The organism is Priestia sp. LL-8 (genome assembly GCF_036227845.1).
GTDB lineage: Bacteria > Bacillota > Bacilli > Bacillales > Bacillaceae_H > Priestia > Priestia zanthoxyli.
Genome location: NZ_JAZAQH010000002.1, coordinates 57,672 through 115,342 on the forward strand (window position 1 = coordinate 57,672; position 57,671 = coordinate 115,342).

Genomic DNA, 57,671 nt, shown 5'->3' on the forward strand with positions numbered 1-57,671 from the left:
ATTTGTCTAATGCAATAATAGATGTATACGCAATTTCATGTACTTGCCCTTTGGTAATATCAATCTCTGTATCCCGTTTGACCGTTTTTGCAGCATTTTGAATGCGAGCATAAAAGTCTTTTAATTGATGACCATACTTACCTGCATAGACTTGATTGACTTTCTTAGGAACACCTTTGATATAGGTAAATGACTGTGAAGCAGACATTAAATGATTATTTATATGATTTACAGGTAAATCAAGGTTAATAAAGGCACCAGGTGATTTATCAGTCTCTAAGCTTGGTGTATCAACGTTTTCTGCACTTTCTGGAGACATCACAGGAAGCGTCACAGGAGTTGTCATTTCTTCTTGTTGGACCGTTTGTATACCTGTTGTATCATGGGCAAAAAAGATTTCGTCGCAAATCCGATTAAAGTTCTTATGACTTTTAAGAATAAATACATAGCTATCAGGGTGAGTACCTGTTGCATCCTCTTTAATGTAACGTGCTACAAGGACAAACGGCGTCGCTTTTAACGAACGTACAAAACGAGAAACCGTACTTTTAGAAACTTCAAATTTCTTCATGAGCGTTTCAGAACGAATGGCCTGGATGCCTGTAGCCACTAGGTTATAGATGACATGATCGAGCATTTCCATTCTTTTTTTAGGAAATTCTTTATGTATGGCTGATTGGTTCTGTTTGTAATGAGTACGGATAATTTCTAAAAACTCTTCTTTCTTTTTCCGAAGTGTGGATTTGTTCTTCCATAACCACTTAAACCGTCCGTTGAAGGTGTCTACATCTCTTAAATAGCAGGTTAATATTTTTGTCATTTGTTCATCTTCTCCTTTAAGGAACAAAAAAAGACACTGTTTCCCTGGAAAAAGGAAAACAATGTCGTGATTTTGATGAACTAAGCCCTTGAAATAGATAGCTATTTCATATAAAATAAAACCATAAGTTTTATTTTATAGAAAAACTAAATCTATTAACAAGAGACTTCGACAAGTGTTTTCCCTACCGTAACTAGGGGGAACGGTTTAAGAGTGCTACCAACACTTCTTAAACAGTTGAAGTCTTTTTTCTATTCCGGTCATTTTTGTTAGTTTTATTATAGCGTTAACTAGTCTCATAATTCAATAAAAATTAGCAAAATATATCAAAACGAGTATTTTAGGCTAATCTTTTTTATTTAAGTAATAAATAATTAAACAAATATTTGCTTATAAAACAAAATCTATCTCTACTTTTAATCAGCATGTAAAAGGTTGTCTTTTATTTTGTTTACAAAGGATCTTCTAAATTTATAGTATCAAAAGAGGCATTGAACTTAGTTAATTTAGCTTAACTAAGTTCAATGCCTCTTTCCTTCTCTCTATTTCACATTTATTTAAAATCAGATTAATTATTAATTTTATTGAATATCATACTCTTTTTCAAGTCGATCTACTAAGTGTTCGCTTATATAGTCCTCTATGAAAGATCGTTTTTTATTATAATCTTCTTCCTTCTTGAAGCTAAATAGGCCAGTTTTCACAGTTATAGTACGATCCTCTTCAGGTAAAGTACCCCATTTTTGAATTGCTTCTTTTCTTAGTTTGTTTCTAATTTTCAATTCGTTTAGACGTTGCTCTTTTTCTAATATTCTTTGGTTATCTGTGGTTGCAGATGTTTCTGGGAGTGCCTTTAGTACATCTTGAAATTGAGATAGAATCTCTTGATTTGTTTGTCCACTTTGTTTCATAAATGTTGTTAAAACCTGAACCATAGAATCAATTTTCTCAGTTGCTTCTGCTAATTGTTCTTCTAAATCTACTATCTTCTTCTCAAAAACTGTTTTCATGGGCTCATTCTTTTCCAACATCTCAGATGTTGTTTCTCCGTTAAAATGTGAACGGATTTGCTTAATAGAATAGCCATTCTCTTCTTTTAATCTCTTAGCCTCAAGCAACATATCAATTTCTTCTCTTTTAAAACGACGATGACCACCTTGAGTTCGGATCCCTTGAATATTAAAATCCTCTTGATATCGCCTAATTGTTTGATCAGAAAGACCAGTAAGCTTTATCACTTCGCTTAATTTGAATTCTTCCTCAGCTTGTTTCAAAATTACCCCCCCTTTTTTCTCAAATATAATAACAACAAATTTGTTGTTATTATAACAGAACTTACACTGATTTTTGAGAGATTTAATGATGGATTTTATGTTAGATTTACAGTGTTTTTACTATTTTGATTGAATAAATAATTTAAAGTTCTAGTCTATTATAACAAAGTTCTTACACAGACTAAAGAGATGAAACCTAACTCTGAATCTATAGTAAGTGGTTGTTAAGTTTGGGCTAAGGAAGTCAAAGAGATGAAACCTAACTCTGAATCTATAGTAAGTGGTTGTTAAGTTTGGGCTAAGGAAGTCAAAGAGATGAAACCTAACTCTGAATCTATAGTAAGTGGTTGTTAAGTTTGGGCTAAGGAAGTCAAAGAGATGAAACCTAACTCTGAATCTATAGTAAGTGGTTGTTAAGTTTGGGCTAAGGAAGTCAAAGAGATGAAATCTAACTCTGAATCTATAGTAAGTGGCTGTTAAGTTTGGGCTAAGGAAGTCAAAGAGATGAAATCTAACTCTAAATCTATAGTAAGTGGCTGTTAAGGTTGGGCTAAGGAAGTCAAAGAGATGAAATCTAACTCTGAATCTATAGTAAGTGGTTGTTAAGTTTGGGCTAAGGAAGTCAAAGAGATGAAATCTAACTCTGAATCTATAGTAAGTGGCTGTTAAGTTTGGGTTAAGGAAATTAAAGAGATGAAATCTAACTCTGAATCTATAGTAAGTGGCTGTTAAGTTTGGGCTAAGGAAGTCAAAGAGATGAAATCTAACTCTGAATCTATAGTAAGTGGCTGTTAAGTTTGGGCTAAGGAAGTCAAAGAGATGAAATCTAACTCTGAATCTGTAGTAAGTGGCTGTTAAGTTTGGGCTAAGGAAGTCAAAGAGATGAAATCTAACTCTGAATCTGTAGTAAGTGGCTGTTAAGTTTAACTGAAGTTGAACTATATTCAGGGATTTGAGTGTGATTTTTTATTTGGTCGCCATTTAATTCAACTAAGGTTAAACTTGTGAGAGTTTGTAATAATATAACTATATTTATTGGATTTTAAGTTCAACTTAAATTTAACTAAAGGGGAGGGGATCTAAATGCAAGTCTAAAATATGGAATTTTTAAACATATGGTTGATTGGGATTTTGATATTTTCTTAACTATTAGAATAATAGCTTTTAATTTTTTATTAAATATACGACTTTAGAACTTCCTTTATTGTAAAAATAATCAATAAAAGTAATTAAATTCCATTTAATTGTAATTCATAAACATTTATGTGGGTCAAATGAATCCGAAAACAGACTTTAACTAAATGTAAAAAAAAGGGATTGTGTTCTATTTGAAACTGAAAGAAAGTTTGATAAGCTAAATTGTAAATATAACCAATGTTTTTACACTATCAATGAAGTGGAAGTGAAGCGATGACTAAAACAATTATTTTTGATTTTGATGGCACTCTAGTTGAATCAGGACAGGTAGTATTTGATCTTTTTAATAGCTTTGCTGATAAATATAAGTACAATAGAATGCCTCAAGAACAAAGCAATTATATTCGTACAATTACATTTAAGGAACGCTTTAAAAAGTTTAATGTTCCATTATTTAAAATTCCGATGTTAACGATTGATATTGTAAAGAAGTACAAAGAAATGATTCCAGATCTTGAGACAATTGGAGACATTAAACGTGTGTTACACGAGTTGAAAGAAGAAGGGTTTAAGTTAATTCTTGTTTCCGCAAATTCGAAAGAAAATATTAGAAAATTCTTAAAACTGAATAAGATGGATTATTTTGAAGAAATCCTTACTTCTCATCGATTCTTTGGAAGGCATGTCACACTCAATAATTACATAAAAAAAACAAAGACACCAAATAAAGATGTTATATTTGTCGGTGATGAACATCGTGACATTGTAGCCTGTAAGAAAAGTAATATCAAAATTATATCAGTGACATGGGGGTATGATTTCGAGGTGCTTTTAAATGAAGCAAATCCTGATTTCATTGTAAGAAAACCAGAAGAAATCTTAAGCGTTATTCAAGAGGTTGTCTAAATGATTACTTTGTTCCTAGTGAGTGGTGTTTTTGCGATTATCTGTTATAAGTATGATCCAAAATCACCGCCTTTAAGATGGGTAGTATTTCTTTTGATTTGTGGTTCATTAGCTGGTTTATCCCGTGCTATCATTGAAACTTTTATACCTGCTTTAAATAGGAATGATATAAATTCAGAGTGGATTAACACATTACTATATTATTTAAGGATTATAACGGGATTTGTTTCTATCTATTTTTGTCCATATGGCATTTTGATGCATGCAATTATATATAGTACAAAGCTTAAAGCCAAAATCACAAGGGTTTTAAAGTGCGCGTTATTAATTCCTATACTATTTATGCTTAAGACAACTGTCTACGTACCTGACATCATACCTGATTTTGATAACATGATCTACTGGGCTGTTCCTTATATCATTATTGCTTGTATTCTTCACCTTTATGGATACTTTACGGAAAAGGACAGACAACAAAAAAAAAGTCGATTTATAACATTATCTCTGATGTTTCCAGTGATATTATCAGCTCTTATTTTAAATTATATTATGCGTGTATTTAATAGTGGCAATCAAGAATGGCGATATATTATTTTTTTCATTGTCGCTTCATTCTTTGTTTTTATTTGGAAAGCTCTTAGTGCAGCTGGTTCTTTGAATGGAATTAAGCTTAGGTATGAAAGACAAGCACATGAAAGAACAAGACAAGCAGTCAACCAGGGGGCAGCTTTAATAAATCATGCTATAAAGAACCAGATATATAAGATTGATACTAGCTTACATACTATTGATTTAAGTCATTTAGATGACTCATCTAAAAAGTCTGTTCAAATTATTGATAGAAGTGCAAAACATTTAATGGAGATCATAGAACGAATGCACCATAAGACTCAAGAGATTAAAATTGTTAAGAGTAAAAATAGTTTGATCGATCTTCTAGAGGCCAGTTTAGAAAATGAAAAATCAGAGTTGGATAAAAAGAGTATAGAGGTTACTAAAGTATATACAGTCAAAGAACCTTACGTTTTTTGCGATAAAACACATACATTTGAGGTGTTTTTAAATATACTAAGAAATTCAATTGAAGCAGTAGAGGGAAATGGAAAGATTAAGATCTCAATCTTACAAAAAAACAGTAAGAATGTAATGGTGCGCTTTTCGGATAATGGAATTGGTATTCCTCAAGATCACTTAAGGCATGTTACTGATCCATTTTTTAGTACTAAACAAAATAAAAGTAAAAATTATGGTATGGGCTTAAATCAGTGTAATGAGGTCATGTATAAGACAGGTGGTAGTCTTAAAATAGATAGTAAGGTCAATGAAGGTACAACACTCACGCTAATATTTCCAATACATTTGAAAAAGGATGATGTATATGAAGAACATGATTCGCGTCGTGCTAATTGAAGATGATCCAGATTGGCTCAGTATCATGGAAAATATCATTGGAAAAGAAGAAGACATGATGCTAGTAGGGTGTGCCCAAACACAAAGAGAAGGTATAACACTTTCTCATGCTCTAAGCAATATTGATATATTCCTTGTAGATATTAATTTATCCGGTGCTAATCTCGATGGGATATATACGGCATTAGAGTTAAAACGTAGCAAGACATCTAAAGTTATTATGTTAACATCTCTGTCAGACGAGGAAGTTATTCAGCAAGCTTTTACAGCCGGAGCAACAAATTATATTTTAAAAAAGGATGCTGTTCGTATACCTGAAATTATTCGTTCTACCTACCATACTGAAACGAATCCAGTCGAGGTGTTGTTAAAAGACTATCGCCGTATGAAGACAGAAGAGCAGCTTAAGGATTTAACAAATGCAGAAAGAGAAGTTTTTGAATATATTGAAAAAGGATACTCTCGTAAAAAAATTACGCTAGAGACACATAAATCCGACAATACACTGAAAACACATTTTAAAAACATCTTCAAAAAATTATCGGTATCTAATACAAAAGATCTTATAAATAAAGTGAAAACTGGCGGCCTAAAGTGACTTGTTAAATTAACAAGTCGCTTTTTTTGTTTGCAAAAAGGGTGATATTTCGTCACCCCTTGTCTAAAAAAGGGTGAAAAAATATCACCCCATTTACAAAATAGGGTGATGAAAAATCACAGTATGCAAGTTTTCAGAACTTATATATCCTATATTTAGGAGTTACTTTTTATGGATTCTAGAAAGTCTGTGAAAAGCTTTCTTTCCTTTTCTCCCAGTTGTTCAAATGCTTTTATTACGGGAGATAGGTTAGTTAATACAGGTATTATATCTGTTGTAAGTAAGCTCAAAATGACTTTGATTTCTGATGGTGACAAGTCATTTAGAATGTTAAATAGTTGTTCCTTATTTGGGTTATCTGTTTTAAATTCTTTTGAAATATCATCTGGAAGCACGTCATATAGAGTAACTCCTAATGCCTTACAAATTCTTATTAACGTTTTAATATCAGAAGTTGAATGACCGTTTTCGATCTTGCTTATCGTACCTTGTGAAGTATTAGAAAGCTCGGCTAATGTAGTAGTCGACATAAATATAGACTTTCTAAAGCTTTTAATGTTATTTCCAAGTTCGAGGTTAAATTGATCCATAAATTCATCCACCAATTGCAAAATTTTTTAATTTTATTATATCAGAAATAAACAAAAGGTGTTTTTGGTAAAAAATATTAAAAATAGAATAAAAATAATTGACTAAATTATTCGATATAGAATATACTGTGTTCAAGGAGGTGCTGGAAATAAAGACCATACGAGAAAAGAGGTTAGAAAAGAAATGGAGCCAAACTCATTTAGCTCAGTTATCAGGAGTCCCGCAACCCACTATTTCTCAAATTGAAAATGGGACTCGTCAATATCCAACGTTTGAAAATATGAAGAAAATCGCAGAGGCATTGGATCTTAGATTAGAAGATATTTTCTGACCAGGTCAGAAGGATATGAACTAAGTTTTTAAATAATTAACAGCTTAAAGGGGCGATGAACATGGAAGCACAAAAGCGACTAGCATTCTATGATATATCAGATGCACGAGCGAAAAGTGCCAAAACCTTTGATGGAAAGTTGTATACGTTAAAAGGAGGGGTAGCTGTAGAAAAAGGAACGGGCGATGTCAAACGTGTAGCTGATATTTATTATGAAGTACGCTCAGTAATGGATCAGGCTCATACCATCGTCGCTAAGCGCAGAAAGAAAGATGAGGAATTGAAGGAAGTTTTACAAAAGACCTGCTAGTTCTTAGATGCAGCATACAAGCGATTTTGAAACGTGCCGAGAGCACGAGAAGTGGTACCTTGACAATTACATATTGCGTGCCTCCCCTAAACGGATCACAAGGGGATTAAGGTATACGATAACGATAAGGTTCGATGAGTGCGTCCTAAAACTCATCGGTGATCTAGCAATAAAACAGTGACGGTGTATCCATGATCTGTGAAGAGTGATGGCGTGAGGGTAACTCCGAAGAAGCGACAACACTTCAAACAGTAGATACACGAGGTTCTTCGTACATGCCGAAAACGTTGTGCATTATTGGGCTTAGTGGAAACTATGCATGCCAATATAGGGTTTGCCCTTCCAGCCAGAAACGGGTATATATTTCCTTTCATAGCCTTGAAAAGACAGAGATGATCGCTAAACCTATGGTAAAATATTACTCTCGGTAGGTTTCAGAATCGCTTGTTATGTCTGAATATTAAGAACAAAGGAGAATGGTTATGAAAAACAAAAAATGGTTACTTTCTGCGGTGGCAGGAATCGTTGTGGCTCTTGGAATAGGCACAGCGTTTGTCTCTTCCTACAATTCAAGTGAAGTGAAAGGAAATGGTGAATTAGAAGAATTAAGTCCTCTTCAGATGAAGAAATTTATGAAAGAAGATGGTACAGGATTTATTATGTTCTCTTTTAATAAGGAAAATCGTGATTTATATATGAATGATGTTAAACGTGCAATGCAACAAGAGAATGTTGAAGGAAAGGAGTTAGATGGTCATCATCCTAAATTTGATGGTTCTAAAAGTCAAAACGACTATGGATTAGATCAACATGCTGATACTTTGGCTGTCTATAAAGATGGTGAGTTAAAACAACAAATTGAGTTAGATGAATATGATCCATCAAAATTAGAAACAGAACTTTCGCATTTTATCGAAACATCTAAAGAACTGTATTTCGAAGAATAAGAGATAAGCTTTGAAAGGTGGTGGTATCTTGACGATCTCCCAAAAGGAATTAAAGAAATCCAAAGACCTCGTGGAAAAGTTGCTAAAAGTGAATGGAAACAAATACAATGACTGGCTACATCAACAACACCAACAGTTTATTGAAGAAAATCAGGATTTAATTCTTCAAGCATTAAGCGTCTTTACAGGTGAAGAAGAGGAGGAGGAAAAAAGCGAACCGAAAGCAGCTGAATCAGTCCCTGTAAGACCACAAAGTATTCCAGTAACACAAAACTAACGAAAAAGAGGAGTGAAATACATGTTAGATTTATTAAATAGCGTGGATGTGACGCAGTTAACTTCGCATTTAACCCTGGGGGCGGCAGATGGTATGAACGGCCTCATCGAAAGTGGAAAGTCCATTATCAAATGGTTGCAGCGTATTGCGATGGTTGCCGCAGCTCTTGGCTTTTGTATAGGTGGTTATCACTTAATTTTAGGTGGAGAACGGGGTCGTCATAAATGTATCGCATGGTTTGTTGGAGGCGCAGTTGGGTTAGTGGTTGTCATGGGTGCTTATGCATTAGCTGAAGGTGTAAATACAAATATCCGATTCGGAAGTTAAGAAAGCTATACAGTCGATTGTATAGCTTTTTTCTATGCTCATTTTTAGATGAAAGGAATGGAGAAACATGCTGTCTGTCATGTTTATAAAAAGTGAGACAAAAGAGTTAAAGCCATTTCAAAAGTTATCGATTCCAGAAGCATGCGAGATAACAGAAACATTAGAAATACAGTATCGACGTACTAGAAAAAAGACTCATGCTGATTTTTTTATCCTCGATGAAGAAGATCAAGAGGTATATGCAGGAACATTGTCCATTGGATCGGGGCATGCTCGTCATGTAGTCGATCATATTAAGAAAAAGTTAAGCTCTTTAAAAATGGACGATATACAGGAAGCTCGAAAGAGAAGTTTTGTTGAACAATTGGAAAAGGAAGTACCGGAACATCTGAAAACAACAGATGGTTCTTTTTCTTTAGAGGAAGAAAAAGAGAATCATATGCAAACGACTCCAACACCTGTCCTTTCTACTCGTAATCGAAGGTTGATCTATGGAGGAGGGATTTTATCCCTTCTTATCCTTTCAGCAACGTGTTTTTCGACGGTAGCTACTTCTCAAGATCGAGCTGAAACCATTCAAGATTTACAAAAACAAGTCAAACTTGAACAAAAAATAACAGGAACATATGAAAGAGCGCTCTTAGGGGATTCAGAAGGGGCTTTAAAACAGCTTTCTTCTATTGATGAACAAAGTCTTACGAACGAACAGAAAAACGTTTATATGAACCTTCTCGTCGATCAAAAAAAGTATAAAGAAGCTGTTAAGCTTCAGGGAAACCATCCAGAAGTAGTGGAAAGCATGATTTCAAAGAAGGGGGATGTTAATGCGTTAAAAGAGTTCCAACAAACGTTTCCTTCGCCAAATGGAGCTTTTGATCTTGCCTATCACGAACAGCGATGGGGAGATATGATGAGCCAATCAGGAGTAGACATGACGGATAAACGATATGAAATGAAGGCTTATGGATATCTGAAGCTAGATAAAGTAAAGGAGGCCAAAGAAGCAGCAGCACATATTCAAAGCCAAGAATTGAATCAAAAAATAGAAACCTATGAAAAAACGAAAAAAAATATAGAAGAAACGAAAAAACAAGTGGAGGAAGAGAACAAGAAAGACAAAAAAGATGAAAACAAAATCAAGTCGTTAACGGATCAGCAAAAGAAACAAGAAGAAGCTTTAAAAAATTTATAAGAAAGGATGAATAAGATGTATACACAACAAAAAGTGAACAATCAGAAGCAAGCCTTTGTCGTAGGGGTCGAGTACTATGAAGAAGATTTATTTTTAGAAATCGAATTAGGCACGTTTTACACGACTCAGCTCCATGCTCAACGTATTGCGAACAGTGTTCATAATGTCATTCTTTTAGAGAATCAGATTGTCATTATCTTTAAAAATGCCGATTCGATCACTCTTACAGACGAATTTCTGAAATATGCGTTTAAGTTTCGATTATGCACGAAACCAACGATGCCTCCTTTTGATATCTCCAAGCTCACTCAACAAGAAAAAGACGACTTAATTTGTAATGAAGCCTATATGGTGACAGAAGAGGATATGAAAGAGGTGCAATGGGACATTAACACGGCTTTTCGCTACCTTCAACATAAGTATGAGGCAAGAGATCAAACGTTCTTTTCTCTTTCATCGAGTGCCTATTATGTCATTCCTACTTCTGAAGAGATTGACCAGGAGGGAATGAGAAATGCAACCTAATAAATCCATCAAATATGTGTTCGCTGAAAAACAAGTACTTATTCCTTTAAGTGCTTGTTTTTTTGCGTCTATTCTACTCATCTTAAATTTTCTTTTTAACATAATGAGGAATCTCGTTCAAACAACGTTTAATGATGTATTTGAACCGCAGCCTTTTCATTTGAAAACATCTTTTCTGACAGAGATTCATCTTCAACAGTACACACCTTTATATGGAGCGATGTGTTTAGTGGCTGCCTTATTAACAGCAAAATTTGCATACCACATTCGATCCAACTTCAAAGATTTAAACCACAATCAAAAAGGATCGGGGCGATTTACAACAAGAAGTGAACTGAAAAAGCAATATCGAAAAGTGCCTGAAAAAACAACAACGTATCAAGGTGGAGGTGGTGTACCTGTTTCACGTATTCAAACCTATGACCTCCTTCAGAATTGGAAGGAATATAGAGCTTTAAAGGGAATAGAGAAGCTTCTCAAAACTCATAAGCTTTTTTCAAAAAGAGGATATTTACTTATCGATGATTCACCCGTTAATAATTTAATCATTGGGATTACACGATCAGGGAAAGGGGAAACGTTTGTTTTTCCAACAATCGACGTATACTCTAGGGCTGAAAAGCAACCTGCTCTTGTACTCAACGATCCAAAAGCTGAGATCCTTGCAGCTTCGAAAGAGATTCTTGAAAAGAGGGGGTATCATATTGAAGTTTTAAACTTACTCAATCCATTAGAATCAATGAGCTATAACCTGTTGGAAATGATAAAAGAAACCTATAAAGACGGTGATTATTCTACTGCCCAAGCATTGTGTAATACGTTATCCTATACGCTTTACTACAATCCAAATGCCAAAGATCCGTTCTGGCAACAATGTGCCATGAGTTTATGTAATGCCATGATTCTTGCTGTAACGGATAAGTGTATTAATGAAAAGGAAGAGCATAAAATTACGATGTACACAGTAGCGAATATGTTGTCGGAGTTAGGCTCTAAAGAGGTTGTGATTAATAAAAAAGGAGATACGCAAAATGCGTTGGATTTGTATTTTGATGGGCTTCCCACAGAAAGTGTAGCCAAAATGCAGTATGCGACATCGAACTTCTCAAAAGGCACGACAAGAGGAGGGATTTTCACTCAAACAATGAATGGTTTATCCATTTTTACGTTTGATGAAATTGCCAAGATGACCTCTAAAAACAGCGTCGATTTAAAACGTGTGGGTTTTGGAAAAACAATCAAAGGAACAGCAGCACCTCTTACTCGCTTAGAGATCATCTTTCTAGACGGTCAAACGGAAACCATTAAAACGGATGGAAAAGGATTATTCGAACTCAACTTTACAAGTGATTTGAAGCAAAATGATGAAATTATTCTAACCGAAAAGTTGAGTGATAAAATTGTTACTTCGTCCAGACTACAATCGGTTATTTCTATTAACAGAATCACGAAAGAGACAGGAACTACTGCATTTACAGTTGAAAAGCAGCATCCAACCATTCATGTAAAGGAAGTGACGTATTTTACAAAACCAATTGCTATATTCATGGTCACACCTGACTATGATTCAAGTAATCATGTGATAGCATCGATTTTTGTTCGTCAGTTGTATTATATACTTGCCAAAAATGCTTCCTTGGCACGAGGAAACAAGTGTCATCGAGAAGTCATTTTTTTACTTGATGAGTTCGGAAATATGCCTGCGATTGAAGGAATGTCGAACATTATCACCGTTTGTTTAGGTCGAAATATACGTTTTAATTTAGTTATTCAAGCATATCCGCAGCTGAAAAATAAGTATGGAGATGACGCAGCAACAATTGAAGGAAACTGTGGGAATACGATCTACGTTCTCACGAACAACTATGATACAGCACAAGAGGTTTCGAAAAAGCTTGGAGAAAGCACGATTAACTCAACATCTCGAAGTGGAAAAGGACTTTCTACTGATAAGAGCAAGACTGAAGGTGTTGATAACAAGCATCTTTTAACACCTAATGAGTTAATGGAATTAAAAGAAGGAGAAAGTGTCGTCATTCGGGTTGTCAAAAGGCAAGATAAAAAACGTCGTAGAGTCAAAGCGCATCCCATCTATAATACTGGAAAAACATCCTTGAAATACCGTTGGGAATACCTTGGAGATGACTTTAACACAGATCGTTCGATTCTAGATATTGATATATCGTCTTTACATGAAAGAGTTAACCCAAGATCCTTGGTGATTCATAATTTCTTTCCTTTTCAATCACAAGCTCCATCAGTGGAAAAACAAGATGAACTAGCTGATGATCTGTTTACTTCTCTAACGTATGAGAACTATAAAACTAAGACAGTCAAAGAGTTCTTTGATGGAGATAAGAACGTTTCTACTGCTCTAAAAGAACACTTACCAAAAGCGATGAATAAAACGGTGGAAGAGATTGAGCAACAGTCCATGAGTGATTTTGAAGAGGAATTAACAATGTTAGGAGTTAGTGACCAACTGAATAAAAATGTTCACAAACTTCTTGAAGTGAAAATAACTACCATCATCAAGAAGTTACAACATGAGATGGAAAAACAAGAAGCTTACTATCAAAAGGAGGAGAAAGAATGACGAGTATTTCAAAGGAATTAGAGCGTATTTTAGAGGACTATGCACCGATTGTGAAGGAAGGGAAACACGTGTTAATTGGTTTGCTAGATGGCACTATACATTTGGAAAAAGGGAAGGAAGGAGAAGCACCTGTGCAAATTCGTGTTTCTTCTCTAGATGAACGATTAGAGATAACCGTTGATACGTTGTTTCAAGGCATGTAATGCGTGCATAAGGAGATGAGCAGATGAAAGATGAAGAAATTCTTGAAAAGCTACATGAGTTTTCGGAGTACTTAGATGTTGGAAATATCCTCACTTATTTATTACGGAAATTGGGTTGGGGTTGTATTCAAGTTCTTTCATTTCTAGTGGATGGACTAGAAGGGATTACAGACAGTGTATTAGGCGTTAAATCGTTTTTTAATTCACCTGACATTCTAGACTTTATTACGAAGATTCAACCCTTTTTATATGTGTTACTGGCCTTTTCCTTTCTGTATATCGGCTACATGTTGATTATTCAGAAGAAAGTCAATCGTGAACAAATTATGATTAACATTTTTATTTCGATGGCAGTCTTACTTTTATTAAACACGAGTATGTTAAAGGCAGATAAGTTCACTGATCAAGCCATTGAAGCTGTTGATTTAAATGAAAAAGGAACCGTAAGTGAAAAGATTATTAAAAGTAATCTAACGGATGTCGCGCAATTTGACCTTGCAAAATGGAAGAGTCCCAAATTGAAAGAACCGAATAAAGTCCCTCAAAAGAATATTATGATGATTGATATTACTGAAAAGATGGATGATAAATTTAAAGTTTCTAAATATAAAGAATTAAGTGCTGATGGAAAAGACATAATTACACATAAAACTGCCTTGACACCAGATGGAAAAGATGGAGTTGCAGAGCTAGATAATGGATGGTTCGATTTCTTTCCAGAACTCTATTATCGATGGTCATGGAACTTCTGGACAATTGCCATCTCCCTTTTTGTGATAGGGATGACGTTGTTATTTACGTCTATTAAGTTAGCAAAACTATGTTACGAGCTAGGGTTCAATGCGATTTTAGCCCAATTAGTTGCGCCTGCCGATGTAGCAGATGGGCAGAAATTAAAAGCTGTTCTAAAAAATATCCTAAATACATTTCTAGTGACAATTATGATCTTTATATCCATGAAGGTCTATTTAATGGGAACGGTCTTTATTAGCGATAAGCTAGAAGGTATTCCGTATCTTATCGCATTGATTGCCTTTAGTATTGCCGTTGTAGATGGCCCGATTATGTGTGAGCGTCTTTTTGGCATTGATGCTGGCTTGAAAAGTGGTTGGGGTGCTCTGGCAGGAGGTTTTGCGATGGCAAAAGGACTTGAAAGTGGCATAAATATGATGGGCAGAACAGCAAAAGGAGGAGCCAACCTTGCCAAAGGGATTGGTGGTGTAGGAAAAGGTCTTGGTAGTGGTGCTCTTCAGACAGCAGCAGGAGTTGGAGGTCTTGGAAAAGGGTTAGCTACACAAGGAAATAAAGAAAAACAGCCAGCTCTACATGAAGAAATGAAAAAGGCAGGAATGCCAGGTGAAAAAGGAAACGCTGCTTCTAAAGGTCAAAACGCAGGTAATGAGAAAAAGGACCGACAACAAGGGTTATCTTCTACTGAAAAACAAGAAGGAGGTAAAAATGGTGAAGGGAATGCTTCAGAAGGAAAAGGAGCAGGTCAAGGCAGCTCTTTACAAGATGAGATGCAAGCAGCAGGTGTTTCTACTGATAGTCAAGGATCAACTTCCTCTGTAGAAGGTGGAAATACATCTTTACAAGATGAAATGCAAGCTTCTGGTTACGCTGAAAGTGCAAGTGAAGGTACCGGATTTTCTGTAGAAGGTGGAAGTGCTTCTCTACAAGATGAAATGCAAGCTTCTGGTTACGCTGAAAGTGCAAGTGAAGGTACCGGATTTTCTGTAGAAGGTGGAAGTGCTTCTCTACAAGATGAAATGCAAGCTTCTGGTTACGCTGAAAGTGCAAGTGAAGGTACTGGATCTTCTGTAGAAGGTGGAAATGCTTCTCTACATGATGAAATGCAAGCTTCTGGTCAGAATGGAAGCACAAATGGAGGCAGCTCCTCTGTAGGAAAGGCAAGTACTTCTCTACATGATGAAATGCAGGCTTCTGGTCAGAATGGAAGCACAAATGGAGGCAGCTCCTCTGTAGGGAAAGCAAGTGCTCCTCTACATGGTGAAATGCAAGCTTCTGGTCAGAGTGGGAGCACAAATGGAGGCAGCTCTTCTGTAGGAAAGGCAAGTGCTCCTCTACATGGTGAAATGCAAGTTTCTGGTCAGAATGGAAGCACAAATGGAGGCAGCTTCTCTGTAGGAAAGGCAAGTGCTCCTCTTCATGAAGAAATCCAAACTTCCGGTTACGGCGGAAGTACAAGCGAAGGCGGATCTTCTATAGGAAGTACAAGTACGCCTGTTCATGAGGAAATTCAAACTTCCGGTTACGGTGGAAGTACAAGCGAAGGCGGATCTTCTGTAGGAAGTATGAGTACACCTGTTCATGAGGAAATCCAAACTTCCGGTTACGGCGGAAGTACAAGTGAAGGTGGCTCTTCTGTAGAAAACGTAAGCTATCCTACACCAACAAGAGAACCTTCTGTTTCCATGCCAAAAGGGATGGATCAAGCACAAGCACAAGTGGCAGCTACACAAGAACCCCGTCAAGCAAAACAACCAATTGAAAAAGACACAGTTCCTGCTTCAACAGAAGATATTCCAATGCCGCATCAACATCGAACAGAAACACGTAATATTGCACAAGTGGTACGGGATAATGTCAAAGAGAGCGTAGGAAAGGTAAGAGAACGTATTGATAACTCACAAACGATCCATAAAACTAAACGTTCTTATCAAATTGGACGAAATACAGGACGAGATTTACGAAACCTTGGATCAAAGAAGCGAAATAAACCAGATGAGAAGTAACAGACGTTACTTCTCTTTTTTATGGAAAGGAGAAAGATCATGGGAAACTATAACATCCCGAAAGAAATCTCAACGGAACTAAAGATTAATAAATCTCTTTATCTCTTTGATTTGCTGTTTATTATTGGCTTACTGATGGTCACGATGATGTTACGTTTTTTTATTCATCCAACTCTTCAAATTCCCTTTTACATCTTCATGGGCGTATTTGGGCTATTGATGATCGTTAGACCAAGTACGAACCCTAAAAAACGGATGTATGAGGCGTTATTGCTTACATTGGTACGAAAGAAGAGCACGTATTGTGCAATAGATCGAGATCAAGAATAAAGGAGGGTATGATTGATGGCATTATTTGATGAAAGAATCCTAGAAAAAGAGAAACCTATTTTAAAAGAAAAAAAGACAAGTACATCCCTTCTCTTTGATGAAAAGGAACTGGATAAACAGATTGCTCGTACAAAGAAAAAGAATCCTTTTTCTCTGTTACAACCTTCAAAGGCCAAAAAGGAAAAAGAGAAGCTACCGGAGGTAAAGAAAAGTGTCGCTGATATTATTCCCATTATCGATCAAACGGATAGTGGGTTATTTCAACTAAAGGATGAGGGAGGATTTTTTGGGATCTGGCAGCTTCAGAGTACAGATATTAATGCCATGCATGACCAAGAGGCAGGACGCAATATCTATACACTGGCGAAAACATACCAGGGCGATAAAGATCCATTTAAAATTATCTCATTAAACTTGCCTGTTTCCACACAAAAGCAACAACAGTATCTTGAAAAGAAGATTCGAGAGGCCAATAATGGGTTATCTCTTCGATTCTTACAAAAGAAATTAAAAGAGCTTCAATATTTAGAATGGGGGCGAACCAATCGAGAATACTTTCTTTTCCTATATGGACCAACTGAACTGGCTGTAAAAGAGCGAAAAGACCAATTTATGCGAGATATTCAACTGGCTATCCCTCTGTTACCTGTTTCGGATGAAAAACAAATGAACCTTCTTTACAAACTCTACAATCAAAACGCCAAGCTTGGTAATAAACAATAAGAAAGGATGATAAACCAATGATGACGTTACCTTTTGGAAAAAAAGAGAAAACACCTCAAGAAATCAAACAGAAAAAAGGATACAATCCTCATTTTGTGGCACAGATTCAACCACAAGGGGGCGTGAGCTTTAAAGAAAACCTCGTTCGAAACGGAGATGGATATTCAACTTGTATTCATATTTATGAGTACCCAACGAACGTGAATGATTTTTGGCTGGAACCGATTATGAATATGCCCAATGCCATTACTACCTTAGATGTGGTAAGCGATGAGCGAAAACAAGTCGTAGAAGCAATCAATAAAAATATGTCGGAACAAAATGCACGGCATGTGAATGCCAAAGAAAACATTGATCGTATGGATGCCCAAGAACAGTATTTAGATATGAAAGAGTTATACCGTCAAGTCACAAATGGTGAAGTAATCAAACGGATACACCTTCGCATTTATATTGCAGAAAAAACGATTCCTGACTTAGAAAAGCGATTAAAAGAAGTCATTCACCATCTGGAAACGCATAACTTCAGAGGATCCATTTTCTTAAATGAGCAAGAGTATGAGTGGGAATCATTAGTGACGCATTTTGATATACAGAAGAAATACCCTAATAAGCGAAAAGGAAAGGAAATCCCCGCATTAGCACTAGCCGGAGGGTTTCCTTTTCATTTTACTCACTTAGATGATCCATACGGCACGTATCAAGGGACAACTCGTACAGGTGGCAGCGTCATCTTTGATTTGTTTCATAAAGATCAACAACGAAAAAGTTATAATGCGGTGTTGATGGGCTTAATGGGCGCAGGTAAGTCCACGTTTTTAAAGAAAGTCACCACAGATAATGCCATTAAAGGCTATAAGATTCGAGGCTTTGATATTGTAGGAGAGTTTGAAAGTCTCGTTAGAGAATTGGGAGGAAAACAGATTGCCCTAGATGGATCGGAAGGGCAAATTAATCCTTTACAGGTATTTAAAACACATGAACATGAGATTAATAGCTTTACGCAGCATTTATCCAAACTAACTGTTTTTTATCGTTTTATTGCACCAGAAGCAAAAGATGATGAATTAAAAGAGTATGAAAAGCTACTTCGTAAACTCTATATTCAAAAGCAGTTATGGAACGATGAAAAAGGTGCAAGCAATTACATTACAGGGCATTCACCAGAAGCCTATCCAACGTTTAGTGAATTTCTATACCTCATTCGAAAAGAGTTATATGCAGATGAGGAAACAAGAGAACACCATCCGAACTTAGGAGAGTATCGAAAACGTAGACTTGAACTCATTGAGCTGAACATTGAAAACTTGGTTGAAACATACGCTCATTTGTTTGATGGCATTTCTACCATTGAAGATTTCAACGATGAACAAGTCGTATTTTTCTCCATCCGTCATTTATCAAAATTAAAAGATGAAATTGCACAAGCACAGCTTTTCAACGTCATGAGTTTATTATGGGATGGTATGCTGCAGAATGGCGAACCGCAATTGGCAGCCTATACAAAAGGGACATTAGCCTTTGAAGATGCCATACGCTACTTAATCGTGATTGATGAGGCTCATCACATAGTCAACACGAAAAGAGGCAATGAACATGCCTTAGATTTCCTAACAGAGTTCAGTCGAGAAGCACGTAAATACTTTGCAGGTTTGATCTACGCAAGTCATTTAATCAGTGACTTCGTGCCAGACGGTTCGGAACAAACAGCGATTGAAAAAATTAAAAAGCTTTTTGATTTAACGCAATATAAATTCATCATGCAGCAGGATGACAACAACTTAGATACGATTCAACGAGTGTTTAAAACAGGGATTACCGACAGCGAATTGGCTGAAATTCCGAAGCTACCAATTGGGGATGTGCTGCTTTGTATTAAGTCCGTAAAAAACATTCTGTTTCATATTGAAATCGATGAGGAAGAAAAAGTGCTGTACGGTGGAGGTGCATAAGCCTTGCATATCGTTTTACAGCTCATTCCCAAAAAATATTTGATTGGAGGCACGTTGATCCTATTAGGATTATCGGGCCTCTTAATCATGAGTACGATTGTAGCCATTACAGGTGAATTTGAAAAAGATAGTCAACAAAGTGAGGTAACAGAGATTGAAGGTGGGGGCATTGGCGTAGGAACAGCTAATGTGTCACCAGAGGTTATGAAGTATCAACCCTTGCTTGAAAAGTACGCACAAAAACATGGGCTAGATGCTTCGTATGTGCCGATTATGATGGCACTTATGATGCAAGAAAGTGGAGGAAGAGGCAATGATCCAATGCAAAGCAGTGAGTCATTTTGTGGCTCGGTTGGATGTATTTCTAGTCCTGAATTATCGGTTGATAAAGGAGTTTTACATTTTAAAAGTGTCCTAGAAAAAGCGCATTATGATTTGAAGCTTTGCCTTCAGTCATACAATTTTGGCGGTGGATTTATCAATTATGTCATGAAAAATGGAGGGGAATATACACCAGAGTTAGCGATTTCTTTTTCACAATTGCAATATCAAAAGGTAAAACATACAGGAAATTACCACTGTGTACGTCCTGAAATGGTTCCTTATTCCGCCTGTTATGGCGACGCAAAATATGTTGATGCGGTCTTAAAATATTACACAGGAACGATTACAGCTGACGGAAAACCGGCTGCTCCTGCGAGTGGCGGAAGTGGCGATAAATCGGGTGTGAAAGTGATTGACGCAGGTAAAACCTTGATTGGCAAAACACGTTATGTATTTGGTGGTGGGCGCTCTCAATCTGATATTAATGCAGGACGTTTTGACTGTTCTAGTTTCGTAAGATGGGCATTCGAGCAAGTAGGAATGAATGTTGGTCCAATGTCGGGTGTAACAACCGATACACTCAAAACCCAAGGGCAAGCAATCAATCCAAAAGACATGAAGCCTGGCGACGTAGTGTTTTTCGATACCTACAAAATAGACGGCCATGTCGGCATTTACGTTGGTAATAATCAGTTTTTAGGCTGCCAAGGAAAAACAGGTGTAGCCATCGCAAGTATGGCAAAAGGAACGTATTTTGGTGAACGATTCAATGGAAGAGTAAAACGATTCTAAAAGGAGAAAAGGCGATGAAAAACAAAGCAGCACTACTATTTGGAGCGCTTGCCCTTGTGGTGGCAGGCGTGACCATTTTTAATATCTACCTTAACCATAATATCTCCAACACAACAGCTTCGAAACAAATTCAAGTCACAAATGACAGCTTACAAGAAGAAAATAAAGAGCTAAAAAAACAACTACGTGAAGTTCGCCCTTCTGCCCAAGAACAACAAAAACGAGATTACTTGAATACGGTTCATCAATTCATCGATGTGTCTTATCATCGTGAAAAAGATGGATTTGAGGAACGAAAAAAGATCGCAAAATCAATTATGGACAAAGAACTTTATGAGCAATTTTATCCTTCTGAAAAGTTCGTATATGGAGATAGTTACACTTCCATTCCAAACGATGTACAGCTTTATGTACAACAATATGATGGAGGGCAAGAAGAGGTCGAGGTGATTGCTGAGTTTACAAATCATCTTGTGATAAAAGATGAGAATGTGGACGATCAAACGCATGACATTATCAAAGTTTCTTTACGAAAAGAAGAGAACAAATGGGTGGTTTATAGTATCGAAGAATTGAAAACAGAAATCATGAAATGAGGTGGAGTAGGTGGCATTTAAGAAGCAATTAGAAGATTATCGATTTAATTTAAATCGCAATCGGTCATGGAAGTATACAGCTGTTTTAATCTTTTTCTTTATCGGTTTTTTATCCTTACTGACATCAAAATTCTACTTAAAAACAGAAGATCCGTTGTATCATACCAAAACCTATGAGGCGGTTTCTTCTAACATAACAGGAACCGTCACGATTGAAAATCGTGTGTATCATCCGGCTACTGACTCACTGGATATGGTGATCAAAATGGATCAAACAGATGAAGAAGAAGTAAGCTTTGTGGCACAAGAAAAAGCGAATCCAAACATCAAATTACCTGTTCATTTATTGTATGAAGATGATGGCTATTATGTCGTAAGAATCAGCGATTTGTCTTCAAATTGGGAAGCACTTGCCTTTGATCTGTATCAAGAAAATGAAGAAAAAGAAACGGTAAACGTGGATGACGTAACGAGTGATTCAGAAGCAGATTCATCAGAGGAAATAGACGCCAATGCGTTAATTACAACACTCTATTCTGACCAACGAAAAACGAAAAGTGAAGAAGGAAAAGGAACCAAAAGCAAACAAGAATATGCGCTTTTGGTCAATGATTTAGAGAAGCAGTTTGTCAAAAAGAAAATGAAAAACTATGAAAAAGCCATCACGGTAGAAGCCAAACATAAACGCCAAACGCAACAAGAAATGAACGAGTTACAACGTGATATGAAGTACCAAGTAGAGGAGGAAAAAGCCGATACCGAATCAAAAATTGCGATGAAAAAGGATGCCATTCAATCGAGTGATGCAAGCATTCAGCTCTATAAAGATGAACAAAAAAGTTTACAAGAAAAGCTCCAAAAATTGAATGAAAAGCAACAAGATTTAGCCATGAAGTGAAAAAACACAGGGGGACGCAAAGGGGACATGGCTCCAAAACAGGGGGACATAAAGGGGACATTGAGGTTTTAAAGGGGGACGCAAAAGGGACGTACACCAAAAAAAAGGGGACGCAAAGGGGACATTAAGCGACTTTCTTTGATATCACGGTTTTGCTAGGCTCTGCCTAGCCTATCACACCCTGTGATAGCAAAAACCCCTTATGCTCTTCTCTCTTTTGTAGTGGGGAACCACAATTTACAGGAAAGGAACGAATGTTATGGATATTCTTTTACGAGATATTGATCCAACTGCCGTAAAAAAAATAGATGAGATTGCAAAAGAAAAAAAGATTTCTCGTCAAGAATTCTTAAAAGGTCAGGTTGAAACACTGGCTGTTTTTCAAGAACAAAAAGATCGTGAAGCAGAACTCGAAAATATCATTTATAAAAATATAAAGATGATGGAAAAATGTGCAGTTGCAATTGAAACAATCAATGGATTTATTCAAGATATGACGGGGGAAGTTGAGGAATGAGTACGCCTTCTGTTATTCCAGGTGTGGTGTTGAAAACAAAATTTGTTACATCTGATAAAAAGGCTTTTCAAGATTATGTTGATTATGTAGATCGTGATGATGCAAAAAAAGAACAGGAAGTACATGAGAAACTATTTACTCTTTATCAAGATTATATGGATAACCCTGATAAGACATCTTCGTTGTTTACCCAACAGTCAAATCAATTGAATGACGAGGAGAAAAAGCAATTAAAAAAGTTGTTTGAAAAAGCACAGAAAAATAACAGTATTATGTGGCAAGATGTCATTACATTTCATAACCCGTGGCTCCAAGAAAATGGTTTATATGATGCTGATACTCATACAGTGGATGAGAAAAAATTAATGGATATTACCCGTCAGTCCATGAAGGAAATGCTTAAAAGGGAAAGGCTAAATGAGTCGGCTGTTTGGTCGGCTGCTATACACTACAATACAGGTAACATTCATATTCATATCGCAACAGTAGAACCACAACCTACTCGTGAACGAGGCAAAAGAAAGCCTAAAACGTTGGATGCGATGAAGTCAACAGTCGTGAATCAAATTTTAAATCGAGGTGAGCAGCACCAGAAAATAAATGAGTTAATTCGAAAGGATATGGTCGGGAAAAAGAAGCAGGATTCTTCATTAAAGTGGAAGAATCGTGACATTCAACCATTGTTTCTCCAAATTTATAATCATCTTCCAGAAGATAAAAGGCAGTGGCAATATAGTTACCGAACATTAAAACCAATGAAGCCATTTATTGATGTGTTGAGTCAAAAATATATTGAAAAGTATCATCGTAATGAATACCAACAATTACTTGGAAAATTAGATAAGGAAGTAGAGGAATTAAAGAAAGCCTATGGAGAAGGAAAGGTTGATGAGAAACGATATAAGAACTATAAGCAAACGAAAATTGATGATCTTTATAAGCGAATGGGCAATGCTTTCTTAAAAGAAATGAAAGATTATGATAAGCAGCAGCAACAGATTAAAAGAATGATAGAAAGTAAGAAACAATCAAAACGTCCTGCAAGTTTTAACCAAAAGGTCTCTATGCATTTTGCATTAAAAAAGATGGAGCGAGCGTTTAAATCAGAATATGAAAGTTGGAAAAACCAACAACATTATGAACGATTACAAAAAGAAATTGAACATAATCGTCAGGAAGAGAGGAGTTATTAAATGAACAAGCAACGCATGAAATTATCGTTAAATGAAGAAACAAAAAAATACATCCAAGCATATATGGAAGAAAATAATATTGGGTTTACGGGTGAGGCTATTGCTCAAATTTGCAAAGAACATAAAGAAGCAAGAAGTAATGAATGGTCATTGAAATACATTTCAGAAGTGGTGAGTAACAACTTACATCAGGCTTTAAAAGAGGAGTTAACAAAGATTCGTCTTGGCGCAAACAGTGCTGATAAAAACACACAAATTTTAATTGAATATATGAACGGTCTTTTCTTCCATCACGGTTTTGATGGATTAATGACAACCGATTTACAAGAGTTAGATAGCACAAAGGTTGCGAAGGAAGCTGTTGAGAAGCGTATTGCAAATCAACGTCAAAAACGGATTGATTGGGAAGAGTCCAAAGGGAAACAACCATCTTAATGATGGATTTATATAAAGATAGTTTTAAAAATATAGAGGAGGAATCAAACATGTTTTTTAACAAGGATTTAGTGTTAGCTTCGATCAAAGCTGTAGGAGAGGATCATGCCATTGTACAGTATCAAGACAAAGAGGTAGAAGTGAATTTAAGTCCAGAAGAAGCGAAGGAGTTTCATCAATATGTCGTGCATCAAGAGAATATGTTGGTGCCGATGAATATCAAAACACAGAAGCTTTTTGTGGATTTAGAGGAACCTTGGTATGAACAAGAATTAGAAGAGCTCAAGGGGATCTCCTATGAAGAAGAGGAGGAAGAAAATGAGTAAAACCTATGCGGAAAAATCCATCGAAGATAAGCGTAAAGAGGTGGAAGAGTTAACGAATGGGATGGAGGAAAAGGTTGAGCAGCATTTTCATTCTGCCGAAGAATTAAAAGACTACTTATCTTTTATGGGTAAGTTTTATCAGTACTCCATGTTGAATTCGGCTCTCATCCAAAAACAGTTTAGAGGTGCGCAAGCTGTTGGGTCATTTAAGTTTTGGAAAGATAAAGGATTCTCTGTCAATAAAGGAGAGAATGGTATTAAAATTCTTGTACCAAACAAAACCGTTCCCAAATTTAAGGATGAAAATGGAAAATGGAAGTCGGTTAATAAAGCCACTCCTCAAGAAAAAAAACTCATTCAAGAGGGGAAAAATGAAGTAACTCAAGGTCAACTATATTTTTCAGTCGGCAATACGTTTGATATTAGTCAGACGAATGCGAAAGCAAGTGATTTACCTAAGATATTCCCCAATCGTTGGTTAGAAGGAAACGTGGAGGACTACATGGTGCTTTATAAAGGGATGGAAGCCATTGCGAAAAAAAACGGTATTTCCATCATTGCACCTAAAGAAGAACTGGGCAGCGCAAAAGGCGCGTGTTATCCACTAACGAAGGAGGTTGCGTTAAATCCTCGTAACTCTGAACGTCAAAATGTAAAGACGCTTCTTCACGAAATGACGCATGCTAAGCTGCATACGACTGAATCAAGAGCTAACTATACGGATGCAGAAAGAGAATTTCAGGCAGAAATGACAGCTTATACGGTTTCTTCTTATTTTGGGATTGATACGAGCGAGTATTCGCTTAATTACCTGTCACACTGGACAAAAGGAAAGAGCTTTGAAGATAAAACTAAACTTTTAAAAGAAGTACATGAAACGTCCGTTGGCTTTATTGAAACAATAGAAGAAACGTTGGTAAAAGAACGAGAAAAAAATCATTCATCAGAAAAAAAGGATGAAAAACAGCAGCAGACAGATCCTCTTTCTTCTGAAAATGAGAAGGGGATCATCAATGGTCAAGTTCAAGAACCACCTCTTACTTTTCAAGAACGTGTTGAAGTGGATAATCAAATGCAATTCCAAACACCTACAGATACCATCCAAGAGAAAAAAGAAGAACAGGAAATCCAAAGGAAAGGGAGCTTAAAAAGCTCTCTTTTTTATCGTTCAAATACTACTTTAATGGAGGAATATATGATGAAAAAAATTACGTCTCTTTCAAATGACCAATTTAAAGCGCTTATTTCCGATAAACGAGAACTTAAGAAGTATATGAAACATCCACAAAATGAAAAAATCCAGGCAGATTGGGCCAACATCAGTGAGAAACAGTTGCAAGACATCCCTTCTGGTGCTGTTTACTTAACACAATCAGCTCTAGGAGAGGAAAAACCGCAGGTTTTACTTGTTTCTACGGATGAAAAAGGGAAAAAACAAGCCTATAAAAGTGAAGCGACAGTTGATTTTTTGAGAAGTCATGATGTGAATCCTGTTTTAGAGAAAGATCGAGAAACGCAGCTCAAAACAAGCTACCTTACGTTTTTACAAGCGCATGAAAAAGAAAAGCCTCAAGATATTGATAGTATGTTAGCACGTGTGAACGCAGAAAACGATTATGTGATGTTGAAATCTAGTGCTTTAAAGGAAAAGCAGTTTACCCCTGACCAATTGAAAGGAATGGAAAATGAACTTTCTCATCAGTTTCAAGCACGAAAACAGGCACAAGAAAAGGATCAATATCAAGGAAATTACAAACAAGAAGTACTAGAAGTTATGCAGCAGCCTAGTGAAGAAACACAGTATAAGCAGCTATTTAAACAAAGCTTGCTGGCCCAATTAGGCATATCAGATGAAAAAGAGTCTTCTAAAGAAGTGAAAAAGGAAGCTGAGTCAGAAAAGGGTCCTGTCGAAAAGCAGCTCAAACAAGAAACACCTCAAGAGAAAGAACAGCGTTTGGCCAAAATGAAGGAATTTGAACAAAAGCATTCCTTTGATAAGGTGTACAAATTAAAAAAAGAAGTGCTGCAGGAATTAAAAGAGCTGAATTTGACTGATTCTCAACGTGAGAAATTAACAAAACTTGAAAAGGCTTTGGACACGGAGAAAAAGGATCATGACAAGCAGAAGAAAGAAGAGAAATCACAAAATGGATTTACCAAGTTTTTTGCACGGAATAATGGAGCACTTTCTTCAAAAAAACAGAAAGACCAACAAGAAATAGAACGTTAAAAATGGCAAAAGTTTGAAAAAGGTAAGAGGACTAAATATTATATTTAGTCCTCTTTTTTCATAGGGTGAAAGAGAAGGAGGGATTAGGTGGGAGAACGAAAACACGTCAATGAGGGGGAAATCATGAAAGCACGAGATGTTGATTTGTTGTCGTATCTGGAAGCCAAAGGCGAAACCTTTGTAAAAGAAGGAAAGTACTATCGTCATACGGAACATGATAGCTTACTCATTAAAGGAAATATGTACGCTTGGAACAGCCGGAATGAAACAGGATATGGAGCGATCAGTTTCGCTCGAATGTATTATGGGATGTCATTTCCACAAGCCGTATTAGATATCAACAAAGGCAATTATAAAGAGCTTTCTCAGTCGCAAGAGCAACCATCAGTTTCGCCTTTAAAAGAGCCTTTTCGCTATCCAAAAGAGTTAGAAGTAAAGGATCAAAGCAAAATAAAAGATTATCTCATCAAAGAACGTAAAATAGATTCTCGGTTGGTTGACTGGCTTCTTCAAAAAGATTTAATCGCCCAGGACAAACGGAACAATGTGGTGTTTAAATGGCGTGAACATGGAGGTAAAGGAAAGATAATTGGGGCAGATCGTCAAGGCACAGCTTCTATAAAGAATAAGCGAGGTTCCTTTAAACAAGTCTTACCGAACGATAACCCCCATACAGGCTTTTCAGTTGATGTTGGTCGCCCAAACAAGATTCATTTCTTTGAAAGTCCAATTGATCTACTTTCTTATTGGAGTATACAAGAAAACCAATTGCAGAATACACGCCTTATTAGTATGAATGGGTTAAAGCCTAAAACCGTTGCTCAGTCTTATATTGAAGCTCGGAGAGAAGGGTTAGGCATTAAAGAAATGGTGTTAGCTGTCGATAATGACCAAGGAGGAAAAGAATTTATTGACAAAATGAACCAAATCGTTAATGCTGATTTAATAAGAGCAGATATTCCAAAGGGAGCGAAAGATTGGAACGAAGAGTTAAAGAAGAATGGAAAAAGCATTCAACCTGTGGCATCACGTCTCCGGAATAAACAAACTGAACAGGAGCTTTCAATGAATGGATAAAGTGTTTCAAGGTGTATTTTACCTCTTTCTTATCATGATTTTAGTGAAACTTTCTCAATTTGCTTACCGTGTCCTTCGTGAACGGAGGTATATGAAAGAGTTAGCCCAATCGGGTATGCCCTATATTGATAAAATGGATGGTTATCAGTTTGAAATTTATTTGCAGGCCCTTTTCCAACAGTTAGGATATAAACCTCAAGTAACCAAAAAGTCTGGGGACTTTGGGGCTGATTTAGTGATGAAAGGCAAAGAAAGAATTGTCATTCAAGCTAAACGATATGGAATTAAAAATCGGGTCAGTATTTCAGCTGTACAAGAAGTGTATGGGGCAAAAGCGTATTATAAAGCGAATCAGGCGTGGGTTGTGACCAATAGTTATTTTACGAAACAAGCGAAAGAGCTTGCAGCTGCATGTGATGTGACCTTATTGGATCGGGCGGATCTTCAAAGGTTTATTAATGAAGTCAATCCTGTTTTTAAGGCACGGGAAATCTTTGAAAATATCACACCAGAACCTCGTAAATGTCCAAAATGTGGGCAGGATCTAGTCGTACGAGATGGGAATGGCACTCGCTTTTTTGGTTGTTCCTCTTTCCCTTCTTGTCGTCATACGGAAAAAATTAATAAGGAAGTAAGTAAAAGCAGACCTTCAGTGTAGTAAGGTCTGTTTTTTCTTGCTCTAATGCTCTAAATAGGTGCTGAAATTTGCATCGAATGAGCAGTTATACGGAAAACAAACGTTAATTTCGTCAGAGAGCATTTCTCTGCATGTCAAAATCGTCGATTAACTATGTTTTTATTTATAAATAATTGTGACGAAAAAGCACTTTCTAATTAGAAGGTGCTGTTTTCGTTTTCTATAAAAATATAAAAAAAAGGAGAGTTTTTATGAAGAACATTTTTATGAAATCAATGACCGTTCTTACATTATTAATGGTCGCATTATGTGGAGTAAATCAGGGAAAAACAGAAGCAGCAAGTAAGCCTGCGAATCAAGATTTAATCATTATCAACAAATACTACAATAAGCTTTCGTATTTCCATGATGGAAAATTAGAAATGGTAGAGTCAGTTGCAACGGGTAAAACGTGGGATAAAACACCTGTTGGATTTTTTAAAGTCGTGAACAAAATTAAAAACCGTCCTTACTATACAGGACATATTCCTGGGGGCGATCCTCGCAATCCGTTAGGAAAACGTTGGTTAGGGTTAAATGCTAATGGTACGTATGGTGATACATACGGCATTCACGGTAACAACAATGAAAGCAGCATTGGAAAGTACGTGAGCCAAGGTTGCGTGAGAATGCATAATGCAGATATCGAAAAGCTTTATGATAAAGTCCAAGTAGGCACACCAGTTGCCATTACGTATTCTTATAAAAGCTTCGTTGATCTTACAAGCGTATACGGTTATAAATTTAGAGGCTATAAGATGAAAAACAATTAATATCTGAGCAGCATTCCATGTTTTTTTATCATGGAATGCTGCTTTTTTATGCATTTTTAGAACATTTACTTTTGCTATAAACCTTATGAAATCAAGGATTTATAAAAATTTGTATATTCCTGTTTGGATGACAGACGTAGAGCCCTTGATATATAAGAGCTCCTTTTTGCCATGTCTTCCAGAAAGAGTGTTTATGTAAACTAGCTTTGTATATCGTATTCAACTTAAAATGAAGATTTTATTTTTATTTTTTTCTATTTTATGAAATAATTGTATGGTTCGTTTTAGAGAGAACAATCAAATCTATAAGGAGAGGAAAGAATGAAATTAATAAGAAACATCGTATTTCTTAGTTGTTTTGCATTACTACTTGCAGCTTGCCAAAATGCTGATACAACTTCAACTATTAAAGATAAGGATTTAGATACTATCCTTGGTGATATATCTGATAAATACGTCGTTTTAAGTATTGGACAAGACTTGAAATCAAAAGATGTAAAAGTTGAGGTAGAGGACACTGAAGATGCAGATAAAGTAAAAGCAGATATTAAACGCCAATTAAAAGAAAATGGTTTGAGTGCTTATAAAGTTGACGTTCGCGAGAGAAATGTTAAACAATTAGAAAAAGAGAATCGTTGGCTGGATATTGAGAATAGGGTTCTTGCAGATTTGAAAGAGAATACAGAGTATAAAAATGTAACATATAAAAAGACTGACGTTACATTGAAACAGCCTGTTACAGTTGCTATCGTTACTCCTATAGTCAAGTCTGATGATGGCGCTCAAGAGTATGGTGAAAAAATTAAAAAAGAAGTAAATGCTTTTCTCCAAACTAAAGATATAAAGAAACAATCTAAAGGTGATTCTTACAAGATTGTTATTTATGATCAAGATGACCAGGTCATCAGCTAAAAAATACATAACGGCACAATAAAGCTCTCAGAAGTGTTATATACTTCTGGGAGCTTTATTTCTACCGATAATGATGATTATGGTGCGACAAGAAGTCGCTTTATTACAGTGTAGCTAACGCTACTCATCTAGACGCAAAGATGATCTCCATCCGAAACGGCATTCTTGGTAACGAGTCTGTCGGTTGCATGAGGAAATGCGGAAACAGAGGACTAATGCATGGTCCAGAATACTGCTAGGAGAAGATAGGTATGGTAAACGAAAGTGAAGGTTTGTAAGCTTCGTCAACGTTAGCTTAAGATAATGCATAAGTATCGCTTAGGTTTTGGTAAGAGGAAAAGTAGAATCATAATGCTACTCTGATGCGTCCCGCATCTTACCCGGAGTAAAGAACCTGCCTACCCCTAACGTATCTGTAGAAAGTGGAACTTGGTAAACCCTATGTTATCTGCGTACGCAGTAGGATGACTGCAAAGTCAAACAATGTGGCAGAGGGTATGGGATATGAGAAAAAGCGAAAGCCGTTATCTCGAAAGAGAACAGGAAAGCAGGAATACTGTATAACTGGACGGATACTGTTGTCTTTATGGACAATGACAGGCTCGAAAGAGCGCCCACTTCTCATTGGTCTTCAACACGAAAATAAATTTGTGGCTATCTTCTAACGAAAAGGAGCGTGCTGTTATGAATACCTCTCTACGAGCGTCGGCGCACGTCTCGCATAAAGATTGGTACTCTATTGATTGGAGTATTATACAAAAATATGTAATGAAGTTACGACAAAGAATTTATCGTGCCGAACAACAAAAACAACGAAGAAAAGTAAGGAAACTTCAACGTTTACTCCTCCGGAGTAAAGCAAATCTACTGCTTTCTATTCGTAGAGTAACACAACAAAACAACGGTAAGCGTACACCTGGTGTAGATGGCTACATGGCCTCAAAACCAAACGAACGTATAAAATTTTATCACCAGCTAGTGAAATACAATGTCTTTCGACATCGCCCAAAGCCAGCCAAACGAACATTTATCCCTAAGAAAAACGGAAAGCTAAGACCTTTGGGCATTCCCACAATGCGAGATCGAGTCTATCAAAACGTAGTAAAAAACGCACTCGAACCTCAATGGGAGGTTAAGTTTGAGCCTACTTCCTACGGTTTTCGTCCTAAACGAAGCACACATGATGCGATAAGCAACCTTTTTAATAAGCTTAACACCAACAGCAAGAAAAAGTGGGTGTTTGAGGGAGACTTTCTAGGATGCTTTGACCATCTTAATCATAAGTGGATAACGAAACAGACGTCTATGTTTCCAGGAAACACTCTCATTAAAAGGTGGCTTGAAATGGGATACGTAGAACATGACATGCTTCATACGACAACAGAAGGAACCCCTCAAGGTGGTTTGGTGTCTCCCCTTCTAGCTAATATCGCCTTATGCGGTATGGAAGAAGAAATTGGTATTGTCTATAAAAAGACATACAAACCAAATGGAGGGTACGTAATCGACCCAAAATGTAAGATAGGACGCGTTCTCTATGCAGATGACTTTGTCATCGTAACAGAAACAAAGGAACAGGCTGAAAGCATGTATGGGAAACTCACTCCGTACTTACAAAAGCGAGGAATTAATCTTAGCCAAGAGAAAACGAGAGTTACACACATTGAGGACGGGTTTGATTTTCTAGGCTTTTCGCTGCGTCAATACAAGACAGGACAGGACAAGGAAAGAAGTTATTTATCAAACCTAGTAAAGACAGTATTCAAAAAGCTAAAAACAAGATAAAAGATACGTTCACAATGATGAGAGGACGACCAGTAAAAGAAATTATACGTGTCTTAAACCCTATTATTAGAGGTTACGGGCAGTATTGGAAACATGTCGTATCCAAACAGACGTTTAGCTATATGGACAATTATATTTTCTCTAAATTAGTCAAACACCTTAAACATTTACACCAAAAAAAGTCGTGGAAATGGATTACAAAGCGTTATTTTAGGAAACCCTACCACGGTGGAAATAATAGATGGATTCTTACATGTCCACTTACTAACATTCAATTGTTAAAAATGTCCTGGATTAAGATAGAACGACATGTCATGGTAGCCTATAAAAATAGCCCAGATAATCCTAGTCTAAAAGAGTATTGGGAAAAGCGAGACCGTAAGGTCTTTAATAGTGAAAATACATTCGATAGGATGAAACTCGCAAGAAAACAAGGATATCGTTGCGCAATGTGTAAGCAGACTCTACAAAATGGAGAGAAAGTTACAGTGAGAAACCTAGAGGTTTCTACAGGTAAATTGGCTAAATTAGTACATGTACCATGTATTAAATAAGTTGTTCGGATAAAAAGAAGGCTTGAGCCGTATGACGGGAAATCTGTCACGTGCGGTTCTTAGGGGGGCGGGCGCTCGTGAGAGTGCCTGCCTACCCGACGTAACTAAGTTTTTTACCTAAACTATTACTTTAATGTTATTTTTAGTAATAGAGGTGAGTGAGATATGAATTTTAAAAAGAGCCAATCTTATATTGATTTGACGGTAAGAAATTGGGATAACACAGAGTTTGGCAGTACTTTAAGGCAAATGTGTGAAGCAGCTAGAGAATATGAAAATGATCAAGTAGAAGTTCATCAAGTAGTAAATTTAGGGAAGCGTAAGGGAGAATGGAACTACCTAATTATCTTAAATATCAGTCAAGATTTAGATAATTTGGGGGCACCTGTAGAAAGTAATTATAGGTAAATAAATCCCCTTTGCCTAAATAGGAAAAACGGGGATTGGTTCCTGTAAGGAACATTATGGTAACTAAGATTTTATAAGGTATGTACAGTCTTATTAGGATTAATTACAACAAGAATCGATTGTGTAGATATCTTATAATTAGCAATCCTATATAAACAATAAGAACTGAAAGGAAAAAGGGGGTTTTATGGAAATAAATGCTGCTGGTGTTTTCCAACATGTTAAAGCTGATAGTGAACTTATGGGGATAATTCACTGCATAATCTTCGTAAGTAACCATTAAATCTTGTTGAGCAAATGGAAAAGGATAACCAAACATTGCTACGCTTAGCTCTTCACGTTCATCAATAGTAACTGGCATGAGGATAGAAATAAGAACTAAAAATACGCTTACAAACAAGAAATACAGCCATATAAATAGTCTATCTAGTAACTCACTCATTATTTTTGACCCCCTATCACCTTTGGCAGTTCCTTATAAAATGATATATAGGATCATTAAATTCTATTCATGTGTTTTGCTTCTGATAAGCTGTTTTATGTTAACTAAGTTTATTATCATATAATACAAAACCTAAATTTTAAAAATTAACGCTTGAACCTCCAGTTACGTCAGGTATTATGATGAAATTAATTAGATTAATACTAGATTGTCAGGAGGTTATATAAGTTGGGTAATGATGTAAGTTTCTCAATTGGTAAATTTTCTAAGAAAACGGGTGTTTCAATAAGAACACTGCATTATTACGACGAAATAGGGCTACTCAAAGCTCAAAAAGACCTTAATTCCGGTCATCGCCTATATGAAGAGGATCATATAGTAAAACTTCAAAAAATCGTAGCATTAAAATTCTTAGGTTATAACCTAGAAGAAATAGGATTGATGCTAACAAATAAAAGTCTAAACTTAAACTTAGAGAACACTTTAATTCAACAGAAAAAAGCATTTGAGAAAAAAAAGGAGCATTTAGACAAAGTTCTGAAGGCAATTAATCAGACGATTTCTTTATTAGATGATCAAGAGGATGTTCCAAGTGAAATATTAATTAGTTTGATTAATAACATTCAAAATGAAGAAGATCAACGTACATGGCTTGAGCATTTCACTTCTAAAGAGATTGCGGATAAGGTTTATAATAAATCTGACGAGGAGAGTTTGTCCTTAGATAAAGAATTTATTTATTTATCGAGAGAAGTGAAAAGGTTAGTTGGAAAACCAGTTCATGATCCAGAAGTACAAGAGTTGGCAAATAAGCATTTGCAGGCATCTCTTAAATACGTTGGTGAGGAGGCTATGCATGCCTTTGGAGAATTAGAGGATGAGGAGATAGGAGATTTTCAAAGTATGATAGTATCTCCTTATACAGAGGAAGAAGAAAAATGGTTAGACCAAGTGATGGAATATTATATGGTTCAAAATGGAATGTATAATCCCAACCAACATAAGGGTAAATAATTTCTTTTAAGCTAACTTATTAGCCAAGATAGTTAAAGAAACCTATAGAATTTTCTATAGGTTTCTTCTGCTACCTAGAAATAACGTTATGGTAACTAGAAATATAATACACTCCAATAAAAGGTATTTATTTCCTTTTAGACTGTATATTATAATGAATATGCGTTGCTAAAAATAGGAGGAAATTAGATGGAGAAATTCTTTAAAAATGCTTTAAAGGTATCAATAGCCTCTTTAGTCATTTCGATAACTTTATATGTAGTTATAATTGGATTGTTTCTTTTATCAGTTGTTACAGCAAATATTTTTGGTACTGTGATTAGGATTATTGTGCCTATTTTAACTTTAGTTACAATACTCGGGTTTATTTATTCCTTCTTTATCAAAGGTAAACAGAAAATCCCTTTTTTAACATTACATTTTGTTTCCTTATGTGCTCTTTCGTTTGGTATCTATCTTACTGTCAGTTTTCAAGGATTTGCACCTTGAGAAATATTTACATAAAAAAGCACCCTTTGCCCATATAAGCAAAGGGTTTTCAAATTTATCGGAATAGATTAAGACCATTATTATAATCTTGATAAAACATCTACAATCTCTTTAGGTTGTGTTATAACCTTATCTGCACGTCCTGTGTTTAAAAGCTCTACTGAGTCGAACCCCCAAGATACTGCTATACAAAAAAGGCTATTTTTCTTAGCTGCTTTGATATCTCTTAGTTCGTCACCTACATAAACTACATCTTCTTTCTTTAGATCATACTTTTTTAAAAATGAAGAAATATCTTTTGATTTAGAAAGAGGACTAAAAGAAAAATGCCTATAATCAAATATGTTAATAGTATTATTTATTAAAAATTCATTCATTACAACTTGATTATTACTCGTTGTAAACCCTATTTTATACCCCTCCTGTTTTAAAAGTCTGAGAGTTTCTTTCATTCCAGACACAGGTTTTAAATGAGGAATATATTGTTGAGACCTTCTTTTTATAGCGATTCCAACTAAGGGCATTTTATATAAAGGTAAATTAAGTACCTTACATCTATTACGTATCGATAATGAACTCAAATAAGGAACATCTTCTTCTGAAATTTTTTTGTATCCTTGCTTCTCAGCAATTTCGTTATACATATCAATTGCTAAAAATTTTGTATTTGTAATGGTCCCATTGAAGTTAAAAAGAATTACTTTTTTCATACACTTCTCCTTATATCTTATTTTCAAAGAATATTGTTTATTTTAATATTAAACAATTAATTTTTGGATTAAAATAGCATAATCCCGTTTATATTTTCAGTAAAGGTAAACCTTACAATTATACCATATAATTGCAATAAAAAAGAGAGGTAACTTTTTTCTCCTCTCCATAAACCACAGTAAAAAATTTATATATATTATATTTTAAGTTAAATAATACCATTAACCTCCCGGATATTTAAAGCCACTATATTTTTAATAACATAAATTTAATCCAAAATACAAAATAAGTGTATTTTATACATAAAAGTAAATATTAAAACTATTTTATAAAAAATATAGTTTTAATATTTACACTTAGTGACGACAAATACGCAGTTTTTCTACAAGGTGTGTAATAATTAACACTATTTTTAATGAAATGCGTTTACAATTACTTAATGGTATAGTAGAAAGTAAGACTGAACATAATCAACTTTATATAAACTAGATATGCATATCTTTTAGAGGAATAATTCCATTTCACTTCCCTTGAATTCAAATCCCATACTTCTATATAAGACTTCACCATCTTTAGATGCGTGTAACCAAATTCTCTTCACATTTCTCTTCTTGCTTTCTTTAATACATTTCTCAAGTAATTGTCTAGCTAGTCCTTGGTTTCTGTGATTAGGTAAAGTATACATATTAAGTATATAAGCCTCTATCCCTTGTAAATTCTCTAAATAAGGAGGTCTTTTAAAAAAAGATACTCCACTTACGCTTACTACTTCTTCATTGCTCTTAGCTATGTAAGAAACAAAGTTATTATTAGCGATCTCAGTTTCTAAATAAGATTTTGTAGCATTTACAATTTTATTTTCCTCTTCTTCTGATTGAATTTCATGAACCTCTTTAAGTAAGGCTACTCTAAGTCTAATAATTTCATTGATATCCAACATAGAAGCTTTATCAACGCTATATAAAGTTTTCATGTTTTATCTCCTTTTTACAAAAAGTACAATTAATATCTATAATTTTACTTTTAGAGATTTACTATGTCGAGGTAATAGATAATAATTTTTAGTTATCTTACTAATTCTTAAAATGATTGCTAAGAACGATGATTATGATAACTAACCTTGTATGTCCTATAAGTCAGTATCAGAGGAATTTAATTAAGGTCATAGAATTTATTATGAGCAAAGACTAAAGAGCTAAAGGAGAAAATTATGAGAGTAAGGGAATTTCAAACAGAAGATATACCTCAATTAGTGCATTTAATGGATCAGCTTGGCTATCCGACTACTTTAGAGAAGCTAGAGAGTAGATTTAGCAATATTCAGTCTCAACCTAATTATCATACATTAGTAGCTGAACTAAATAAGAAGGTAGTTGGAATGGTTGGGTTATGTCATAACTTGTTTTATGAATATGATAGTTCTTACGTGAGAATTGTCGCTTTCATTGTAGACGCTGACCATAGGCGTAAAGGAATTGGCGAGAAATTAATGAACGAGGCAGAAAAATGGGCGATGAAACAAGAAGCAACTTATATTATGTTAAACAGTGGAAACAGAGAAGAGAGAAAGGCTGCTCACAAGTTCTATCTCAATATGGCATATAAAGACAAAAGTACGGGCTTTTCTAAGCCATTAGATCAACAAAGTATTAAAAATGAAGAAGACCTTAAACTTTAAGGTCTTCTTCTGATACCGAGAAAATCCAGTATGTTAATTGTAATTGGATATGACGTATCGTCTATAAAGGTGAATTACTTTTTATACGTATATAAAGGCTTATTTTATTCACTAAATAGACGTTCTGTTACTTGATTCTCCACAGTCTAAAAAGGTGTACCTTTTTAGACTGTTGAGTGTTATAGAAGAACTTCTTATTTGTCGTTAGTTAGAGTAAATGGTGAAACTTTAATAATATATAAAATACTTTAATATTTACTTAACTAAAAACATAACTTAATTAAAGTTATTTCATAAGATAAGATTCAATCAAAATATTTATTTTTAAAAGTTATATGTATATGAATCTACAAATCTGGCCAGACTAATAACGTATTCCCCCTTTTCCAATAAAGTTGAAAATCCCTTACATCTAATTGTAAGGGATTATTTTTTTATTAAGTAGCAATAAACTTCCTAAATAAAATGTTGTTTGCGTATAAAAAAAGACACACCCTTTCCGAAGGAGGGTATGCCTTTATAAGATCGTATCTATTATTTAAAATCTACATTCAAGGTCGTGTCTTTCCATTTAACGATATCTTCGAGAAGAGTTTGGTACTTATGGTTAGCTACTTGGTAAGCTGTTTCTCCTAATAAAAGACGTAAAGGAGGATTTTCAGACTCTACAATAGAAATCATCGCTTCGGCTGCTTTTTTAGGGTTTCCTGGTTCATTTCCACTAAACTGAGCCATAGTAGAAATCGTAGGTTCAACCGTTTCTTTGTAGATAGTCGTTTCTGTTTTGACAGAAGAGCGACCAGCCCAATCAGTTCGGAATGAGCTAGGTTCGATTAAAGAAACACGAATATTGAAAGGTGCTACTTCTTGAGATAAGCTTTCAGAAATCCCTTCTACTGCATACTTTGTCGCATGATAATAGCCAAGTGCAGGGAAAGAAGCTATTCCACCAATTGATGACAAGTTAAGGATATGACCCGATTGCTGCTTTCTCATATATGGTAATACTGCATTCGTCATGTTCATAAGTCCCCAGAAGTTAATATCGAACATTTTACGTGTCTCGTCTTCCACACTTTCTTCAACAGAACTAAAGTAACCAATTCCTGCATTATTTACTAACACATCGATTTCACCAAATGTATGAATTGTTTGTTCAACAGCATTTTGAATTTGGCTCTTATCTGTTACATCAAGGTTTAAAAGAAGGACATTATCTGCATTCTTTTTTTTCAGCTCCTGAAGTTTTTCGGTATTTCGAGCTGTTACAGCTACTCTATATCCTTGATCAATAACTTGTTCTGCTAGCTCGCGACCAAAACCTGTTGAACAACCTGTAATAAACCATACTTTTTGTCTTTGACTCATTTGTATCACTCCTTTAATTTGTATACTTGAAGCATACAAGTTAAACCGAAGTTCAAGTCAAGAAAAAGACTAAATTAAAATATCTCCACCATTTTTTTTATGAATCATCGCATCATAAATGGCCACTTTTCGATTAATTTTCTCAAGGTAGCTAAATGTCTGTGCCATATCCTTTTCTACGCCTTCCTTATGCTTTAATAGCACGCTTCGTCTTTGTTCTAAAGTATCCTCTCCTTCGTGGATAAGTGCCACGTAATCCTTTATCTCATCTATACTCATTCCTGTATTTCGTAAAGCCATAACTAATTGTAGCCATTGTAATTCCTGCTCTGTATATTTTCTTCTTCCGCCACCATCTCGGTTTATCTTTGGTAAAATTCCTTTTCTTTCATAAAACCTTAGCGTAGAAGCTGGTAAACCGTACATTCTTTCCACTTCATTAATGCTATACAACGTATAATTCCTCCTCTAATATCTACTTGATTTTCGTTTATTTTCACAAATAAATACTTTTGATTTGACTTGAAGCTCACTTCAAGTTGTAGACTATCGATATCACCTGAAAGGAGTGATTCAATGCTTTAAACATACAAAATGTTATTTGCAATCCAACTTTTATAAAACTTAAGAGCAAAACTTCACATAAAGCAAGTTTAACAGAACAAAATTAAACAGTACAAAGAGGAAGAGCTCGTTTTTTCTATAAGTAAGATAAAGATTCTTGTCTTTTCTTAAACTATAGTACAAAGAAGCCATTTCACTAACAACAATATGAGAAAGTAGGTTTTAAATATGGATTATGTAAAACTCGGAAATACAGGATTAGACGTTTCAAGAATTGCCCTTGGCTGTATGAGCTACGGAGACCCTAATCGCGGTCATCATAAATGGACACTCAACGAAGAGCAAAGTCGCCCTTTCTTTAAAAAGGCCTTAGATCTTGGTATTAACTTCTTCGATACAGCTAATGCGTATCAAGGCGGCAGCAGTGAAGAAATCTTGGGAAGAGCCCTAAAAGATTATGCTAATCGTGATGAGGTAGTAATTGCGACCAAAGTTTATGGAAGCATGCGCGAAGGACAAAATGCATTAGGTTTATCTAGAAAAGCTATTATGACAGAAGTAGATCATAGTCTTCGCCGTCTTGGAACAGATTATATTGATTTATATCAAATTCATCGTTGGGATTATCATACACCTATTGAAGAGACGATGGAGGCTCTTCACGACGTAGTGAAAGCAGGAAAAGTTCGTTATATTGGCGCTTCATCCATGCATACATGGCAATTTCAAAAAGCAAATTATACAGCTGAACGTCATGGGTGGACTCGTTTTGTTAGTATGCAAAACCACCTAAATCTTTTATACCGTGAAGAAGAAAGAGAAATGCTTCCATTCTGTAAAGAAGAGAAAATTGGAGTTATTCCATGGAGCCCATTAGCTCGCGGTAGACTTACTCGGGACTGGGAAGAGACAAGTACTAGATCAGAAAATGATGCATTTGGAGAACACCTTTACCAATCAACAGCTGAAGCAGACCGAAAAGTAGTAGAAGCTGTAAAAGAAATTGCAGAAAATCGTGGAGTTCCTCGTGCCCAAATTGCATTAGCATGGGTTTTACAGAAACAACCTGTAGCAGCACCTATTATTGGGGCTACAAAAGAACATCATTTAACAGATGCAGTTTCTGCATTGGATATTAAACTAACGGCTGATGAGATTAGTTCACTCGAAAAGCCTTATGTGCCACATCAGATTTCAGGGTTTAATTAATAAATAAAAGGATGAGCCTTCTTTTGGGCTGATCCTTTTATTTATTATCATTGATAGTTAACATAAAACAAATTCTAGGAAACCATCTTAAAGATTATTTATCAAATAAGACACTCCTTCTAGCGAGTAGATAGAAGTGCCCTTGAGAACAGTAGTTAAGTTCCTTACGTCTTTCAACAAACTATATTACTCAATATGGAATTCTTGCAATCTTTTATTCCCTAATTCAGCTACATAGATATTTCCCTTTTTATCTACTGCGATATCATGGGGAACTTTTAACTCTCCATTTTTATTCCCCCACTTACCAAAACGCTCTAATATTTCTCCATTTTTGTTTAACACAATTACTTGGTTCGAGCCTTTTCCATGCTTAGGATAAAGAGAGTTGCCACCGTCTACTACATAGATCTTACCATTCTCTCCTACTTCTACACCAAAAGGTCTACCTAGTGACGGCTGTTTCCAACTTGTAAGATAGTTACCGTTCTTGTCAAGAACTTCTAAACGCGCATTATTACGATCGGCTACATAGATATTCCCTTCCTTATCTTGACTAATACCATGCGGTAGATTAAATTGTTCAGGGCCGTTTCCTAAACTATTTCTCTCCCATAAAAATTTTCCATTTTTATCAAACTTAACAATTCGATGATTTCGGTATCCGTCACTTACAATAAATGACCCATCATTACAAACGGTTACATCTGTAGGCCTAGCAAAGGTATACTTATTCATGCCAGTAGGGGAATTTGGAAATTCATTTCGAATTCTAAGAGCCCATTCCATATAAAAAGGATAATTAGAACCATAACTGCTTAATAAATCTCCCTGAGATGAAAATTTATATACCTTATTTTGAGTAATATCCGTAATCCAAACATTATCTTGGTTATCAATTTCAAGCCCATGTGGAGACTGAAATTGATTCTTTCCCCATGTATCTTTTACCTTTTTAGTTTTTCCATCAATGACAACTACTGTATTTTCGCTAATTAGCTGTTTTCCGCCATATGTAGAATTTGCACGATGTAGATAATAAATATCTCCCTTTGAATTAACAGCTACACCACTAGCTTCTCCAGCCGTGTTTTTTTCCTCTTTATTTTTTGGCCATAATATATTTTCTTCATACTTGGTAGGGGTAGCTTTATAAGAAGATGTTCTTTTATATAAAGTATCGGACCCACCTGATTTTAACCAAATTAAGGAAAAGGAAAATACCGCCACAATAATTAATATTAATATCAACTTTTTCTTTTTCATTAAAAAATCTCTCTCCTTTGATACAATATAAAATTATATTAACAAAATGAAATGATAGAATCATATAGTAGAGGACTGAAATTCACCTCGGTCTTAAGACTGATATTATTTCTTTACAGATATTAAAATGAATAAAATAACTTTTCCGAAAAAGGTAACTCTTTTGAGGTCGTAATTTCACCTTTACAAGAAATCGTTCTCTTAACAAGTGGGTCTATCTTTTCTTCTTTCACAAGTTGAACCATCACATCTCCTATTTTCTGCAGTTCTTCTTGTTCTTGACGATTGTTCGATTGATGCGCACTACCTAATGCAGCTTGATGAAAAGATAATGAGTGAGCAAGAATAAGAAATTCTTTACTAAAACCCTCTCTACTCACATTGTTATAGGAGTTTTTTATAGATATAGTAAGAAATTGAACAAATAACGTTATTTTCATATAAAAATTACCTATATATAGAATTTTAAAAACCCTTAATTACCTGCTTATTATGTAAGCTTTATGAATTGCCACAACAATTCATTGGTAAAGGAAGAGTTAGTTATAATAATGAGTTTATTTGTAATATTAAAAAAGGATAGATAGAGCCAATTTTTTCTGACTCTTCTATCCCCTTAGTTTGTAAATATATAAGTGTATGACATTATATAAAAATCTAGTAGCTAAAATACTCTCATCTTGAATCTTAATTTTAATAAAAAAAACTAAAATACATATTTATATATTAATTAAATCTTTTTGACAACTGTGCATGGATTTCCATATGCTAAACAGTTGTCAGGAATTGATTTTGTTACAACACTTCCGGCTCCTATCACAACATTTTCTCCTATTGTAACCCCTGGCAAGATTGCTGTATTACCACCAATCCAAGCATTATTTCCAATCGTGACAGGTTTAGTAAAAGTAAGATAAGGAGCTTCATCTTTCTTGTGATTTATATTAATACGTTCATTGGCTTTTAACGGATGTGTGGCTGCATAGATTTGAACATTTGGGGCAATTAACACATTCTCTCCGATTATAACCTTATTAGTGTCTAATATTGTACAATTAAAGTTAATAAATGTATTTTTTCCAATAGATATATTTTGACCATAATCGCAATAAAATGGCTTTTCTATCCATGCATTTTCTCCTATTGATTCAAGCAAATTTGAAAGGATTTTTTTCTTTTTCTCTGTTTCATCCTGCTGAGAACTATTAAATTCATCCATAAGAATCCTAGCTTGATTTGCAATTTCCATTAATTCTACATCTCGTGCATTGTAAGCTTGCCCACTCAACATCTTTTCCTTTTCAGTCATTATTCTTTTCTCCTCATTTAATTGATATATATACCAAAAAAACATATAAAAATAATTTTAGTTCATATTTAAAGAAACTAAATTAATAATTTTAACTTATAAAAAGCTAATTTTGAGTCCTAATTTCTTTACATGATAGAAATTAAGAGTTTACCTTTATTCTGTATTATAGATAATCTCTATAAGAGGCCTGATAACTAATATAGATAGAAATCTGCAAACAAAGATATATTTCAAATAGTTATAACCTCAACTAGAGGTATAACTCAAGTTACATCTGATCTAACTTTTCATTAAAATGGCAAAACTCTGTTCTTTAAGAGAAAACTGTTTAGATACAGGTTGATTTGTCCATAAGTTTAAAGCATGATTGAAGCTATTTGGGAGTTGAATTTCCTTTTCGACATTTGAACGGTTAATAATGAACATTAGTTCTTCAGATCCTGCAGTTTTTGTATAAGATACTATATCCTGAGCTAAATCCTTAAAAGCAAATTCTCCGTCGTTTCCAAAAGATGCATACTGTTTGCGCAATGCAAGTAGCTTCTTTACGAAATTGAATAAATCAAGGTCTTGTTTAGCACTATCCCATTCCATGCATTTTCGGCATCCAGGATCGTCTCCTCCGGTTAAACCAATTTCATCTCCGTAGTAGATACACGGCGTGCCTGTAAACGAAAGTTGAAATACATACAGCAGTTTGAGCCTTTGGGTTTCACCTTGGCACATTGTTAAAACTCTCGGTGTATCATGACTTCCAAGAAGGTTGAATGCCACTTCATTCACATGTTGAGGATAAGATTGAATAACTTTAGTTAATTCATTTTGAAATTCTTCAACTGTAGATGTTTGCTTTGCGAAGAAGTCCAATGCAGCATTGGTAAAACGATAGTTCATGACTGCATCAAATTGATCTCCTTGAAGCCAAGGCATAGAATCATGCCAAATTTCTCCCAAGATGTAGACGTCTGGTTTAATCGATTTAACTGTTTTTCTAAATTCTCTCCAGAAATGATGATCTACTTCATTTGCAACGTCTAAGCGCCATCCGTCAATATCAAATTCTTCAATCCAATATTTTGCCACATGCAGAAGGTAATTTTGTACTTCTTTGTTTTCTGTATTTAATTTAGGCATAATCGGTTCAAAACCAAAAGTACGGTAGTTCACTTTATTTTCTTCTTTTAAAGGAAACTGTTTTATATGAAACCAATCTTTATAAATTGACTGTTCTCCCTTTTCCAAAACATCTTGAAAAGGTCCAAATCCATAACCACTATGATTAAAAACTGCATCCAGCATAACTTTAATTCCTTTTTTGTGACATTCTTCTACGAGTTTCTTGAATACATGTTTGTCACCGAAGTGAGAGTCAATTTTCAAATAGTCAATGGTATCATATTTATGATTGGTAGATGCTTCAAATATTGGTGTAAGATAAATGCCTGTAATACCTAGGTCTACTAAATAATCTAGACGATTCACTATTCCCTGTAAATCTCCCCCAAAAAAGTTTGAAGCTGTGGGTGCTTCTCCCCATTTCTCTACATTCTCGGGGTTTATAGAATGATCTCCATTACTAAACCTTTCAGGGAATATTTGGTACCAAATCGTATTTTTTACCCAAGAAGGAGGAGTAAACACATCAATTTTATTTAAGAATGGAAAACAAAAGTAGTAGTGACAATGATTTGGTATTTCGTTAAAGAAACCTCTTTCGGTATAAACCACTTCTTCAACGCTGTCTTTACATATAAATCCATAGCGCATTCGGTGATTATCTGGTTTTATTGAAATGTGCCAGTAATCAAATAAATCGTCAGATCCTGCCAAAAACATAGGTTCTCTCTTATAAAGCCATTTATCGTCTTTCCATAAATAAGGATCTCCATAAATAAGGGTAACCTTGTGTAAATCTCCTTTTTTAGATTGCAAGCGAATATGTAAGGTATCTTCATCGTATGCATAAGCAAAATTATTTTTAGGACGGTGGAAAATAGAAGTATAGTTCACAATTAAATCCCCTTTTTTAATTGATTAAAATAATTAATAAAATAATATTAGGTTTTTTTATTTTTATTGTCAATGAATATATTTAAGTATTTGTTATATTGTAAGTGCTTGCATTTTTTATTTTTGGATTTATAATAATGAATTATAAGTTAATTTATTAAAACATTTAATTAATTTAAAAAGAATAAATGAAAGGGGAGAAAAAAATGAAGTTTTTTAAAAAAAGCATTCTATTAGCTTCTACAATTGCTTTATTAACGGCATGTGGTATAGAAGAGAAATTAGATGCGAAAGAAAAAAGTGAAGTGGAGAGGAAACCAAAAAAACTAGTTGTTTGGGAGGAGAAGGGAAAAGCGGAAGCTTTAATTCCTGCCATAAAAAGTTTCGAAAAGAAATATGGTATTCAAGTAGAATATAAGGAGCTAGAGCTATCCGCAGAAATTAAAGAAAAGATTAGGTTAGATGGACCTGCGGGAACAGGTCCCGATGTACTAAGCTTACCACACGATCAGATCGGACAATTGGCGTTAGAAGGGCTAATTAAGCCAATCAAAGTGGATAAAAAAACTATTAGTCAATTTACGAAACAAGCGATTGAGTCTCAGACTTATGACGGAAAGCTTTATGGACTTCCAAAAGCAATCGAAACGCCTGTTTTTCTTTATAATAAAAAGCTTATGAAAGAACCTCCAAAGACGATGGAAGAGCTCTATAAGATTTCAAAGCAGCTCAAAGGTCATAAACAATATGCTTTCCTAGCACCTTGGGATAACTTCTATTTTGCAAATGCCGTGATAGCAGGAATGGGAGGAGAAATATTTAAAACAAAAGATGGGCACGTAGATGCTTCTAAGGTTGAATTAAACAACAGAGGTGCGGTAAAAGGAGCTTCATACATAAAGAAATGGTATCAGGAAGAGTTGTTTCCAAAAGGAATTATCGGCGAAAACGGTGGTTCAACGTTAGAAGGCTTATTTAGTGAAGGTAAGGTCGCCTCGGTGATGAGCGGGCCGTGGGCTTTTGACAGTTACAAACAAGCAGGAATTGATCTCGGTGTGTCAACGTTACCAACACTGCCAAATGGAAAACCTATGCAAACATTTATTGGAGTAAAAGGATGGGAAGTCAATAGCTTTACAAAATACAGCAAATGGTCTACTAAACTTGTCAAATATTTGACGAACTATGAAAATGCAAAGATTCGCTATCAAAAAACACAAGAGATTCCACCTGTTGTATCCCTTTTAAATGATCCTTTAATTCAAGAAAATGAAAAATCTAAAGCTATAGTTACACAAGCAAGCACAGGAAAAGTAATGCCAAATATTCCTGAGATGAATGAAGTATGGGGTCCGATGGTAACAGCGCTGCAGTTAATTGCTAACGGAAGGGAAAATCCAAAAACAGCGTTGAATGAAGCGGCAGAAACAATACATGATCAAATTCAAGCAAACCATGGTAGTTAATAGAAGGGAGAGGACAGCATGAATGATACAAAGAAACAAGTGGAATATTCTACATCTTATTTAGGTCAAATTCATCCAAAGAAGCATCGTCGAATTGCTATGTATTTATCCTGTATTCCCGGTTTAGGTCAAATATACAATAAGCAGCTATTAAAAGGCCTTTTTCTATTTATTTTAGCAGCCTCGTTTATTATAGCCTTTAAAGATTTATTAAATATCGGATTATGGGGGCTTATGACTCTTGGAACAAAACCCTTTCGGGATCATTCTATTTTTCTTTTAGTAGAAGGGATCTTAGCAGTACTCGTACTAGCTTTTGGGGTAGGAATATACGCTTATAACCTATATGATGCTTATCAAAACGGTAAAAAACGAGACGAGGGGATAGCTGTTCATTCAGTGAGGGAACAGTACCAAAATTTAATTCAAAACGGCTTCCCTTATTTAATGTTATCACCTGGTTTTTTACTTCTTATTTTGGTAGTGGTATTTCCAATTATTTTTATGGTGCTATTAGCTTTTACCAACTATAATCTTTACCATTCTCCCCCGGCCCGTTTGGTTGATTGGAACGGAATCAGTAATTTTATTGATATTTTCAAGCTGGATATTTGGAGAGAAACCTTTATTTCGGTATTCTCGTGGACAGTTGTATGGACTTTCGTAGCAACAAGTGGACAAATTTCGATCGGAATGTTTTTAGCCATCGTAATTCATCAGAAAGAGCTTAAGTTTAAACGCTTTTTTCGTACGATTTTAATTTTGCCGTGGGCTGTACCAGCTTTTATTTCCATCCTCATTTTCAGCGGAATGTTTAATGAAACATTTGGAGCTATTAATAATGATATATTAGCATTCTTTGGTATAGCATCAATTCCGTGGATGAGCGATCCTTTCTGGGCTAAAGTAGCTTTAATCTTCATTCAATGGTGGATTGGATTTCCCTTTGTTTTTACAATGATTACTGGCGTTTTGCAATCAATTCCAGAAGAACTCTATGAAGCTGCAACGATTGATGGAGCTACGCTTTGGAATAAGTTTCGACACATTACACTTCCAATCGTTCTTTTCACAACAGCGCCTATTATGATTACACAATTTACAAGTAATTTTAATAATTTTAATGTGATTTATCTATTTAATGGAGGAGGTCCGGCTGTATCCGGTCAAAATGCGGGGAGTACAGATATTTTAATTTCATGGATTTATAATTTAACCATGACCTCAGCGCAATACGGGAAAGCTGCAGCCATTACGTTGGTACTTTCCATGATTGTTATAGCTATAGCTTTATGGCAATTTAGGCGTACAAAATCTTTTAAAGAAGAGGACATGATGTGATATGAACATAAAGACACAGAGATTTCTTCGATTAACTTTTTCTTATATCGTATTGGCTCTTGCGAGCGCTATTGTAATTTTTCCAGTACTTTGGATTATAGGTTCGTCTTTAAATCCAGGTAACAGTTTATCTAATTCATCCATGTTTCCAAAAAATGCAACTTTGTCTCATTATAAAGAACTGTTCAGTTTTAATGATAGCTATTACCTGCGATGGTATTGGAATACGTTAAAAATCAGTATAGTAACGATGGTATTGTCCGTTATCATGGTGGGTCTAATGGCTTACTCATTTTCACGTTTTCAATTTGTGGGAAGAAAAAACAGCTTAATGTTATTTTTAATTTTACAAATGGTTCCACAATTTTCAGCTTTAATTGCTATCTATGTATTAGCCTATTTAAGTGGGCTGTTAGATACACATTTAGCGCTAATTTTAATTTATGTCGGCGGACTCTTACCAATGAATACATGGCTTGCAAAAGGGTATTTTGATACGATTCCAAAAGAATTAGACGAATCTGCAAGAATGGATGGAGCAGGGAATTTCCGCATTTTTTATCAAATAGTGCTTCCTTTAGCAAAGCCTATATTAGCAGTAGTAGCGCTTTTTAGCTTTATCACTCCATTTACAGATTTTATTTTAGCTACTATCCTATTACGTTCTGAGGAAAAGTACACATTAGCTGTAGGATTGTACCGCATGATCAGCGGTCAATTCGGAAATTCATTTACCGAATTTGCAGCAGGCTCAGTTTTAATTGCTATCCCCATTAGCTTTTTATTTTTAGCTTTGCAAAAATATTTTGTGACTGGACTTACAGCTGGGGGAACAAAAGGGTAAGCAACGTTGATATGTACCTTTTAATTAAATGTTATAATGAAGGAAATAGAATGACAATAGGAGAGTTTACATGGTATTAAAAGGGCAAAATACGACAAGAACGAAGAAATTAAATCAATCTTTAGTTCTAAAACTACTGTTGCAAAATGGTCCAATTTCTAGGCAGCAAATTGCTGAAATTACCCATTTAACTCCTGCAACGATTACATATTTAACAGCAGAGTTAATCGAACGCGGTCTAATTGTAGAAAAAGGGGATCTTCAAACAAAGAGTCCTAGAGCTGGACGAAAGTCGGTAGCTCTAGATTTGAACGGAGACTCTTATTGGGTTCTTGGCATCCATACAAGTATGGAGCGTTTGAAAATGGGACTTGTTAACTTAAAAGGAAGAATTACAGATTTACAAACAATACCTGTTCCTTCTAAGTTTAATGAAGAGGAGTTCTTAGCATTTACAGCAGAACGAATTAAAACGTATTTGCATGATCACTCAGAGATGGTTATAGAAGGAGTCGGCATAGGAGCTTTAGGTGTTGTAGATATTGAAAATGGAAAGCTTTTAGGAAATCAGCGTTTAGGCTGGCCTGATGTTGAACTGGTATCCTACTTACAAAAAGAAATATCATTACCTATCTATTTAGATAACAATGTAAGCGCAATGACGCTGGCTGAAAAAATGTTTGGTAATGGCAAACAACTATCAGATTTTATGTGTATTTATCTAGGTCATAGAATAGGAGCTGGAATGGTCCTGAAAAATGAATTGTATCGCAGTGGCTTAACAGGGGGCGGAGAATTTGGCCATATGACCTATATACATCAAGGGAAACCATGCTGGTGCGGAAATAAAGGCTGCTTGAATCAATATGCATCAGAACAGGCTATTTTAGAAGAGCTGCAAGTTTCAACAGCTGATGAGGTTCTTCGGAAAGCTGTTGATCGTGATGAAGCTACACTGGAAGTGATTGAAAAAGCAGCCGAGCAAATTGCTGTTGTATTGTCTTCTTTTATCAATATGCTTCATTTGAAAAAAGTCGTTCTTTGCGGTACCTTATCAAATCCTATTTTACCAGTAAAGGACATTATTAATAAGGAAGTAAATCAATGTTCTTTCTTAGCTCGAGCTGATGGGATAGAAGTGGAATCTTCTAAGTTAGGAGAAAACATTGAAGTGATTGGAGCAGGAGGGCTAGCATTATGGTATGGCCTTTATAATAAGAAATGAAACGTGTGGAGAAATTAGTTCTCCATATACGTTTCTATTAATTAATTAAATGAATTAATGAAATTATTCGTTATCAAAAAGGGAGTAGAGAGTAAATGACAGGACCTAACATCATCGTGATAAATGATTTTTATTCGACTTATTTAAATAATAAGCGAAATTTATATATTTATTTGCCTCCGAGCTATGAAAAAGAGAAAGAAAAGTATTATCCTGTGCTTTATATGCATGATGGACAAAATATCTTCCACAGAGCTGCTATCAACGGGCAGTCGTGGAAAATCCATCTTGAAGCAGAGCGCTTAATCAAGGAGGGGCAGATCGAAGAAATCATTATCGTTGGAATATCCAATATGCATGAAGAAAGAGCAGAAGAGTACAGCTATCACACATTAGACGTAGTTGAACTGAATATTCCTCAGCCATTAGCTACAAAGACACCAAAAGGAGAGTTGTACGAACAATTTGTGGTCGAAGAAGTAAAGCCATATATTGATTCTGTTTTTCGAACTAAAAAAGAGGCGTGTCACACTGCGCTAATGGGATCTTCAAGAGGAGGGGCCGTTACTTATCATATGGGATTTAGAAGGCCTGATGTATTTGGAATGTTGGGAATTCTTTCACCTTATTTTTATTATGTGGATCCAAAGTCTTTAAGCGTATTTCCTTTAGTTGAGTCTTACACAGATAAGAGAGAAATATATAAAGTGTGGATGGATGTTGGGGAACAAGAAGGTTTACTAATCATGGTAGACCATGTAAAGCAAGTGGCGAAAAAGTTAATAGCTGCTGGATATGAATATGGAAAAGAATTAGTTTACTATCAAGACCCTGAAGCTTCTCACACAGAAAATGATTGGGCTAAAAGGATAAGCTCACCTCTGATCTACTTCTTTGGAAATAAGGGCGATTTGGAATCAGTTGAGATAACGGGAAGAAACTTAATAGGGTTAAATGAATCTACATGCAGTGTTAATGTCATTAAATCGTTCAGCAGTGGATTTAAAATGAGTGAACTAAATGGTGCGTTTTCAGTTTCAGATGAACGTATAGCAGAAGTAGAATGCAACGGAAAAATTTTACCTAAAAAAGTTGGGAAAACAACTGTTTCATTCGAAGAAAACAGTTTACGGTGCGAAAAAGAAATTGAAATAGTAGAATATATGCCAGATAAACTGGTAGCTTCTTTACAGGTTCGATCCGTAGAGGATATTTCAGAAGCAACAACTATTTATGCTGGACTTCCTTTGAAAATGATACAGCCGAACTTATATTATGGTACGTTCATCTTGCCTATAGACGTAAGTTTTTCATTTCAGATTCATACAGATACCGGGAAAGTAGAAGTATCTAGTCATGGTGAACCTCTTTCAAGAACGTTACACGTAACCAAACCAGTTGATTTGAGTTGGACTGTATCAAATTGGAAATAGAAATGAACCAAAAACCCACGTAATGATTCGCTGAAAGCAAATAGAAAAGCCTTTTCTGAAAAGAAAGGCTTTTTTATTTGCTTTCAGTAAACAATCAAAGAGAAAGCTTGGTATTTAAGCATAGAAAGAGAATTTTATTGGGTCTATATTAGGGTGAAATAAAAAATGATATCGTTCGTAAAAGTATAAGTTACCGAACTATTTGATATTAACAGCCTCTTTATATAAAAGACATAGGATTTATTAGTTGTAACCTTTCAGTTTAAAATAGCTTTTACCGTACGTGTTTTTGTTAATTTGTATGTGACTTACAGAGAAGTTTTGAGTAGTTAAACTGAAAATAAAAGTGTGCAAGAAAGCTTTTATTGCTTATTCAAATAAACAATGAACGATTTCAATGCCATTGAAATAAGAAAGGAAGTATCTCTAGACAGATAGCTTTTTTATTGCTGATATGAATGGGATTAAAATGCAGTAACCAATAAATGAATAGGGAGAGAACTAGGTGAAACTAAGAATGTACTCACGAATTGTAACTATAAATTTTTTTATAGATAAATGCATTTTTTCTAATTTGTATTATAGGTATATCAGTTCTACAATATGACTTGTAAGACTCAAAACATTAGACGATTACCCCTTAGGAGGATATTTATATGAATAAACATGTACTAATGGTCGTAACAACGGCTGATAAAATGAAAGACGATCACAAAACAGGTCTTTGGCTTTCAGAATTTGGCGAAGCGTACGTTGAGTTTGCAAAATCTGGATATGATGTTACCGTAGCAAGCCCATTAGGTGGAAAAGCTCCCGTAGATGATCGAAGTCTTGAAGGAGAAACACCGCAAGAAATCTTAGATACAGCTCAGCATTTAGAAAATACGGTAGCATTGGATGCAATTACAGATGGCTCCCAATTTGATGCCATTTTCTTACCGGGTGGTCACGGTACTATGTTTGATCTTCCAGATAATAAAAAACTTCAAGCATTAATTCGTGAACTCTATGAAGCAGATAAAGTAGTAGCTGCCGTTTGTCATGGACCAGCCGGTTTAGTAGGAGTCACTTTATCAGATGGCACGCCACTAGTAGCAGGTAAAGATGTAGCAGCATTCACAGATGAAGAAGAGTGCGAAACAACACTAGATCGCTTCATGCCATTTCTTTTAGAAACGCGTCTTCGCGAGCTTGGTGCAAATGTAGTAGCAGCACCAAATTGGACAAACAATGTGCAAACAGCAGGAAACTTAGTAACAGGACAAAATCCACAGTCTACAGTGAGTGTAGCAGAAGAAGTTGTTAGTCGACTATCTAAATAAACAATGAAAAGATGTCTGTAAGCTCATAAGAGCTTATAGGTATCCCCTATCAAATATGATACTAAAGGAGAAAAACAATGGAAAATTTTCAATATCACAATCCAACAAAATTATTTTTTGGAAAAGGTCAACTTGAAGCATTAAAAAATGAAATCCCCCTTTATGGCAAACGTGTGTTAGTTCTATACGGAGGAGGCAGCATTAAGCGTAATGGGTTATACGATAGAGTGATGTCTTTACTTAAGGAAATTGACGCCTTTACAGTAGAATTGAACGGTGTAGAGCCCAATCCACGCTTAACAACAGTTAATAAAGGGATTCACTTAATTAAAGAAAATGAATTAGATTTTATTTTAGCAATAGGAGGAGGCAGTGTCATTGACTGTGCAAAAGCAATTGCTGCTGGCTCTCACTATGAGGGAGACGTATGGGATTTAGTGACGAAAAAGGCACCAGTAACGTCAGCCCTTCCAATTGGTACAGTACTTACACTAGTAGCAACAGGCTCTGAGATGAACGGGGGTTCTGTCATTACCAACTGGGAAGCCCAAGATAAGCGTGCTTTTGGCTCTATTCATACATTCCCTAAATTCAGTGTACTAGATCCAGAACTTACATTTTCTGTACCACGTGACCAAACGGTTTACGGTATTGTTGATATTATGTCTCATGTATTGGAACAATATTTCCATGCATCAACAAATGCACCTCTTCAAGAGCGAATGGGAGAAGCTATCTTACGCACGGTAATTGAAGTATCTCCAAAGCTCGTTGATGACCTAGAAAATTATGCGTATCGAGAAGTGATGATGTTAAATGGAACCTTCGCGTTAAATGGAACCTTATCGATGGGGGTAAAAACGGACTGGGCCACACATATGATTGAACATGCTGTTTCCGCAGTTCACGATATTCCTCACGGAGGAGGCTTGGCAATCTTATTCCCTCACTGGATGGCATATGTTGCAAAACAGAAACCAGAAAAAGTAGCTCAATTAGGAATTCGTGTCTTTGATATTGATTCTAAGGGTAAGATGGATAATGAAGTAGCAAAAGAAACGATTGATGCCTTAAGATCATTTTGGAATTCAATCGGTGCCCCTGCAACCCTTTCAGACTATAAGATTGATGATAAAGAGCTGGAACTCATGTCTGAACGTGCAATGGTAGCAGAAACGATTGGTGGATATATTCCATTGAAAAAAGAAGACGTAAAAGAAATTTTGCGAAACGCACTTTAAAAAACGAACGTAAACGAGGGAAAAGTATGGCGGACATTATTATTAATGCAATACTTCAGGCTAAGCCAGGAAAAGAGACATTTCTTCGAGAAGAGTTGGTAAAAGTTATTGCACCGTCAAGAGCAGAAGACGGATGTATTCAATATACGCTTCATGAAGATATCAATAAAAAAATACATTTGTTTTTTATGAGAGATGGAAAAACGAAGAAGCTCTCTTGTCACACCTTGAAACGTCCCATTATAAACATTACAGAAGTCAAACGGAACAACTACTTGAAAGTAGAGAAGTACATCGTTTGAAGGAAATAAGGTAGCACATTTGCACCGTTCATGTAACGAACGGTGCTTTCATTTTGAGGTATATAAGATATTTATTTCTTGTTAACATAAACACTCTTTCCTGAAAACATAACAAAAAAGAATGGCAAAATTGCCATTCTTTCATGATGAAATCTATCTTCTATTTTATTACAAATAATATCTGACTTCTTTTCATACGTATTCAATAGAAAATCCTCTCTTATTTATTTTTATGATAAACAAGAGGATTTAATGGACTATTGACGAGATCACCAGTTTGCAAACCAGGCATCCAACGTTTCAAGTCATTCTCACGTGCTTTATGATCAATTTTCGACACGACTGTTTCATCAGCAATGTATATAATCGTCATTACTTCACGTGTACGCTTTGTGGGATTACCTGGAGCGCTGTGCAGAGTCCATCCGTAGTGGAAGGTTGCATCTCCAGCATCCATTGCTCCATACGTAATTGTATCGAATCCTTTTGAATTAATATAATCACCTAATGTTTGATGAGATTCATTTGAAATGGCCAGCTTACTAATATAGCCTTGTTGATGAGAACCTGATGCAAATGACATTGATCCCATTTCCTCAGAAACATCTACTAACGGCATCCACATTGTAATGGTTTTATCAGTATCTATTGGCCAATAAGTTTGGTCCTGATGCCATGGAGTATGTCCGCCACCAGGCTCTTTAAACAATGCTTGATCATGGTAGATTCTAACACCGTCTACACCAAGCAATTCAGCAGCTATTTTTGCAAATCGACGGGCCATTACAAACCTTTCTACTTCTTTTGATTCTTGCCAGAGGTTCATTCTTTGAATGAACGCTTTTCCGTAAGTATCTCTTTCAGATAATGGTGCTAATTCTTTTGTATGCTCTTGAACGAATTGATATATGACATCACGGTAAGCTTTTATTTCTTCTTTTGAAGCTACACCTTGCAGACGTATATGTCCATTTTTTTGATAGTTATTAATCTGTTCCTGTGTAAGAATGTATTCATTCTCTAATTGTGGTAACGTTTCTACTAAATGCTTTTTCAAATCTATCCCTCTCCCTATTTAATTTTCTAGACATTTCTAGCTGTTAATTTGATTATAGTATCGGTGTAGATTGATTTGTTCCGTTTTATTGTGCAAGAATATGCTTTTTTTTGATCTTTTTGCTACTATAAAAGAAACAATTGAAAGGGTGCCTATTTATATGGAAGCTGTTAAAGAAATACATTCCTATGACCCGTTGTTTCCATTCATTTTCATGTATAAAATAAGTGGAAATCCGGATTACAAAGTTAATTTATACCACTTCCATGATTGGTATGAAATAGTTATTGTTCATGATGGTGAAGGAAGTTTTTTTATTAATAAAAACTTTTACGATATTAAAAAAAATGAGATGTATCTCATCCCAGCAGATATTATCCATAAAGCAACCTCGTCGGTAGAGTCTCCTTATGTATGCAGTGTAATATTGTTTCATCCCATACTTATTTATTCAATGGAACTTGGGGATTCTTTTTCTTACTTATCTTTCTTTCATCACAAGAATAAGGAGCCAGAATATCAATATCAATTAACAGAAAGTGAGATGAAAAATTACGAAGAGTTACTTTTACATATGGCAGGTGAAGTCCATAAAAAAAAGGGAAATCGTCAAGCCTTGTTGCTTTTACTTCATTGGATTTTACTCTTTTTTAACAGGAACCCTAATCGGACAGATATAAAAGGAATTATTCAAGAAGAATCCAAAAGCGAAATATGGATGAAAGAAATTCTTATATATATTGACATGCATTATATGGAAAGTGATTTAACGTTATCAACTCTTGCTAATGAGGCTTTAGTCAGCGCTGAACACTTTAGCCGTGTTTTTAAACGTACAACTGGCTTTACACTTCCCAACTATCTAGGAATTAAACGCTTGTTTAAAGCAAAAGAACTTTTGCTATATTCTAATCATTCAATCTCTTATATTTCTGATACCTGCGGCTATAAAAGTGTTTCCTACTTTCACCATAAGTTTAAAGAGAAAATTGGCTGTACACCTGGTGAATTCAGAAAAAATAAAAGAGGATTACTAAAAAAATAGGTTATAAACTATAAAAAGTCCCCTTGAGAGTGAACTGAACCCAAGGGGTTTAAGAATGGATGATTATTTCCTTTAGGTAGGTTTTTTATACACCCTTAATATCACTACGTTTACTAGATACCCAAGGAAAGGAGAGTGCATACAAAGTGCACGTTTTATTCACATACAGTAATATGTTAAAAATATCCTGCACGTATATAAAGTGGTAATATATAGATGTTTCATAAGTCGGATACGTATGAACGAACCCTTACAAAAAGCAACCTCGTTTATTGGCCAATACCGAGGTTGCTTTTTGTTGTTTTTAATAGCTCTATTTACTCAACGGATCTAAACTCTGGTGGTAAATACAGTGAGATGTAGATGCTTCCAAATTGTTTCGTATTCATATTTTAATTAAAACTTTTCCTCTGTAATTACGACTTTCTACTAGTTTATGTGCTTCAGCCGCCTCTTTCAAATTAAATACTTGTGCTATAGGAAGAGTAAGTTGTTTTGAATTAAAAAGCCCTAATAATTTTTCTGCCACAGGTGCTAACCTTCCTGGATCATAATTTCTAGTAGTACCTAAGCTGAACCCTTTGATATTTCTACAACTGCTATGTACATCACTCGTTTTAAAAACCCCAGCCTTTCCACTGCTATTGCCGAATTGAACGAGCGTACCATATAAGGCTAAACAATCTAAACTCTTATTAGTGACATTACCAGCAACGGAATCAAAAATAACATTTGCTCCTTCATTGTTTGTATGATTTAACACTTGCTCTGTAAATGTTTCATAAGTGCAAATAATATCTGCTCCTAACCTTTTTACATAATCTCCTTTCTCTAAATCTCCAATAGTTCCGATAATTTTTTGAACACCTAATAGTTTAGCTACTTGTATGAGCATTGAACCTACACCGCCAGCAGCACTATGAACCACGATAGTATCTTGCTTTTTTACCATTCCAATTTCATGTATTAGTATGTAAGATAAGATAGATACTGTTGGCATAGCCGCAGCTTGTTCGAACGATAAAGTATCTGGAATTTTAAATACTAACTCTTCATTAGCAATTACATACTCTGCATACGAACCGTTCTTTGGAAAAGCAATTACCCGATCTCCTTTTACAAAGGAGGAGTGGACCGAACTCTCTTCAATTGTCCCTGCAGCATCTAAACCAAGCATCAAAGGGAAAGTGACTTTACCTTTGTTACCTAAACGGTTTTTAATATCAGCATAGTTTACACTTGTAAAAGCTACTTTTATTAAAACTTCATTTTTACTTATTTTAGGTCTTTCCATTTCTGTATATAGAAGGACATTCGTATTCCCACACTCATGTTGAATTATAGCTTTCATCTTTTTATCCACTTCCCATTGAAATTTTTTCGCCTTACATTAAATTTATTATCTAACCCTTTTTTTATTAATGATCTCTATAGTTGTGTTCGCTGTGAATGTAGTTTATTCCTTCAGTATGCTGTTCCTTGTCATGTGAAATTGCAGTTACCATAATGTTCTTTACAGGAACCAAATAAAAAAGAACCCTGGTGCCCAGGGTTCTTTTTTGTTTCGGCTTTTACTCCATTTACTATTTAAATTGACATCAAAATAGCATTTTGTTAATATTGACTTACGA

55 protein-coding genes and 3 pseudogenes (1 of these 58 only partly in view) are annotated in these 57,671 nt (G+C 35.3%); 44 read left to right on the top strand and 14 right to left on the bottom strand.

Annotation, left to right across the window (positions count from 1 at the left end; all coding sequences use genetic code 11):
• Together U9R83_RS26705 and U9R83_RS26710 are read right to left on the bottom strand one after the other, a co-directional pair.
• Positions 1 to 820 carry the 5' portion of a replication protein gene (locus U9R83_RS26705; protein ID WP_226701722.1) on the bottom strand. 482 nt of this gene lie to the left of the window's left edge, so 820 of the gene's 1,302 nt are visible here — the first part of the coding sequence; the start codon lies at positions 818 to 820; the stop codon falls past the left edge of the window.
• A 581-nt stretch (positions 821 to 1,401) separates the two neighbouring features.
• Complete coding sequence (locus U9R83_RS26710; RefSeq protein ID WP_189643536.1) at positions 1,402 to 2,094, bottom strand: helix-turn-helix domain-containing protein; 693 nt, start codon at positions 2,092 to 2,094, stop codon at positions 1,402 to 1,404.
• Positions 2,095 to 3,504: 1,410 nt separating this feature from the next.
• Here U9R83_RS26710 and U9R83_RS26715 point away from each other — a divergent pair.
• Genes U9R83_RS26715 through U9R83_RS26725 form a run of 3 tightly spaced genes read left to right on the top strand, consistent with a single transcriptional unit; the run spans position 3,505 to position 6,145 of the window.
• Complete coding sequence (locus U9R83_RS26715; protein ID WP_328575499.1) at positions 3,505 to 4,137, top strand: HAD-IA family hydrolase; 633 nt, start codon at positions 3,505 to 3,507, stop codon at positions 4,135 to 4,137.
• Positions 4,138 to 5,547: a sensor histidine kinase gene (locus tag U9R83_RS26720; protein ID WP_221816255.1), complete on the top strand. Its 1,410-nt coding sequence runs from the start codon at positions 4,138 to 4,140 to the stop codon at positions 5,545 to 5,547.
• Positions 5,516 to 6,145, top strand: a complete 630-nt coding sequence (locus tag U9R83_RS26725; protein ID WP_221816256.1) for a response regulator transcription factor — start codon at positions 5,516 to 5,518, stop codon at positions 6,143 to 6,145. The genes U9R83_RS26720 and U9R83_RS26725 overlap by 32 nt, the downstream gene beginning before the upstream one ends.
• Before the next feature lie 155 nt (positions 6,146 to 6,300).
• On the opposite strand, the gene U9R83_RS26730 is transcribed toward U9R83_RS26725, so the two are convergent.
• Complete coding sequence (locus U9R83_RS26730) at positions 6,301 to 6,735, bottom strand: helix-turn-helix domain-containing protein (RefSeq protein WP_280157778.1); 435 nt, start codon at positions 6,733 to 6,735, stop codon at positions 6,301 to 6,303.
• A gap of 140 nt (positions 6,736 to 6,875) precedes the next feature.
• Here U9R83_RS26730 and U9R83_RS26735 point away from each other — a divergent pair, with 140 nt between their 5' ends.
• The 27 genes and pseudogenes from U9R83_RS26735 (at position 6,876) to U9R83_RS26865 (ending at position 32,701) form a co-directional block, all read left to right on the top strand.
• Entirely contained in the window at positions 6,876 to 7,067 is a 192-nt protein-coding gene (locus tag U9R83_RS26735; RefSeq protein ID WP_328575561.1) for a helix-turn-helix transcriptional regulator, read from the top strand.
• A gap of 61 nt (positions 7,068 to 7,128) precedes the next feature.
• Complete coding sequence (locus tag U9R83_RS26740) at positions 7,129 to 7,377, top strand: hypothetical protein (protein ID WP_029325370.1); 249 nt, start codon at positions 7,129 to 7,131, stop codon at positions 7,375 to 7,377.
• A gap of 482 nt (positions 7,378 to 7,859) precedes the next feature.
• Positions 7,860 to 8,324 (top strand): hypothetical protein, encoded by a 465-nt coding sequence (locus U9R83_RS26745; RefSeq protein WP_328575500.1) that lies wholly within the window; start codon positions 7,860 to 7,862, stop codon positions 8,322 to 8,324.
• 28 nt (positions 8,325 to 8,352) lie between these two features.
• A complete protein-coding gene (locus U9R83_RS26750; RefSeq protein WP_328575501.1) occupies positions 8,353 to 8,601 on the top strand; it encodes a hypothetical protein in 249 nt (82 codons plus the stop codon).
• A 21-nt stretch (positions 8,602 to 8,622) separates the two neighbouring features.
• Positions 8,623 to 8,928 (top strand): hypothetical protein, encoded by a 306-nt coding sequence (locus U9R83_RS26755; protein ID WP_099331424.1) that lies wholly within the window; start codon positions 8,623 to 8,625, stop codon positions 8,926 to 8,928.
• 67 nt (positions 8,929 to 8,995) lie between these two features.
• The gene (locus tag U9R83_RS26760) at positions 8,996 to 10,120 is read left to right on the top strand and encodes a hypothetical protein (protein ID WP_328575502.1); all 1,125 of its coding nucleotides are present in this window, start codon (positions 8,996 to 8,998) and stop codon (positions 10,118 to 10,120) included.
• 15 nt (positions 10,121 to 10,135) lie between these two features.
• Complete coding sequence (locus tag U9R83_RS26765) at positions 10,136 to 10,645, top strand: hypothetical protein (RefSeq protein ID WP_328575503.1); 510 nt, start codon at positions 10,136 to 10,138, stop codon at positions 10,643 to 10,645.
• Positions 10,635 to 13,241 (top strand): VirD4-like conjugal transfer protein, CD1115 family, encoded by a 2,607-nt coding sequence (locus U9R83_RS26770; RefSeq protein ID WP_328575504.1) that lies wholly within the window; start codon positions 10,635 to 10,637, stop codon positions 13,239 to 13,241. Before U9R83_RS26765 ends, U9R83_RS26770 begins: the two co-directional genes overlap by 11 nt.
• Complete coding sequence (locus U9R83_RS26775) at positions 13,238 to 13,444, top strand: hypothetical protein (RefSeq protein WP_328575505.1); 207 nt, start codon at positions 13,238 to 13,240, stop codon at positions 13,442 to 13,444. Before U9R83_RS26770 ends, U9R83_RS26775 begins: the two co-directional genes overlap by 4 nt.
• A gap of 23 nt (positions 13,445 to 13,467) precedes the next feature.
• The gene (locus U9R83_RS26780; RefSeq protein ID WP_328575506.1) at positions 13,468 to 16,200 is read left to right on the top strand and encodes a pLS20_p028 family conjugation system transmembrane protein; all 2,733 of its coding nucleotides are present in this window, start codon (positions 13,468 to 13,470) and stop codon (positions 16,198 to 16,200) included.
• Positions 16,201 to 16,239: 39 nt separating this feature from the next.
• Positions 16,240 to 16,530, top strand: a complete 291-nt coding sequence (locus U9R83_RS26785) for a DUF5592 family protein (RefSeq protein WP_099331418.1) — start codon at positions 16,240 to 16,242, stop codon at positions 16,528 to 16,530.
• 15 nt (positions 16,531 to 16,545) lie between these two features.
• Positions 16,546 to 17,253, top strand: a complete 708-nt coding sequence (locus tag U9R83_RS26790) for a hypothetical protein (protein WP_328575507.1) — start codon at positions 16,546 to 16,548, stop codon at positions 17,251 to 17,253.
• A gap of 20 nt (positions 17,254 to 17,273) precedes the next feature.
• On the top strand, positions 17,274 to 19,205 hold the full coding sequence (locus tag U9R83_RS26795) for a VirB4 family type IV secretion system protein (RefSeq protein WP_328575562.1): 1,932 nt from the start codon (positions 17,274 to 17,276) through the stop codon (positions 19,203 to 19,205).
• Between the two features lie 3 nt (positions 19,206 to 19,208).
• A complete protein-coding gene (locus U9R83_RS26800; RefSeq protein ID WP_328575508.1) occupies positions 19,209 to 20,321 on the top strand; it encodes a bifunctional lytic transglycosylase/C40 family peptidase in 1,113 nt (370 codons plus the stop codon).
• A 14-nt stretch (positions 20,322 to 20,335) separates the two neighbouring features.
• Positions 20,336 to 20,917 (top strand): MerR family transcriptional regulator, encoded by a 582-nt coding sequence (locus U9R83_RS26805; protein WP_328575509.1) that lies wholly within the window; start codon positions 20,336 to 20,338, stop codon positions 20,915 to 20,917.
• A gap of 10 nt (positions 20,918 to 20,927) precedes the next feature.
• Positions 20,928 to 21,815, top strand: a complete 888-nt coding sequence (locus U9R83_RS26810; RefSeq protein WP_328575510.1) for a hypothetical protein — start codon at positions 20,928 to 20,930, stop codon at positions 21,813 to 21,815.
• 259 nt (positions 21,816 to 22,074) lie between these two features.
• Complete coding sequence (locus U9R83_RS26815) at positions 22,075 to 22,332, top strand: hypothetical protein (protein WP_328575511.1); 258 nt, start codon at positions 22,075 to 22,077, stop codon at positions 22,330 to 22,332.
• Positions 22,329 to 23,525: a MobP2 family relaxase gene (mobP2, locus tag U9R83_RS26820; protein WP_328575512.1), complete on the top strand. Its 1,197-nt coding sequence runs from the start codon at positions 22,329 to 22,331 to the stop codon at positions 23,523 to 23,525. Before U9R83_RS26815 ends, mobP2 begins: the two co-directional genes overlap by 4 nt.
• Entirely contained in the window at positions 23,526 to 23,960 is a 435-nt protein-coding gene (locus tag U9R83_RS26825; protein WP_328575513.1) for a hypothetical protein, read from the top strand.
• 50 nt (positions 23,961 to 24,010) lie between these two features.
• A complete protein-coding gene (locus U9R83_RS26830; protein ID WP_098250091.1) occupies positions 24,011 to 24,286 on the top strand; it encodes a hypothetical protein in 276 nt (91 codons plus the stop codon).
• Positions 24,279 to 26,516, top strand: a complete 2,238-nt coding sequence (locus tag U9R83_RS26835) for an ArdC-like ssDNA-binding domain-containing protein (RefSeq protein ID WP_328575514.1) — start codon at positions 24,279 to 24,281, stop codon at positions 26,514 to 26,516. The genes U9R83_RS26830 and U9R83_RS26835 overlap by 8 nt, the downstream gene beginning before the upstream one ends.
• Before the next feature lie 123 nt (positions 26,517 to 26,639).
• Positions 26,640 to 27,593 carry a DUF3991 and TOPRIM domain-containing protein gene (locus U9R83_RS26840; protein WP_328575563.1) on the top strand — a complete coding sequence of 318 codons (954 nt, stop codon included), beginning with the start codon at positions 26,640 to 26,642 and terminating at the stop codon, positions 27,591 to 27,593.
• On the top strand, positions 27,586 to 28,251 hold the full coding sequence (locus tag U9R83_RS26845; RefSeq protein WP_328575515.1) for a restriction endonuclease: 666 nt from the start codon (positions 27,586 to 27,588) through the stop codon (positions 28,249 to 28,251). The genes U9R83_RS26840 and U9R83_RS26845 overlap by 8 nt, the downstream gene beginning before the upstream one ends.
• Positions 28,252 to 28,481: 230 nt before the next feature.
• Positions 28,482 to 29,042 (top strand): L,D-transpeptidase, encoded by a 561-nt coding sequence (locus U9R83_RS26850; protein ID WP_328575516.1) that lies wholly within the window; start codon positions 28,482 to 28,484, stop codon positions 29,040 to 29,042.
• A gap of 321 nt (positions 29,043 to 29,363) precedes the next feature.
• On the top strand, positions 29,364 to 29,954 hold the full coding sequence (locus U9R83_RS26855; protein ID WP_328575517.1) for a DUF4030 domain-containing protein: 591 nt from the start codon (positions 29,364 to 29,366) through the stop codon (positions 29,952 to 29,954).
• A gap of 684 nt (positions 29,955 to 30,638) precedes the next feature.
• A pseudogene (gene ltrA / locus U9R83_RS26860) lies at positions 30,639 to 32,293 on the top strand (group II intron reverse transcriptase/maturase).
• A gap of 165 nt (positions 32,294 to 32,458) precedes the next feature.
• The gene (locus U9R83_RS26865; protein WP_328575518.1) at positions 32,459 to 32,701 is read left to right on the top strand and encodes a hypothetical protein; all 243 of its coding nucleotides are present in this window, start codon (positions 32,459 to 32,461) and stop codon (positions 32,699 to 32,701) included.
• A gap of 103 nt (positions 32,702 to 32,804) precedes the next feature.
• Here U9R83_RS26865 and U9R83_RS26870 read toward each other — a convergent pair whose 3' ends face one another.
• Positions 32,805 to 33,143, bottom strand: a complete 339-nt coding sequence (locus U9R83_RS26870) for a hypothetical protein (protein WP_328575519.1) — start codon at positions 33,141 to 33,143, stop codon at positions 32,805 to 32,807.
• A gap of 228 nt (positions 33,144 to 33,371) precedes the next feature.
• Between U9R83_RS26870 and U9R83_RS26875 the strand changes: the two genes are divergently transcribed.
• Complete coding sequence (locus tag U9R83_RS26875; RefSeq protein ID WP_328575520.1) at positions 33,372 to 34,157, top strand: MerR family transcriptional regulator; 786 nt, start codon at positions 33,372 to 33,374, stop codon at positions 34,155 to 34,157.
• Between the two features lie 189 nt (positions 34,158 to 34,346).
• On the top strand, positions 34,347 to 34,646 hold the full coding sequence (locus tag U9R83_RS26880; protein ID WP_328575521.1) for a hypothetical protein: 300 nt from the start codon (positions 34,347 to 34,349) through the stop codon (positions 34,644 to 34,646).
• Positions 34,647 to 34,726: 80 nt separating this feature from the next.
• On the opposite strand, the gene U9R83_RS26885 is transcribed toward U9R83_RS26880, so the two are convergent.
• Together U9R83_RS26885 and U9R83_RS26890 are read right to left on the bottom strand one after the other, a co-directional pair.
• Positions 34,727 to 35,356, bottom strand: a complete 630-nt coding sequence (locus U9R83_RS26885; RefSeq protein ID WP_328575522.1) for an HAD hydrolase-like protein — start codon at positions 35,354 to 35,356, stop codon at positions 34,727 to 34,729.
• 503 nt (positions 35,357 to 35,859) lie between these two features.
• Positions 35,860 to 36,330 (bottom strand): GNAT family N-acetyltransferase, encoded by a 471-nt coding sequence (locus tag U9R83_RS26890; protein ID WP_328575523.1) that lies wholly within the window; start codon positions 36,328 to 36,330, stop codon positions 35,860 to 35,862.
• 237 nt (positions 36,331 to 36,567) lie between these two features.
• Here U9R83_RS26890 and U9R83_RS26895 point away from each other — a divergent pair, with 237 nt between their 5' ends.
• On the top strand, positions 36,568 to 37,035 hold the full coding sequence (locus U9R83_RS26895) for a GNAT family N-acetyltransferase (RefSeq protein WP_328575524.1): 468 nt from the start codon (positions 36,568 to 36,570) through the stop codon (positions 37,033 to 37,035).
• Positions 37,036 to 37,569: 534 nt separating this feature from the next.
• Here U9R83_RS26895 and U9R83_RS26900 read toward each other — a convergent pair.
• Both U9R83_RS26900 and U9R83_RS26905 read right to left on the bottom strand, forming a co-directional pair.
• A complete protein-coding gene (locus U9R83_RS26900; protein WP_328575525.1) occupies positions 37,570 to 38,403 on the bottom strand; it encodes an oxidoreductase in 834 nt (277 codons plus the stop codon).
• 69 nt (positions 38,404 to 38,472) lie between these two features.
• Entirely contained in the window at positions 38,473 to 38,856 is a 384-nt protein-coding gene (locus U9R83_RS26905; protein WP_328575526.1) for a MerR family transcriptional regulator, read from the bottom strand.
• 339 nt (positions 38,857 to 39,195) lie between these two features.
• Here U9R83_RS26905 and U9R83_RS26910 point away from each other — a divergent pair, with 339 nt between their 5' ends.
• A complete protein-coding gene (locus U9R83_RS26910) occupies positions 39,196 to 40,176 on the top strand; it encodes an aldo/keto reductase (RefSeq protein WP_328575527.1) in 981 nt (326 codons plus the stop codon).
• Positions 40,177 to 40,362: 186 nt separating this feature from the next.
• Here U9R83_RS26910 and U9R83_RS26915 read toward each other — a convergent pair whose 3' ends face one another.
• The 4 genes from U9R83_RS26915 to U9R83_RS26930 all read right to left on the bottom strand — a co-directional run bounded on the left by U9R83_RS26915 (position 40,363) and on the right by U9R83_RS26930 (position 44,764).
• On the bottom strand, positions 40,363 to 41,442 hold the full coding sequence (locus U9R83_RS26915) for a peptidyl-alpha-hydroxyglycine alpha-amidating lyase family protein (protein WP_328575528.1): 1,080 nt from the start codon (positions 41,440 to 41,442) through the stop codon (positions 40,363 to 40,365).
• Positions 41,443 to 41,564: 122 nt separating this feature from the next.
• Positions 41,565 to 41,882: a hypothetical protein gene (locus tag U9R83_RS26920; protein ID WP_328575529.1), complete on the bottom strand. Its 318-nt coding sequence runs from the start codon at positions 41,880 to 41,882 to the stop codon at positions 41,565 to 41,567.
• 290 nt (positions 41,883 to 42,172) lie between these two features.
• Positions 42,173 to 42,751 carry a sugar O-acetyltransferase gene (locus tag U9R83_RS26925; protein WP_328575530.1) on the bottom strand — a complete coding sequence of 193 codons (579 nt, stop codon included), beginning with the start codon at positions 42,749 to 42,751 and terminating at the stop codon, positions 42,173 to 42,175.
• 282 nt (positions 42,752 to 43,033) lie between these two features.
• Positions 43,034 to 44,764 carry a glycoside hydrolase family 13 protein gene (locus U9R83_RS26930; RefSeq protein ID WP_328575531.1) on the bottom strand — a complete coding sequence of 577 codons (1,731 nt, stop codon included), beginning with the start codon at positions 44,762 to 44,764 and terminating at the stop codon, positions 43,034 to 43,036.
• 206 nt (positions 44,765 to 44,970) lie between these two features.
• On the opposite strand from U9R83_RS26930, the gene U9R83_RS26935 reads away from it, so the two are divergent.
• The 9 genes and pseudogenes from U9R83_RS26935 to U9R83_RS26975 form a co-directional block, all read left to right on the top strand.
• Complete coding sequence (locus U9R83_RS26935; RefSeq protein ID WP_226701703.1) at positions 44,971 to 46,230, top strand: extracellular solute-binding protein; 1,260 nt, start codon at positions 44,971 to 44,973, stop codon at positions 46,228 to 46,230.
• 18 nt (positions 46,231 to 46,248) lie between these two features.
• The gene (locus U9R83_RS26940; protein WP_328575532.1) at positions 46,249 to 47,571 is read left to right on the top strand and encodes a carbohydrate ABC transporter permease; all 1,323 of its coding nucleotides are present in this window, start codon (positions 46,249 to 46,251) and stop codon (positions 47,569 to 47,571) included.
• 1 nt (position 47,572) lies between these two features.
• Positions 47,573 to 48,415 (top strand): sugar ABC transporter permease, encoded by an 843-nt coding sequence (locus tag U9R83_RS26945; RefSeq protein ID WP_328575533.1) that lies wholly within the window; start codon positions 47,573 to 47,575, stop codon positions 48,413 to 48,415.
• A 70-nt stretch (positions 48,416 to 48,485) separates the two neighbouring features.
• Positions 48,486 to 49,640, top strand: a complete 1,155-nt coding sequence (locus U9R83_RS26950; protein WP_226701701.1) for an ROK family transcriptional regulator — start codon at positions 48,486 to 48,488, stop codon at positions 49,638 to 49,640.
• A 95-nt stretch (positions 49,641 to 49,735) separates the two neighbouring features.
• Positions 49,736 to 51,073, top strand: coding sequence for an alpha/beta hydrolase (locus U9R83_RS26955; protein ID WP_209369431.1), 1,338 nt, complete (start codon positions 49,736 to 49,738; stop codon positions 51,071 to 51,073).
• Between the two features lie 656 nt (positions 51,074 to 51,729).
• Entirely contained in the window at positions 51,730 to 52,395 is a 666-nt protein-coding gene (locus U9R83_RS26960) for a type 1 glutamine amidotransferase domain-containing protein (RefSeq protein WP_209369429.1), read from the top strand.
• Between the two features lie 77 nt (positions 52,396 to 52,472).
• A complete protein-coding gene (locus tag U9R83_RS26965; protein ID WP_328575534.1) occupies positions 52,473 to 53,636 on the top strand; it encodes an iron-containing alcohol dehydrogenase in 1,164 nt (387 codons plus the stop codon).
• Between the two features lie 26 nt (positions 53,637 to 53,662).
• A pseudogene (locus U9R83_RS26970) lies at positions 53,663 to 53,746 on the top strand (putative quinol monooxygenase); the annotation flags it as partial.
• 101 nt (positions 53,747 to 53,847) lie between these two features.
• Positions 53,848 to 53,952: pseudogene (locus U9R83_RS26975) on the top strand (putative quinol monooxygenase); the annotation flags it as partial.
• A gap of 206 nt (positions 53,953 to 54,158) precedes the next feature.
• On the opposite strand, the gene U9R83_RS26980 reads toward U9R83_RS26975, so the two are convergent.
• The gene (locus tag U9R83_RS26980; RefSeq protein WP_209369423.1) at positions 54,159 to 54,995 is read right to left on the bottom strand and encodes a phytanoyl-CoA dioxygenase family protein; all 837 of its coding nucleotides are present in this window, start codon (positions 54,993 to 54,995) and stop codon (positions 54,159 to 54,161) included.
• A gap of 160 nt (positions 54,996 to 55,155) precedes the next feature.
• On the opposite strand from U9R83_RS26980, the gene U9R83_RS26985 reads away from it, so the two are divergent.
• The gene (locus U9R83_RS26985) at positions 55,156 to 56,040 is read left to right on the top strand and encodes an AraC family transcriptional regulator (protein ID WP_209369613.1); all 885 of its coding nucleotides are present in this window, start codon (positions 55,156 to 55,158) and stop codon (positions 56,038 to 56,040) included.
• 385 nt (positions 56,041 to 56,425) lie between these two features.
• On the opposite strand, the gene U9R83_RS26990 is transcribed toward U9R83_RS26985, so the two are convergent.
• Positions 56,426 to 57,391 (bottom strand): quinone oxidoreductase family protein, encoded by a 966-nt coding sequence (locus U9R83_RS26990; protein WP_226701700.1) that lies wholly within the window; start codon positions 57,389 to 57,391, stop codon positions 56,426 to 56,428.
• Between the last annotated feature and the right edge of the window lie 280 nt (positions 57,392 to 57,671).

Excerpts from the sequence above, each read along its gene's own strand:
- U9R83_RS26715 (WP_328575499.1), top strand. The coding sequence starts at position 3,505 with ATGACTAAAACAATTATTTTTGATTTTGATGGCACTCTAGTTGAATCA.
- U9R83_RS26720 (WP_221816255.1), top strand. The coding sequence starts at position 4,138 with ATGATTACTTTGTTCCTAGTGAGTGGTGTTTTTGCGATTATCTGTTAT.
- U9R83_RS26725 (WP_221816256.1), top strand. The coding sequence starts at position 5,516 with ATGAAGAACATGATTCGCGTCGTGCTAATTGAAGATGATCCAGATTGG.
- U9R83_RS26730 (WP_280157778.1), bottom strand. The coding sequence starts at position 6,735 with ATGGATCAATTTAACCTCGAACTTGGAAATAACATTAAAAGCTTTAGA.
- U9R83_RS26740 (WP_029325370.1), top strand. The coding sequence starts at position 7,129 with ATGGAAGCACAAAAGCGACTAGCATTCTATGATATATCAGATGCACGA.
- U9R83_RS26745 (WP_328575500.1), top strand. The coding sequence starts at position 7,860 with ATGAAAAACAAAAAATGGTTACTTTCTGCGGTGGCAGGAATCGTTGTG.
- U9R83_RS26755 (WP_099331424.1), top strand. The coding sequence starts at position 8,623 with ATGTTAGATTTATTAAATAGCGTGGATGTGACGCAGTTAACTTCGCAT.
- U9R83_RS26760 (WP_328575502.1), top strand. The coding sequence starts at position 8,996 with ATGCTGTCTGTCATGTTTATAAAAAGTGAGACAAAAGAGTTAAAGCCA.
- U9R83_RS26765 (WP_328575503.1), top strand. The coding sequence starts at position 10,136 with ATGTATACACAACAAAAAGTGAACAATCAGAAGCAAGCCTTTGTCGTA.
- U9R83_RS26770 (WP_328575504.1), top strand. The coding sequence starts at position 10,635 with ATGCAACCTAATAAATCCATCAAATATGTGTTCGCTGAAAAACAAGTA.
- U9R83_RS26775 (WP_328575505.1), top strand. The coding sequence starts at position 13,238 with ATGACGAGTATTTCAAAGGAATTAGAGCGTATTTTAGAGGACTATGCA.
- U9R83_RS26780 (WP_328575506.1), top strand. The coding sequence starts at position 13,468 with ATGAAAGATGAAGAAATTCTTGAAAAGCTACATGAGTTTTCGGAGTAC.
- U9R83_RS26785 (WP_099331418.1), top strand. The coding sequence starts at position 16,240 with ATGGGAAACTATAACATCCCGAAAGAAATCTCAACGGAACTAAAGATT.
- U9R83_RS26790 (WP_328575507.1), top strand. The coding sequence starts at position 16,546 with ATGGCATTATTTGATGAAAGAATCCTAGAAAAAGAGAAACCTATTTTA.
- U9R83_RS26795 (WP_328575562.1), top strand. The coding sequence starts at position 17,274 with ATGACGTTACCTTTTGGAAAAAAAGAGAAAACACCTCAAGAAATCAAA.
- U9R83_RS26805 (WP_328575509.1), top strand. The coding sequence starts at position 20,336 with ATGAAAAACAAAGCAGCACTACTATTTGGAGCGCTTGCCCTTGTGGTG.
- U9R83_RS26815 (WP_328575511.1), top strand. The coding sequence starts at position 22,075 with ATGGATATTCTTTTACGAGATATTGATCCAACTGCCGTAAAAAAAATA.
- mobP2 (WP_328575512.1), top strand. The coding sequence starts at position 22,329 with ATGAGTACGCCTTCTGTTATTCCAGGTGTGGTGTTGAAAACAAAATTT.
- U9R83_RS26825 (WP_328575513.1), top strand. The coding sequence starts at position 23,526 with ATGAACAAGCAACGCATGAAATTATCGTTAAATGAAGAAACAAAAAAA.
- U9R83_RS26830 (WP_098250091.1), top strand. The coding sequence starts at position 24,011 with ATGTTTTTTAACAAGGATTTAGTGTTAGCTTCGATCAAAGCTGTAGGA.
- U9R83_RS26835 (WP_328575514.1), top strand. The coding sequence starts at position 24,279 with ATGAGTAAAACCTATGCGGAAAAATCCATCGAAGATAAGCGTAAAGAG.
- U9R83_RS26840 (WP_328575563.1), top strand. The coding sequence starts at position 26,640 with ATGAAAGCACGAGATGTTGATTTGTTGTCGTATCTGGAAGCCAAAGGC.
- U9R83_RS26845 (WP_328575515.1), top strand. The coding sequence starts at position 27,586 with ATGGATAAAGTGTTTCAAGGTGTATTTTACCTCTTTCTTATCATGATT.
- U9R83_RS26850 (WP_328575516.1), top strand. The coding sequence starts at position 28,482 with ATGAAGAACATTTTTATGAAATCAATGACCGTTCTTACATTATTAATG.
- U9R83_RS26855 (WP_328575517.1), top strand. The coding sequence starts at position 29,364 with ATGAAATTAATAAGAAACATCGTATTTCTTAGTTGTTTTGCATTACTA.
- U9R83_RS26865 (WP_328575518.1), top strand. The coding sequence starts at position 32,459 with ATGAATTTTAAAAAGAGCCAATCTTATATTGATTTGACGGTAAGAAAT.
- U9R83_RS26870 (WP_328575519.1), bottom strand. The coding sequence starts at position 33,143 with ATGAGTGAGTTACTAGATAGACTATTTATATGGCTGTATTTCTTGTTT.
- U9R83_RS26880 (WP_328575521.1), top strand. The coding sequence starts at position 34,347 with ATGGAGAAATTCTTTAAAAATGCTTTAAAGGTATCAATAGCCTCTTTA.
- U9R83_RS26885 (WP_328575522.1), bottom strand. The coding sequence starts at position 35,356 with ATGAAAAAAGTAATTCTTTTTAACTTCAATGGGACCATTACAAATACA.
- U9R83_RS26890 (WP_328575523.1), bottom strand. The coding sequence starts at position 36,330 with ATGAAAACTTTATATAGCGTTGATAAAGCTTCTATGTTGGATATCAAT.
- U9R83_RS26895 (WP_328575524.1), top strand. The coding sequence starts at position 36,568 with ATGAGAGTAAGGGAATTTCAAACAGAAGATATACCTCAATTAGTGCAT.
- U9R83_RS26900 (WP_328575525.1), bottom strand. The coding sequence starts at position 38,403 with ATGAGTCAAAGACAAAAAGTATGGTTTATTACAGGTTGTTCAACAGGT.
- U9R83_RS26910 (WP_328575527.1), top strand. The coding sequence starts at position 39,196 with ATGGATTATGTAAAACTCGGAAATACAGGATTAGACGTTTCAAGAATT.
- U9R83_RS26915 (WP_328575528.1), bottom strand. The coding sequence starts at position 41,442 with ATGAAAAAGAAAAAGTTGATATTAATATTAATTATTGTGGCGGTATTT.
- U9R83_RS26920 (WP_328575529.1), bottom strand. The coding sequence starts at position 41,882 with ATGAAAATAACGTTATTTGTTCAATTTCTTACTATATCTATAAAAAAC.
- U9R83_RS26925 (WP_328575530.1), bottom strand. The coding sequence starts at position 42,751 with ATGACTGAAAAGGAAAAGATGTTGAGTGGGCAAGCTTACAATGCACGA.
- U9R83_RS26935 (WP_226701703.1), top strand. The coding sequence starts at position 44,971 with ATGAAGTTTTTTAAAAAAAGCATTCTATTAGCTTCTACAATTGCTTTA.
- U9R83_RS26940 (WP_328575532.1), top strand. The coding sequence starts at position 46,249 with ATGAATGATACAAAGAAACAAGTGGAATATTCTACATCTTATTTAGGT.
- U9R83_RS26945 (WP_328575533.1), top strand. The coding sequence starts at position 47,573 with ATGAACATAAAGACACAGAGATTTCTTCGATTAACTTTTTCTTATATC.
- U9R83_RS26950 (WP_226701701.1), top strand. The coding sequence starts at position 48,486 with ATGGTATTAAAAGGGCAAAATACGACAAGAACGAAGAAATTAAATCAA.
- U9R83_RS26955 (WP_209369431.1), top strand. The coding sequence starts at position 49,736 with ATGACAGGACCTAACATCATCGTGATAAATGATTTTTATTCGACTTAT.
- U9R83_RS26960 (WP_209369429.1), top strand. The coding sequence starts at position 51,730 with ATGAATAAACATGTACTAATGGTCGTAACAACGGCTGATAAAATGAAA.
- U9R83_RS26965 (WP_328575534.1), top strand. The coding sequence starts at position 52,473 with ATGGAAAATTTTCAATATCACAATCCAACAAAATTATTTTTTGGAAAA.
- U9R83_RS26985 (WP_209369613.1), top strand. The coding sequence starts at position 55,156 with ATGGAAGCTGTTAAAGAAATACATTCCTATGACCCGTTGTTTCCATTC.
- U9R83_RS26990 (WP_226701700.1), bottom strand. The coding sequence starts at position 57,391 with ATGAAAGCTATAATTCAACATGAGTGTGGGAATACGAATGTCCTTCTA.